54 protein-coding genes and 1 pseudogene (1 of these 55 only partly in view) are annotated in these 55,959 nt (G+C 66.4%); 36 read left to right on the forward strand and 19 right to left on the reverse strand.

Features of this window, described 5'->3' with window-relative positions; translation table 11 throughout:
- Window positions 1-154 precede the first annotated feature (154 nt).
- Entirely contained in the window at window positions 155-1,480 is a 1,326-nt protein-coding gene (locus ACTQ49_RS10015) for a sodium:proton antiporter (RefSeq protein ID WP_441827702.1), read from the reverse strand.
- Window positions 1,481-2,013: 533 nt separating this feature from the next.
- Here ACTQ49_RS10015 and ACTQ49_RS10020 point away from each other — a divergent pair.
- Window positions 2,014-2,634 (forward strand): hypothetical protein, encoded by a 621-nt coding sequence (locus tag ACTQ49_RS10020; RefSeq protein WP_441827703.1) that lies wholly within the window; start codon window positions 2,014-2,016, stop codon window positions 2,632-2,634.
- A 51-nt stretch (window positions 2,635-2,685) separates the two neighbouring features.
- Here the strand turns inward: ACTQ49_RS10020 and ACTQ49_RS10025 are convergent, their stop codons facing one another.
- The 5 genes from ACTQ49_RS10025 to ACTQ49_RS10045 form a co-directional block, all read right to left on the reverse strand.
- A complete protein-coding gene (locus ACTQ49_RS10025) occupies window positions 2,686-3,558 on the reverse strand; it encodes an EamA family transporter (RefSeq protein WP_441827704.1) in 873 nt (290 codons plus the stop codon).
- Window positions 3,559-3,620: 62 nt separating this feature from the next.
- Window positions 3,621-4,010 (reverse strand): GntR family transcriptional regulator, encoded by a 390-nt coding sequence (locus ACTQ49_RS10030; RefSeq protein ID WP_441827705.1) that lies wholly within the window; start codon window positions 4,008-4,010, stop codon window positions 3,621-3,623.
- Entirely contained in the window at window positions 4,007-4,924 is a 918-nt protein-coding gene (locus ACTQ49_RS10035) for a hypothetical protein (protein WP_441827706.1), read from the reverse strand. The genes ACTQ49_RS10030 and ACTQ49_RS10035 overlap by 4 nt, the downstream gene beginning before the upstream one ends.
- A gap of 256 nt (window positions 4,925-5,180) precedes the next feature.
- Complete coding sequence (locus tag ACTQ49_RS10040; protein WP_441827707.1) at window positions 5,181-6,065, reverse strand: mechanosensitive ion channel family protein; 885 nt, start codon at window positions 6,063-6,065, stop codon at window positions 5,181-5,183.
- Window positions 6,066-6,206: 141 nt separating this feature from the next.
- Window positions 6,207-6,365 (reverse strand): hypothetical protein, encoded by a 159-nt coding sequence (locus tag ACTQ49_RS10045; protein ID WP_441827708.1) that lies wholly within the window; start codon window positions 6,363-6,365, stop codon window positions 6,207-6,209.
- A 161-nt stretch (window positions 6,366-6,526) separates the two neighbouring features.
- Here ACTQ49_RS10045 and ACTQ49_RS10050 point away from each other — a divergent pair, with 161 nt between their 5' ends.
- A complete protein-coding gene (locus tag ACTQ49_RS10050; RefSeq protein WP_441827709.1) occupies window positions 6,527-7,624 on the forward strand; it encodes a sensor histidine kinase in 1,098 nt (365 codons plus the stop codon).
- Between the two features lie 25 nt (window positions 7,625-7,649).
- Here ACTQ49_RS10050 and ACTQ49_RS10055 read toward each other — a convergent pair whose 3' ends face one another.
- Complete coding sequence (locus tag ACTQ49_RS10055) at window positions 7,650-8,288, reverse strand: response regulator transcription factor (protein WP_441827710.1); 639 nt, start codon at window positions 8,286-8,288, stop codon at window positions 7,650-7,652.
- Window positions 8,289-9,278: 990 nt separating this feature from the next.
- Here ACTQ49_RS10055 and ACTQ49_RS10060 point away from each other — a divergent pair.
- Entirely contained in the window at window positions 9,279-9,647 is a 369-nt protein-coding gene (locus tag ACTQ49_RS10060; protein WP_441827711.1) for a hypothetical protein, read from the forward strand.
- 24 nt (window positions 9,648-9,671) lie between these two features.
- Here ACTQ49_RS10060 and ACTQ49_RS10065 read toward each other — a convergent pair whose 3' ends face one another.
- Both ACTQ49_RS10065 and ACTQ49_RS10070 read right to left on the reverse strand, forming a co-directional pair.
- A complete protein-coding gene (locus ACTQ49_RS10065; protein ID WP_441827712.1) occupies window positions 9,672-11,615 on the reverse strand; it encodes a penicillin-binding transpeptidase domain-containing protein in 1,944 nt (647 codons plus the stop codon).
- A 99-nt stretch (window positions 11,616-11,714) separates the two neighbouring features.
- Complete coding sequence (locus ACTQ49_RS10070; protein WP_441827713.1) at window positions 11,715-11,954, reverse strand: hypothetical protein; 240 nt, start codon at window positions 11,952-11,954, stop codon at window positions 11,715-11,717.
- Window positions 11,955-12,143: 189 nt separating this feature from the next.
- On the opposite strand from ACTQ49_RS10070, the gene ACTQ49_RS10075 reads away from it, so the two are divergent.
- From ACTQ49_RS10075 to ACTQ49_RS10085, 3 genes are all read left to right on the forward strand, one after another.
- The gene (locus tag ACTQ49_RS10075) at window positions 12,144-14,057 is read left to right on the forward strand and encodes an Ig-like domain-containing protein (RefSeq protein WP_441827714.1); all 1,914 of its coding nucleotides are present in this window, start codon (window positions 12,144-12,146) and stop codon (window positions 14,055-14,057) included.
- A gap of 175 nt (window positions 14,058-14,232) precedes the next feature.
- Window positions 14,233-15,408 carry an LLM class flavin-dependent oxidoreductase gene (locus tag ACTQ49_RS10080; protein WP_441827715.1) on the forward strand — a complete coding sequence of 392 codons (1,176 nt, stop codon included), beginning with the start codon at window positions 14,233-14,235 and terminating at the stop codon, window positions 15,406-15,408.
- 378 nt (window positions 15,409-15,786) lie between these two features.
- Entirely contained in the window at window positions 15,787-16,131 is a 345-nt protein-coding gene (locus ACTQ49_RS10085) for a hypothetical protein (protein ID WP_441827716.1), read from the forward strand.
- Between the two features lie 43 nt (window positions 16,132-16,174).
- On the opposite strand, the gene ACTQ49_RS10090 is transcribed toward ACTQ49_RS10085, so the two are convergent.
- Complete coding sequence (locus ACTQ49_RS10090; protein ID WP_441827717.1) at window positions 16,175-17,512, reverse strand: MATE family efflux transporter; 1,338 nt, start codon at window positions 17,510-17,512, stop codon at window positions 16,175-16,177.
- A 127-nt stretch (window positions 17,513-17,639) separates the two neighbouring features.
- Between ACTQ49_RS10090 and ACTQ49_RS10095 the strand changes: the two genes are divergently transcribed.
- From ACTQ49_RS10095 to ACTQ49_RS10105, 3 genes are all read left to right on the forward strand, one after another.
- Window positions 17,640-18,311: a CE1759 family FMN reductase gene (locus tag ACTQ49_RS10095; protein WP_441827718.1), complete on the forward strand. Its 672-nt coding sequence runs from the start codon at window positions 17,640-17,642 to the stop codon at window positions 18,309-18,311.
- A 175-nt stretch (window positions 18,312-18,486) separates the two neighbouring features.
- Window positions 18,487-19,662 carry an acetyl-CoA C-acyltransferase gene (locus ACTQ49_RS10100; RefSeq protein WP_441827719.1) on the forward strand — a complete coding sequence of 392 codons (1,176 nt, stop codon included), beginning with the start codon at window positions 18,487-18,489 and terminating at the stop codon, window positions 19,660-19,662.
- Window positions 19,662-21,974, forward strand: a complete 2,313-nt coding sequence (locus tag ACTQ49_RS10105; RefSeq protein WP_441827720.1) for a 3-hydroxyacyl-CoA dehydrogenase NAD-binding domain-containing protein — start codon at window positions 19,662-19,664, stop codon at window positions 21,972-21,974. The genes ACTQ49_RS10100 and ACTQ49_RS10105 overlap by 1 nt, the downstream gene beginning before the upstream one ends.
- Before the next feature lie 86 nt (window positions 21,975-22,060).
- On the opposite strand, the gene ACTQ49_RS10110 is transcribed toward ACTQ49_RS10105, so the two are convergent.
- A complete protein-coding gene (locus ACTQ49_RS10110) occupies window positions 22,061-23,239 on the reverse strand; it encodes an acyl-CoA dehydrogenase family protein (RefSeq protein ID WP_441827721.1) in 1,179 nt (392 codons plus the stop codon).
- Window positions 23,240-23,484: 245 nt separating this feature from the next.
- On the opposite strand from ACTQ49_RS10110, the gene ACTQ49_RS10115 reads away from it, so the two are divergent.
- From ACTQ49_RS10115 to ACTQ49_RS10165, 11 genes are all read left to right on the forward strand, one after another.
- Window positions 23,485-24,069, forward strand: a complete 585-nt coding sequence (locus ACTQ49_RS10115) for a TetR/AcrR family transcriptional regulator (protein ID WP_441827722.1) — start codon at window positions 23,485-23,487, stop codon at window positions 24,067-24,069.
- A gap of 221 nt (window positions 24,070-24,290) precedes the next feature.
- Window positions 24,291-25,766: a 3-oxoacid CoA-transferase gene (locus ACTQ49_RS10120; RefSeq protein ID WP_441827723.1), complete on the forward strand. Its 1,476-nt coding sequence runs from the start codon at window positions 24,291-24,293 to the stop codon at window positions 25,764-25,766.
- A 421-nt stretch (window positions 25,767-26,187) separates the two neighbouring features.
- Window positions 26,188-26,832, forward strand: a complete 645-nt coding sequence (locus ACTQ49_RS10125; protein WP_441827724.1) for an SAF domain-containing protein — start codon at window positions 26,188-26,190, stop codon at window positions 26,830-26,832.
- A gap of 1 nt (window position 26,833) precedes the next feature.
- Window positions 26,834-27,745, forward strand: a complete 912-nt coding sequence (locus tag ACTQ49_RS10130) for a hypothetical protein (RefSeq protein WP_441827725.1) — start codon at window positions 26,834-26,836, stop codon at window positions 27,743-27,745.
- A complete protein-coding gene (locus ACTQ49_RS10135) occupies window positions 27,745-28,605 on the forward strand; it encodes a hypothetical protein (RefSeq protein WP_441827726.1) in 861 nt (286 codons plus the stop codon). Before ACTQ49_RS10130 ends, ACTQ49_RS10135 begins: the two co-directional genes overlap by 1 nt.
- A gap of 314 nt (window positions 28,606-28,919) precedes the next feature.
- Window positions 28,920-29,294, forward strand: a complete 375-nt coding sequence (locus ACTQ49_RS10140) for a hypothetical protein (RefSeq protein WP_441827727.1) — start codon at window positions 28,920-28,922, stop codon at window positions 29,292-29,294.
- A gap of 292 nt (window positions 29,295-29,586) precedes the next feature.
- Window positions 29,587-30,153: a hypothetical protein gene (locus ACTQ49_RS10145; protein ID WP_441827728.1), complete on the forward strand. Its 567-nt coding sequence runs from the start codon at window positions 29,587-29,589 to the stop codon at window positions 30,151-30,153.
- Window positions 30,146-30,964, forward strand: coding sequence for an FtsK/SpoIIIE domain-containing protein (locus tag ACTQ49_RS10150; protein WP_441827729.1), 819 nt, complete (start codon window positions 30,146-30,148; stop codon window positions 30,962-30,964). The genes ACTQ49_RS10145 and ACTQ49_RS10150 overlap by 8 nt, the downstream gene beginning before the upstream one ends.
- Window positions 30,957-31,340: a hypothetical protein gene (locus ACTQ49_RS10155; protein ID WP_441827730.1), complete on the forward strand. Its 384-nt coding sequence runs from the start codon at window positions 30,957-30,959 to the stop codon at window positions 31,338-31,340. The genes ACTQ49_RS10150 and ACTQ49_RS10155 overlap by 8 nt, the downstream gene beginning before the upstream one ends.
- Window positions 31,321-31,527, forward strand: coding sequence for a helix-turn-helix domain-containing protein (locus ACTQ49_RS10160; protein ID WP_441827731.1), 207 nt, complete (start codon window positions 31,321-31,323; stop codon window positions 31,525-31,527). The genes ACTQ49_RS10155 and ACTQ49_RS10160 overlap by 20 nt, the downstream gene beginning before the upstream one ends.
- Window positions 31,511-32,683 carry a replication initiator gene (locus ACTQ49_RS10165; RefSeq protein ID WP_441827732.1) on the forward strand — a complete coding sequence of 391 codons (1,173 nt, stop codon included), beginning with the start codon at window positions 31,511-31,513 and terminating at the stop codon, window positions 32,681-32,683. Before ACTQ49_RS10160 ends, ACTQ49_RS10165 begins: the two co-directional genes overlap by 17 nt.
- Before the next feature lie 89 nt (window positions 32,684-32,772).
- Here the strand turns inward: ACTQ49_RS10165 and ACTQ49_RS10170 are convergent, their stop codons facing one another.
- Window positions 32,773-34,311: a recombinase family protein gene (locus tag ACTQ49_RS10170; protein ID WP_441827733.1), complete on the reverse strand. Its 1,539-nt coding sequence runs from the start codon at window positions 34,309-34,311 to the stop codon at window positions 32,773-32,775.
- Window positions 34,312-34,329: 18 nt separating this feature from the next.
- On the opposite strand from ACTQ49_RS10170, the pseudogene ACTQ49_RS10175 reads away from it, so the two are divergent.
- From ACTQ49_RS10175 to ACTQ49_RS10205, 7 genes and pseudogenes are all read left to right on the forward strand, one after another.
- Window positions 34,330-35,016: pseudogene (locus ACTQ49_RS10175) on the forward strand (ATPase, T2SS/T4P/T4SS family); the annotation flags it as partial.
- Window positions 35,013-35,903 (forward strand): type II secretion system F family protein, encoded by an 891-nt coding sequence (locus ACTQ49_RS10180; protein ID WP_441827734.1) that lies wholly within the window; start codon window positions 35,013-35,015, stop codon window positions 35,901-35,903. The pseudogene ACTQ49_RS10175 and the gene ACTQ49_RS10180, both read left to right, overlap by 4 nt.
- The gene (locus tag ACTQ49_RS10185) at window positions 35,896-36,813 is read left to right on the forward strand and encodes a type II secretion system F family protein (protein WP_441827735.1); all 918 of its coding nucleotides are present in this window, start codon (window positions 35,896-35,898) and stop codon (window positions 36,811-36,813) included. Before ACTQ49_RS10180 ends, ACTQ49_RS10185 begins: the two co-directional genes overlap by 8 nt.
- Before the next feature lie 136 nt (window positions 36,814-36,949).
- Entirely contained in the window at window positions 36,950-37,156 is a 207-nt protein-coding gene (locus tag ACTQ49_RS10190) for a hypothetical protein (protein ID WP_441827736.1), read from the forward strand.
- A gap of 77 nt (window positions 37,157-37,233) precedes the next feature.
- Window positions 37,234-37,572, forward strand: coding sequence for a TadE/TadG family type IV pilus assembly protein (locus ACTQ49_RS10195; RefSeq protein WP_441827737.1), 339 nt, complete (start codon window positions 37,234-37,236; stop codon window positions 37,570-37,572).
- A complete protein-coding gene (locus ACTQ49_RS10200; protein WP_441827738.1) occupies window positions 37,569-38,018 on the forward strand; it encodes a TadE/TadG family type IV pilus assembly protein in 450 nt (149 codons plus the stop codon). Before ACTQ49_RS10195 ends, ACTQ49_RS10200 begins: the two co-directional genes overlap by 4 nt.
- A complete protein-coding gene (locus ACTQ49_RS10205) occupies window positions 38,015-41,179 on the forward strand; it encodes a LysM peptidoglycan-binding domain-containing protein (protein WP_441827739.1) in 3,165 nt (1,054 codons plus the stop codon). The genes ACTQ49_RS10200 and ACTQ49_RS10205 overlap by 4 nt, the downstream gene beginning before the upstream one ends.
- Before the next feature lie 107 nt (window positions 41,180-41,286).
- Here ACTQ49_RS10205 and ACTQ49_RS10210 read toward each other — a convergent pair whose 3' ends face one another.
- Complete coding sequence (locus ACTQ49_RS10210) at window positions 41,287-42,018, reverse strand: SGNH/GDSL hydrolase family protein (protein WP_441827740.1); 732 nt, start codon at window positions 42,016-42,018, stop codon at window positions 41,287-41,289.
- An 82-nt stretch (window positions 42,019-42,100) separates the two neighbouring features.
- Between ACTQ49_RS10210 and ACTQ49_RS10215 the strand changes: the two genes are divergently transcribed.
- Complete coding sequence (locus tag ACTQ49_RS10215; RefSeq protein ID WP_441827741.1) at window positions 42,101-42,655, forward strand: NADPH-dependent FMN reductase; 555 nt, start codon at window positions 42,101-42,103, stop codon at window positions 42,653-42,655.
- 328 nt (window positions 42,656-42,983) lie between these two features.
- Here the strand turns inward: ACTQ49_RS10215 and ACTQ49_RS10220 are convergent, their stop codons facing one another.
- From ACTQ49_RS10220 to ACTQ49_RS10235, 4 genes are all read right to left on the reverse strand, one after another.
- Window positions 42,984-43,781 carry a fructosamine kinase family protein gene (locus ACTQ49_RS10220; protein WP_441827742.1) on the reverse strand — a complete coding sequence of 266 codons (798 nt, stop codon included), beginning with the start codon at window positions 43,779-43,781 and terminating at the stop codon, window positions 42,984-42,986.
- A 1-nt stretch (window position 43,782) separates the two neighbouring features.
- Complete coding sequence (locus ACTQ49_RS10225) at window positions 43,783-44,208, reverse strand: hypothetical protein (RefSeq protein ID WP_441827743.1); 426 nt, start codon at window positions 44,206-44,208, stop codon at window positions 43,783-43,785.
- 65 nt (window positions 44,209-44,273) lie between these two features.
- Complete coding sequence (locus ACTQ49_RS10230; protein WP_441827744.1) at window positions 44,274-44,462, reverse strand: hypothetical protein; 189 nt, start codon at window positions 44,460-44,462, stop codon at window positions 44,274-44,276.
- Window positions 44,463-44,465: 3 nt separating this feature from the next.
- Window positions 44,466-46,625: an MMPL family transporter gene (locus ACTQ49_RS10235; protein WP_441827745.1), complete on the reverse strand. Its 2,160-nt coding sequence runs from the start codon at window positions 46,623-46,625 to the stop codon at window positions 44,466-44,468.
- 178 nt (window positions 46,626-46,803) lie between these two features.
- Between ACTQ49_RS10235 and ACTQ49_RS10240 the strand changes: the two genes are divergently transcribed.
- Together ACTQ49_RS10240 and ACTQ49_RS10245 are read left to right on the forward strand one after the other, a co-directional pair.
- Window positions 46,804-47,271 (forward strand): MarR family winged helix-turn-helix transcriptional regulator, encoded by a 468-nt coding sequence (locus tag ACTQ49_RS10240; protein ID WP_441827746.1) that lies wholly within the window; start codon window positions 46,804-46,806, stop codon window positions 47,269-47,271.
- Between the two features lie 93 nt (window positions 47,272-47,364).
- Window positions 47,365-48,261, forward strand: a complete 897-nt coding sequence (locus ACTQ49_RS10245) for a 2-dehydropantoate 2-reductase (protein ID WP_441827747.1) — start codon at window positions 47,365-47,367, stop codon at window positions 48,259-48,261.
- 411 nt (window positions 48,262-48,672) lie between these two features.
- Here ACTQ49_RS10245 and ACTQ49_RS10250 read toward each other — a convergent pair whose 3' ends face one another.
- Complete coding sequence (locus ACTQ49_RS10250; RefSeq protein WP_441827748.1) at window positions 48,673-49,293, reverse strand: hypothetical protein; 621 nt, start codon at window positions 49,291-49,293, stop codon at window positions 48,673-48,675.
- 215 nt (window positions 49,294-49,508) lie between these two features.
- Window positions 49,509-50,693, reverse strand: coding sequence for an ATP-binding protein (locus tag ACTQ49_RS10255; RefSeq protein ID WP_441827749.1), 1,185 nt, complete (start codon window positions 50,691-50,693; stop codon window positions 49,509-49,511).
- 173 nt (window positions 50,694-50,866) lie between these two features.
- Between ACTQ49_RS10255 and ACTQ49_RS10260 the strand changes: the two genes are divergently transcribed.
- The 6 genes from ACTQ49_RS10260 to ACTQ49_RS10285 all read left to right on the forward strand — a co-directional run.
- Window positions 50,867-51,271: a hypothetical protein gene (locus ACTQ49_RS10260; RefSeq protein WP_441827750.1), complete on the forward strand. Its 405-nt coding sequence runs from the start codon at window positions 50,867-50,869 to the stop codon at window positions 51,269-51,271.
- Between the two features lie 290 nt (window positions 51,272-51,561).
- Entirely contained in the window at window positions 51,562-52,500 is a 939-nt protein-coding gene (locus tag ACTQ49_RS10265; protein WP_441827751.1) for a siderophore ABC transporter substrate-binding protein, read from the forward strand.
- Complete coding sequence (locus ACTQ49_RS10270; protein ID WP_441827752.1) at window positions 52,497-53,531, forward strand: ABC transporter permease; 1,035 nt, start codon at window positions 52,497-52,499, stop codon at window positions 53,529-53,531. The genes ACTQ49_RS10265 and ACTQ49_RS10270 overlap by 4 nt, the downstream gene beginning before the upstream one ends.
- A gap of 17 nt (window positions 53,532-53,548) precedes the next feature.
- Window positions 53,549-54,535: an iron chelate uptake ABC transporter family permease subunit gene (locus ACTQ49_RS10275; RefSeq protein ID WP_420176283.1), complete on the forward strand. Its 987-nt coding sequence runs from the start codon at window positions 53,549-53,551 to the stop codon at window positions 54,533-54,535.
- Window positions 54,532-55,293, forward strand: coding sequence for an iron ABC transporter ATP-binding protein (locus ACTQ49_RS10280; RefSeq protein ID WP_441827753.1), 762 nt, complete (start codon window positions 54,532-54,534; stop codon window positions 55,291-55,293). The genes ACTQ49_RS10275 and ACTQ49_RS10280 overlap by 4 nt, the downstream gene beginning before the upstream one ends.
- Before the next feature lie 289 nt (window positions 55,294-55,582).
- Window positions 55,583-55,959: the 5' portion of a hypothetical protein gene (locus ACTQ49_RS10285; RefSeq protein WP_441827754.1), read on the forward strand. It continues 82 nt past the right edge of the window; the window shows 377 of its 459 coding nt (coding positions 1-377); it begins with the start codon at window positions 55,583-55,585; the stop codon falls past the right edge of the window.

Raw genomic sequence — 55,959 nt, forward strand, 5'->3', positions numbered from 1 at the left:
GCGATCATCATCATCCGCCGCCTGGTCCGGCAGTCCTGGAAGCGCTACCGGTGGGACTCTCGTCCTGCCCGGTGCCCCTGATCCATACGCCGTCCTATCCGCGCGAGCTCTTACACAGATAGCTTGACAAGCTCCAGAACTCAGGCTCCAGAACTCAGGCCTTGGCCCGGGCCCTGCGCGCGGCATTGCCCAGAATGACGAGGGTGACCACGCCACCCAGTGCCTTGCACCACAGCGGGTCGGCGATGAACAGCAGCATCATCGCGGCCAGGACGGGGGCCAGCTCCCGCATGCTCCAGCCGATGTAGCCGCCGAAGCTGGGCATCGTGCGGCCGGCGCTCTCGGCAACGGAGCGGACCATGAAGTTGGGGCCATTGCCAATGTAGGTGAGGGCACCGCAGGTCACGGCTCCCAGGCTGATCGCCACCAGGTAGACCTCGGGGACACCCGCAACGCGGGGCTCGCCCGGCAATTGGCTGGCCAGCTCGAAGAAGGTGGCGTAGGTGGGCGCATTGTCCAGCACCGAGCTGAGGCCACCGGAGAACAGGTAGAAGGTGATCTCGTTCAGCGGGAGCTTCGGCGCCATCGTCGAGAGGTATTGCAGGGCCGTGATCATGGTGGTGAAGATGCCCAGGAAGAGCGCAGCCACCTCCAGGATCGGCGCCCAGGTGAACTCGTTCAGGCCGAAGCGTACGTCGTGACTGCCCGCGAACCACGAGATGGCAGCCAGCGTGACCATCAGCACCTCGCGCCAAGGTGTGGGGGCGAAGGCGACGCAGGCGACGATGCCCGCCAGCAGCAGCAGCTGCCAGGCGCCGTGCACCTTCAGCGGTTGGATCTCGGTGCGGTCGCGCAGCACGTGGGCCGCATCCTCGCGACGCATCATCGCAGTGTCCAGGGCGTAGTAGGCCACCAGCAGCAGCGCATTGATGAACAGCCACTCCCACACCAGGTTGAAGGTCCAGGTGAAGGGGACGCCGCGCAGCATGCCCAGGAAGAGCGGCGGGTCACCGAGCGGTGTGAGCAGGCCGCCGCAGTTGGCGACGACGAAGATGGTGTACACCACTGTGTGCACCACGTGTTCACGTTCCTTGTTGGTGTTCAGGATCGGACGGATCAGCAGCATCGCCGCGCCCGTCGTCCCGATGAAGGAGGCGATCACGCCGCCGACGGCGAGGAAGATCGTGTTGTTGCGCGGGGTGGCCCGGATGTCGCCGGCCAGGTGGATGCCGCCGCTGATGACGAACAGTGAGCCCAGTAGGGCAATGAAGCTGACGTACTCGTGCAGTGCATGGCCCACCAATTCCGGATGGCCACTGAGCCAGACCCACAGCGCCACCGGCACGCCCAGCACCAGGGCGACGGCCAGCTGGTTGCGCGGCTTCTCCCAGTGGTGTGCCAGTGCCGGCACCAGGGGTGCGACGGCGATGCTGAGCAGCATGACGACGAAGGGCAGCACTGCCCACCAGGAAACGGCCATGGGCCATTGTCTCAGACGCACTCGTTGTCGGAGGCGCAGCCTGACATTCTGCGATGAGATCCATGCCGCAGGGCCGTCCCCGTTGGACGATGTGGTGAACTGCACGGGTGGCGATGACCAGTGGAGGAGGCCCCGTGCCCACCCCTGTCACCAGACGTGCTCGTCGCGGTCTCCTGGTGGGGGTGCTCGCCTGCTGCCTCTCCTGTACGCCCCAACCCGACGAACCAACGTCCCCGGACAGCTCTGGAAACGCCTCCACTGCCGCGCCGGGCGGCTCGGACGATCGAGCCGGAGGTGCGTCTGGGACGACGCCCTCGCCGTCTCCTGCCGCGACGGCCCCCACCTCCCCGTCGACCTCCACTTCACCGAGTACCGCGGTGCCCACGCCTGGCCAACCTGACGCTACGAACCGCACGGCTGGTGCATCGGAGAAGGGGGCGTCGACGCGCGACCTGGCGGCCTCCTTCGAACGACTCCAGGCCACGTTGGGCGGCCCGGCCGGGATCGCGGTGGTGGCTGGCGGGAGCAGTTCCGTGACCACCTTCGGCGCGCAGCAGTCCGGGGTTGCCTGGTCCACCTCCAAGGTGCCGCTGGCCATCGCCGCGCTCGCCCGGCCGACGAGCGGGACCGAGGCGAGTGTGCGCCGCGCGATCCGGGCATCGGACAACCAGGCGGCGGAACAGTTGTGGCAGCAGCTGGGTGGCGGCACCGGGGCTGCCGCAGCTGTGGACCGGGTGCTGCGTGCCGGAGGTGACCAACGCACCAGGACCGTCGCGGAGTCGGTCCGTCCACCGTGGAGCCCCTATGGACAGACCCAGTGGCGGCTCGACGACCAGGCGGTCTTCGCCTCGCACCTGCCCTGCATGCCTGGGGCCACGTCCGTCGTGCAGCACATGCGTCAAGTGGACGGCGGGCAGCAGTGGGGTCTGGCACGGGTGAAGGGTGCCGCCGTGAAGGGCGGTTGGGGTCCGACGAGCGGTTCCGGCTACCTGGTGCGTCAGATGGTCGTGCTGCCCGCCGACGGTGGACATCTGGGGGTGGCGCTGATGGTGGACTCCCCCGCCGGCTTCGACGCGGGCGTGGCTGACCTGGATCGGATGGCCCGCTGGGTGCAGGAGAACCAGACGGCGCTCCCGTCCGGCGGTGGCTGCTGACCGTCGCCAGACGGTGCAGGCCCAGACAGTACAGGCCCACGCGGTGCGGGCTCAGGTGGTGCGGGTGGCACCCACCGACGCGACGATCACGCAGGCCATCGCCGCCAGGTCCGCCGGGCTGAGCCGTTCACCCAACAGCAGGAGCGCGGCCAGCGCAGCCGCGGCGGGCTCCACGCTCATCAGGATGCCGAAGACCCTTGACGGGATGGTCTTCAGCGCCGTCATCTCCAACGAGTAGGGGATCACGGAGCTCAGCAGACCCACCCCCGCGCCGGCCAGCAGCACGTCGGCGCGCAGGATCTGGGTGCCTCCGGCGGCGATGGCCGGGATGGCCAGCAGCAGCGCGCCCAGGCCGCACGCCACGGTGAGGGCCTCGAGGCTGGGCCAGCTGCGGCCGGTGCATCCTGCGGTGACGATGTAACCGGCCCACAGGGCACCGGCGAGCAGCGCGAAGAAGACGCCCGTCGGATCCAGGCCGGTGGGGGTGAAGCCGAGCAGGGCCACCCCTGCCAGGGCCAGCAGAGCCCACAGCACGTCCAGAGCACGTCGGCTGCCCAGCACCGCCAGACCGAGCGGCCCCAGGAATTCCAGGGTCACTGCCAGGCCCAGCGGCAGGCGTGCGAAGGCCTCGTAGATGCACACATTCATGCCCACCAGGCAGACGGCATAGGCCAGCACATCGGGCCAGGAACGCTGGGCCAGGCCGGGGGCAGGGTCAGCTCCATGGCGGCGGCGGGCCCGCGCGATCCCCGTGATGGCCAACAGTGCCGCGGCGGCGGCAGCCAGCCGCCACCACGCCATGGTGAGCGGGGGGACCACCCCGAACAGGGTCTTGGCCACGGCGGCGCCCAACTGCACGGATGCGATGGAGGCGAGAACCAGCCAGATGGCCTTGCGGCTGCTGGGTGGGGGTGGCGGGGTCACGGCGCCCACTGTGGCACAGGTGCAGGGGTTGGCGGTGAGTCATGGTGCCTGATGGACCGGGGTCAGCCGTGGTCCGGATTCGACCATGGCTGTCCCAGCTCCTGGGCCAGGCACCCATGGATTGCGGAACTGTCCGCGCCCAGTGATCGCGCTCGTGCGATGAACTCTCGGGTGAGCAGTCTCAGCTGGTCATGCGGCGCGGGGACGGGGGGCCCGATGACGGAGGTTCCGGCGCCGCGGGCGGTGGCCACGAGCCCCGCCTGCTCCAACTCCTTGTAGGTCCGGGCGACGGTACCGGGGGCAATCCCCAGGTCACGCGCCAGTTGCCGCACCGGTGGCAGTCGGGCTCCAGCGGTCAGCTGTCCCGTGGCGATGGCCATGGCGATCTGGGCCCTGAGCTGTTCATAGGGCGGGGTTGGGTCCGCATCGTCCACCCGGATGGGCAGGCTCATGCCGACACTCGCGGTGCCGGGAACCGTCGGCCGGGGGCGAGCAGCATCGTCAGGGCCCAGGTTGCCGCGGCCAGTGCGAACAGGGCTGCTCCCACCAGCAGCCAGGCCATCTCGGTCAGGTGGTCGCCGATGGCGAAAGCGGCCAGCGTGGCGCAGGCCGCCAAGGAACCGCCGACGCCGATCTGCAGTGCGGCCACCATGGCCTCGACGCTCAACCGTCGGGTCTGGTCGTCGACCGCGACGACGGCCGGGTCGGCGCCATTGCGGGGGCGGGTGGTAGCCAACCAGACCCCGAGTGCCGCTACCGCCACACAGGCGCCCAGGACGGCGGCGAGGGGCAGGGAGTACCACGTGCCGGGGTAGGGGCCGGAGGCCGAGTGCTCCCAGAGCGGTTCGAGGGCATCGCCGTCAACGCTGGCCGGGCGTGGCCAGCCGAAGCTGCGTCCCACGGTGCCCATGGCATCGGGGGTGGGATCCTGGCGCAACCAGCACCACACCAGTAGCGCGGTGAGTGCGACGGTGAGCAGTCCGGTGGCCCAGAGCAGTTGCCGCGGCAGGTACTGGGTGCGGGAGCGGGTCTCCAGGGCTGCGATGCCGGGTGTGCGGGCCCTGCGCCAGACGAGGGCCTCGTTGAGCGCCAGAACCACCAGGGCAGTAAGGGCGCAAGCGGCCGGGGTGAGGAGGATCCCGAGCCCGAAGCGTCCTTGCGGTGCCACGATGAAGACGGTGCCCACCGCTGCAAGGATGGCCACCCAGCGGGCGGTGGCGCTGCTGCGCTCGAGACGCGCCAGATCGGGGTGGGTGGTGGGGTCGGGCGTGAGGCGCCGGCGGCGCACCATCAGGACGATCACGCCCACCAGCAGGATCGGCAGGATCCACTGCAGCAGGATGATGAAGAAGACGGCTCCGGTCATGATCGGCCCTTCAACTCCGGGACAGCGTGTGTCATCCACGTGGTCCAAGGCTGCATCGACGGGGGCCTTTGTGTCAAGGATTTGGTACAAGAGTCTTCCTGGCGGTCGGCCCTGTGGGCGGTCCCGCGAGCAGGAACCGCCCACTCACTTCGTCCAGAGCCAGTGACGCCGTCGATACCGGTCCACTCCCCGACCCTGCCGGGGCCGGCCCTGCTGAATGGGTCCTGCTGAATGGGCCCGGCTCAATGAGTGCGGCTCAATGGGTGGTTCCCGGGCCCCAGACCGCGGGGCCGCGCACGCCGGCCGCGTCCAATGCGTGCTTGGCGCGCTCCCTCAGCTCCCGCTGCACGCCCCACTGCTTGTTGGCCGCGCACTTGGCGGTGATGCGCAGGGTCATGGCCGTGCCGGTGATGGTCTCGACGCCCAGCACCTCCGGGGCCTCCATCAGCTGCTCGGCGTACTCCTCGTCGTGGGCGAACTCTTCTGCGACTCCCTCCAGGATGTCGATGGCACGCCCGGCATCCTCCGACGGGTGGATCGGGAGGTCCACCGTGGCGATGCTCCAGCCCTGCGAGACATTGCCGACGGTGGTGATCTCGCCATTGCGGACATACCAGAGCATGCCGTTGGCATCCCGGATGCTCGTCACGCGCAGGCCGACGTGCTCGACGGTGCCGCTGACGGTGCCGATCGTCACCACGTCGCCGACGCCGTACTGGTCTTCCAGGATCAGGAAGATGCCGCTGATCACGTCCTTGACCAGGCTCTGGGCGCCGAAGGCCAGCGCGACGCCGCCCACGCCGGCGGAGGCGAGGACCGGACCCAGGTTGATGCCGACGTGCGACAGGATCGTCAGCACGGCGACGGTGGTGATGATGAAGGTGGCGGCGCTGCCGATCACTGAGCCCATGGTGGCGGCGCGTTCGGCCTGCCGGGTGGATTCCAGCCCGGTGGCCTGGGCCAGGAGCTGGCCGGGGCGGCCGAGTCTCTCCAGGTGCTGGAAGGCCCGATCGGTGGAGATCTTCACCATCCGGCGAATGGCCACCTGGACAAGCCATCGGGTCAACAGGGCGAGCAGGATGATCACCGAGATGCTGATCGCGTCCTCGGGCCAGGCGAAGGCGAAGGTCTGCAGGAGCATGCCCCCATCTTCCCGCAGGCTGCTGTGGGCCGGAATCTGCGCCCTGGAAGGCGTCCGGACGCTCGAATGGGGCGGACCTTGGGGAGGTCCGCCCCATTCGTCTAGGGGTCAGGCTGCGCTGGGGAAGGCGCTACCGGGGGGTCAGCGGCCATTGCACATCGGCATCTTGGGCCAGATCTTGCAGATGTAGGTGCCGGGCTGCTGGACGGGCTCGAGGGGCTGGTTGTTCATCACGGTGCTGGGGGCGACAACGGTCAGCAGGGCGGTGGCGATCAGGGCGAAACGGTTGATGACGGACATTGGGGATTCCTCTCTTCGTGAAGAGGGGAGGCACAGCAAGTCTTCAGCATCGAGTCGCAGTCGGGCCACCGTCATGATGCGTCAATTGCTGACAGGTATGGCCTTTTGGCCATGGGTGGGTCGGTGCCCGAACCTGACGGCCCTCCGATAACGTCAGCGCCATGGCGGAGGTCACTCGAGGCGAGCGGATGCGGCTTTGGCTGCGCGGGGAAAGTCCTGAAGTTCTGTTCGCGCTGCTCTTCTTTGGCGTCGATCTCATCACCTATTTTGTGACTCCCTTTGGGTCGGGGCATTCGCTCGCGTGGGCGGCAGCGCTATGCGCTGGTGCTGCTCTGAGTGGTTGGCGCCCAATTGCCGCGGTGATGGTCGTGGTGCTGGCCGTCCTTGGTCACCTGTCCGTGGCGGTCGAGGATGCTGGTGCGGCAATGTTCGCGTGCGTGGTGCCAGTGATGACCTTGGTCTCGCGGCGCCAGTGGCGGGCTGCCGCAGTGGCAACGCTGTCCATCTCTTGTGCAGTGGTCATCTTCACGGCCAGATTCAATTTGGCGACGTGGGAGGAATGGGCAAGTTCCCTACTGGGCTGGGTCTTCGTCTTCGCCCTCGCCGCTGCCCTGGGCGCCGCCCTGGGCCAGGCCCGTCGTGCGGGCGAGTTGGAGGCCCAGGCGCTGGTGGAGGCGCAGCGTCGCCAGATCGCGATCGACCTGCACGACAATGTCTCGCACGACCTCTCGATGATCGTGATGCGGGTGGAGCAGGCCCGCCTCAGCGACGAGGTGAAGCCGGAGGACCTGGCCATGATCAGCGAGGCGGCGCGCCGCAGCTCCCGCTATCTGCGTCAGATGATGACACTGCTGCGGGTGGGTGAGGAACACGATCCGGAGGTGCTTGACCTGGACGAGACCCTGGAGGCCTCCCGCAGCCGCCTGGCCCGTCGCGGTTTCGACGTCGTGCTGCAGGCCGAACCTGCTCCGGAGGAGATGCCGGTGGCCGTCGGGGATGCCCTGGCGAAGGTGGCCAAGGAGGCCACGAACAATGTGCTGCGCCACGGCGACTGGCGCCAGCCGTGCTCCATCATGCTGGTGCAGTCGGCCGGCCGGCTGGAACTCGTGGTGAGCAATGCCGTGCTGCCCGGTCAGACGGCCCGCGGCAATGGTCTGGGGCTGACGGGCATGCAGGAACGCATGGAGGGCGTCGGTGGCCGCGTGGAGATCCTTGAATCGCCCCGGCTGTGGGTGCTGAGGGCCAGCGCCCGCTTCTGACGGGTCCGGTCCGCCTGGCGAGTGCTCAGACCTGCTGGTCCATCGCGGCGATCACCAGCGCCGTCCGGTTGGTGACATTGGCCCTGGCCATCAGCGTGGCCAGCACGGCCTTCACCGATGATTCGGACAGGTGCAGCGACTTGGCGATGGCGGCATTGGACTGCCCCAGGAAGAGCAGGCGCAGCACCTCTTCCTCGCGCTCATTCGTCGCCAGACTGGACGGATTGGGCGAATGGGAGTGTGATGCGCGTGGGGTGGCGGTCAGGGCGTCGGGGTGCAGCACGGTGAGGCCCTCGTGCACCACGTGCACGGCCTTGGTGAGCACCGCCGGATCGACGTCCTTGTTCAGCAGACCCTGGACGCGGCCGCTCATCACGTCGCGGGTGACGCGCTCCTCCAGATAGGAGGTCAGGTAGATCACCCGGCAGGGGCGGCCCATTCGTTCGATTCGTTCGGCCACCGCGAAGCCGTCGGGCTCCGGCATGCGGACGTCGAGGAGCAACACGTCGAGCGTGTTGTTGGAGACGAAGTCCAGCACCTCCCGGCCCGAACTCATGGAACCGACGAGTTCGAGACTGGGGGCGTGTTCGATGTACATGGTGATGGCGCGTCTGACAAGTGCATCGTTGTCGCAGGACGCCACCTTGATTGGGGCCCGAGCCATATTCCGGAAACTATCAGAATTGTTGCCCGCTGGGGGTCCAGCGCGGTGCGAGGCGCAGAAATCGCGCCGGTGGGAGGCCTATCCCGTGCCGAGCCTTCCCCGGTGCGTCGTTGTGGGACGCGAGCTGGCCAGACCCGTTCGAGCTCATGTAGGCCCGTCGTCGGTCGGGCCCCAATCCCGGCCGACGACGGGCAAGTACCTGCCCGCGATGGCAATGCCCCGGTCCCCGATGGTGGTGTCCCCGTCCCCACGGGTGGCAGCACCGTTGCCTGGGCGCATCCGCGGTGCGAGCCACCGGGTCCGGCCATCCGCCGTTCGGTGGGTCGTCCTGCGGCGCGTCGGGCATGAGCCCAACCCTCGCGAGAGGTTGGACGTCATCGGCCGGGCAGGTGATGACCCGGTCGCTTCCCCTGAGGCGGCGACCGGCGTCGAGAGGTCCGGGAGACGGTCACCCACTGTTCAGTCGTGCGAGCACCCCCTGGATGCAGCTGCGCGACGAGCAGATGGGAGACGTGTTCGAATCCCGAAGATGGACTTCTGACCCAGCAATAATTTCTCCCCGCGTGGGTGATGACAAGCTGGATCGCCCATGGATGACCAATCGGCCAGCGATGCTGGCCGATTGTCCAGCCTGAGAAGTAGTTGATTGACTGATTGATGGATCAATGTCTTGTTGGTCAACGGATCCGCATGAAAGCGGCGATGGGCGGGCTGTGTGGCGTGGTGCAGCGCCTGACGACGACCTGACGGATCCCATACAGACAGCAGCCCGATGGAGCGCCAGGCCGCGTGATGTGTCAGGCTGGTTCCGCACGAGGTCACGCCAGTGCCGCCCGACTTTCCCCCGTGGGTGGCCGCTGTCCAACCGGACAACCGGATGTGGCGGACGAGCGTCCTTCCCCCGGGGATGCTCGCGCGGAACCTCGCGCCTTCGAAGATGAGACTGATCGGGCTGCGGGTGCGCAGCGCCGGGAACGGGGATGGATTTCCATGGCCAATCTGGAATGGGTCGCAACGTCTGCCATGCAGATCCCGGGTGCCGTCGGTGGCGCCCTGGTGGATCTGGCGTCGGGCATGTGCCTGGTCACCGCGGGCGACCCGGGCTTCAGCCTGGAGGTGGCCGCCGCTGGCGCCGCCAATGTGGTGCAGGCCAAGCTGCGCACCATGCGTGACCTCGAGGTCGACGAGGAGATCGACGACATCCTGGTGACGATTGGCCAGCAGTACCACCTGATGAAGGTGCTCCACAAGGACGAGACCGAGGGTCTGTTCGCCTTCCTGGTGCTGGACCGCCGCACCGGAAACCTTGCCCTGGCACGTCACAAGATGAAGGCCCTGGTGGACAAGATCACCATCTGATCCACGGTCGGCTCGGCCCGGGCCTCAGCCTGCCGCGAGGAAGTCCTTGATGAGCGGCGCTGCGGTCCGGGAGCCGGACGCACCCTCCTTGACCATCGCAGCCACCGCCAGCTGGTCATTCCACGCGATCATCCAGGCGTGGGTCCTCGGTGGTGTGTCCGTGCCGAATTCCGCCGTGCCCGTCTTGGCTCCGTCCATCTGGCCGGCCAGCACCTTGCCAGAGCCCGTGCTCACCACGGCCCGCATCATCTCCTGCAGCTGACGCGCCTCGGTGGCGGTGAGCTCGGCCCCTGTCTGCGTCGGCTTCTTGGTGGCCACCAGCCAGGGAACGACGGTCTTGCCCGAGGCGACCGAGGCCGCCACCCCGGCCATGGCCATGGGAGAGGCCTCCACGGTGCCCTGGCCAATCATGTTCGCTGCCCTGGTGACCACGTCGCCGCTGGCGGGTACCGAGCCGTAGAAGGACGAGAATCCGGCGTCGTGGTCCACGCCCATCCCCAGGCTGGCCGCTGCCTGGGCCAGATCGCCGTCGGCCAGCTTCTGGTGTAGCGCCAGGAAGGACGTGTTGCAGGAGTGGGCCAACGCGTCGGTGAGGCTGATCGTGCCCACCTTGGATGCGGGGAAGTCCGTGTAGTTCTTGAAGACCCGGCCATTCACCGTGGTGGTGGCGGTGCACGGCACGGAACTCGACGGCGTGAGCCCCTTGCGCAGCAGGGCCAGTGAGGTGACCACCTTGAACGTGGAGCCGGGGGCATAGTGGCCCACCGTGGCATCCGGATTGGCGCCTGCGGCGGGCGAATTGGCCGCGGCCAGCACGTCGCCGCTGCCCACCTTCAGCACCACCAGTGAGGCAATCCCCTTCTGCTGGGCCAGGGCCTGCTCGGCGCGCTCCTGGAGATTCCGGTCCAGGCTGGTCGCCAGCTCCTGGCCGGGCCGGGCAGCTTGATCGTGCAGCACCCGCACCACTGGCGAGGCGCTGGATCTGGGTTCCAGGGCCGGCGTGGGCGACGGGCCGGCGTCGTTGCCGGACTGGCTGCGGCGCACCACCTCCAGACGATGGCCCACGGTTCCTCGCAGCTGTGCGTCGTAACGCTTCTGCAGGCCGCTGGTGCCCACCACGTCGCCCGGCAGCACGTCGCCGTGGGATTCCTTCACGATCTCCGCCCCCGCCTCGCTCGCGCCGCCAAGAATGCCCACCGCGAAGGTCGCGCTGGGCGCCAGTGGAATCTCCACCGGCACCACCTGCACGCCCGCGAGCTCCTTGACCTCCAGCGGGACGCGGCCCTCGCGGAGTGTCAGGGCGGGTACGAAGGCCTGCGCGCCGGCAGCGGCCACCTTCGTGGCGTAGCTGTCGGCGTCGACGTCGACCAACGCGGCGAGGGTGCGCGCGGTGGTCTCCCACTCCTGCTGGCCGGTGGCGGCCTTGTCCACGCCCACTCGGTAGGCGACGGTGGGCTCCACCAGGGCCAGTCCGTCCGACGAGGTGATCGCGGCGCGGCGCGGCACGTCGCGGATGTGCCGCAGGCGCGTCCCGCCGTCGAGCGAGTCATGGACGATGCTGGGCTTCCACTCGACAGCCCAGGCGCCGTCGCGCTGGGTGAGCGTGGCGGTACTGCTCCAGCGGACGGCCTGGCTGCCCAAGGTCAGCTCCTGGTCAAGCCGCGCTCGTGCGGTGCCGGCGGCATGGTCGTAGGTGACCTCGCCCGGGCGCACCACCGGCCGCAGCCCGTCCATCCCGCCCATGATCACGCCCAGTTCCTGGTTGGCTTGGGTGGCCGTCACGTCCAGCGCCACCTTCTCCAGCGATCCGCGGGTCAGCCCCGCGGCCAGGGCCTGTACTGCGGTGGTGGCCGACGGCACGCCCTCCGGGGGCTCGGTGGGTGACGCCTTGGTGGTGCAGCTCGCGGCGCCGAGTGTCAGGCACAGTGCCAGGGCGAGCGGGGTGGTGGTGCGTGCTGCTGGTGTCACGGGGCCTCCTGGGGTCGGCTCGATGCTAGGGGTAGCCCATCCCGCGACGCTCTCGGGGTGCCCGCCGGTGGCGGGGTTGGCCGGTGGTGACGTGGTGGTTCAGTGCTGGGTGATCGACTGCACCAGGGGCCGCACGTGGAAGCTGCTGGCGGGATTCGACGCGGCGCGGGTTGTCGCGGAGCGCTCCGCCAGGCGTCGGTTGGGAAAACAGCCGTGGATCGTCTCGGTGCTGGGGCCGGCGCGGTGGGGGTGGGGGCGGCTCTCGACGCACAGCCAGCCCAGGATCCCCCTGGCTTCGGTGAACTTCTCCCGGCGCGTGTGGGGAGCGCGGGTGGTCATCTGTGGAGCCCCTCTGGTCTGGGGGTGCAGGGTGCACCCCATGGAATTGTCTCAGGTGTCTGGACATGTCTCGGGTCGTCTGAAAACCCGCTCACAAATGTATGACGACTGACTTCACTGAAGCCAATCTGAAGACTATATTCCCACTCATATTGCTCAACGGGTGAAGCATAGGGATTGGGGATTTCGATGAATTGTGACTCGACGAGGGGTGTCAAGCATCGCCTGCCGTGGTGGGGGCTGCTTGCCGTGGCGTGCGCGCTGCTCTTTTCGTGGCTGCCCGCCACGCCGGCCCGGGCCGCGACGGCTGACGTGCTGGATCCGGCCAGCGTGGTCATTACCCGAATGGACGGCCAGGGCGGTCCGCTGACCGTCTATGAATGGACCCGGCTCGATGCCCACTTCGACACTGCGGGCAAGGCGGTGCAGCCGGGTGACAGCTTCAGCATCCAGTTGCCAGCCGGTCTCTCCGTCGGGGAACAGGTCTTCAGTGTGCGCAATGACACCGGTGACAGTGACGTGGCCATCTGCCGCGTCGACGGTCTGGCGTCAGCCACCATGACCTGCACCTTCACCGACTATGTCTCCTCGCATCCCGGGATCCAGGGAGGCGTGTGGATGCAGGCCTTCGTGACCGACGAGACCGTCGAGTCCCAGGTTCCGGTGTCGGTGAACGGCCAGGTCCTGATGGTGGACCTGCCCGGCGATGCGCCGATCGGCCCCAAGCCCCCGGGCACCGGCTTCACCCAGATCCCCGACGGCTTCGCCAAGACCGGCTACCTGGAGGAGGGCAACCAGAATGTGCAGCAGTGGCAGGTCTACATCCCTGCTGGTGACAAGCAGGCGCCCTTCGTGGTGACCGACACCATGGACCCCCGCCTGAGCCTCTATACCGAGAGTTGGCCGTGCAAGCCCCAGATGCATGAGGCTCCCGGTGGTCTGGCTGGCGCCCAGCAGGCGCAGTGGGTGGACCACCTGGAAGGTGACCTGTGGACACTGGACGCCATCAATCCCAAGAGCCTGACCTTCACGGTCCGGCAGCCCGTACCCACCAGCTACTACAAGTTGACCTACTGCACCAGCGTCGACGATCCCACCCAGGTGCGCCCCGGTGATGTCTTCACCAACCGCGCGGAGTTTGCGACGCAGACCGCCAGCCACAGTCTGGTGCGTCAGGCGCGCGGTGGCGGCATTGCCGACGGTCCCGGATTTGGCACCGTCGGCTTCTACAAGACCTACCTGGCCGGCGACGCGGCCCATCTGGTGCCCAACGATCTGGTGTACACGGCCCGGGCCAGCTGGACCGTTGATGGTGTGACGACCACGCGAGACATCGAGATGCTTGCCGGTTCCCATGACCCGGTGCTCATCTCTGGGCTGCCCGTGGGGACTCGGGTGGTGGTCTCGGAGCCCACGATTCCCGCCGTCGACGGAGTGCAGTGGGGCGAGCCCGTCTGGGGCTCCCCTGGGCTTGAAGGTGTTGAGGTGGCTGCCGATCGCAGCAGCGTCGCGATCACCGTGGGTGACCGGACCCAGCAGTACGCCACCGTGACGAACACGGCGAACCGTGTGCCCGAGCCCACCCCGACTCCGGAGGTGACGCCGACCAGCACGCCGACTCCGAAGGTGACGCCGACCAGCACGCCGACTCCGGAGGCGACGCCCACCCCGACTCCGTCTCCGGAGGTGACGCCGAGTCCCACGCCGGAGGTGACGCCCACACCGGAGGTGACGCCGAGTCCCACGCCGGAGGTGACGCCCACACCGGAGGTGACGCCGAGTCCCACGCCGGAGGTGACGCCGAGTCCCACGCCGGAGGTGACGCCCACACCGGAGGTGACGCCGAATCCCTCGCCGACTGCTGAGGTGACTCCCACGCCGTCTCCGGAGGTGACGCCGACCAGCACGCCGACTCCGGAGGCCACGCCCACGCCCACGCCGACCCCGGAGGTGGCGCCGACCAGCACGCGCACCGCGGAGGAACCCACCATGGTGCGTCCGTCGGTGATGCCGCGCACCGGCGATGAGTCGGGCGGCTCGAATGGAGCGATCCTGGGGATGGCGGCGTTGGTGGCCGTGGCTCTCCTGACGCGTCGTCGCTGAGCGCGTCCCGTCGTCGGGATTCCCGACCTGATTTGAGGGGTCGGCCATCGCTGGGTGGCCGACCCCTTGCGCGTCCGTAGACGCGCGTCGGGCTGGTGAGGAATGAAAGGGGACCCCCACCCGTTATGATGGTTGAAACGTAAACAATCCAGCCCGTGCGGCCAAGGAGGCAGCCATGCAGATCGGCATCTTCACCATCGGCGACGTCACCGCCGACCCCACCAATGGCACGATCCCCTCGGAGCACGAGCGGATCAAGGCCACCGTCGCCATCGCGAAGAAGGCCGAGGACATCGGTCTCGACGTCTTCGCCACCGGTGAGCACCACAACCCGCCCTTCATCGCGCCGGCGAACCCGCCGATCCTGATGGCCCACCTGGCGGCGCAGACCAAGAACCTCATCCTCTCGACGGCCACCACCCTGATCACCACCAATGACCCGGTGCGGCTGGCCGAGGACTACGCCTATGCCCAGCACCTGGCCGACGGTCGAATCGACCTGATGCTGGGCCGCGGCAACACGGGTCCCGTCTATCCGTGGTTCGGCAAGGACATCCGTCAGGGCATCAACCTGGCCCTGGAGAACTACAACCTGCTGCACCGACTGTGGCGGGAGGACGTCGTCGACTGGCAGGGCAAGTTCCGCACCCCGCTGCAGGGCTTCACCGCCACGCCGCGTCCCCTCGACGAGATCCCGCCCTTCGTCTGGCACGGCTCCATCCGTTCTCCGGAGATCGCGGAGCAGGCCGCCTACTACGGTGACGGCTTCTTCCACAACAACATCTTCTGGAACATCGAGCACACCAGTCAGATGGTCAACCTCTACCGCCAGCGCTTCGAGCACTACGCGCACGGCAAGGCGGAGCACGCCATCGTCGGTCTGGGTGGCCAGTTCTTCATGCGCAAGAACTCGCAGGATGCCGTCAAGGAATTCCGGCCCTACTTCGACAATGCCCCGGTCTACGGCCATGGCCCGTCGCTGGAGGAGTTCAGCACCATGACCCCGCTGACCGTGGGTTCGCCGCAGCAGGTACTGGAGCGCTACCTGGGCATGACCGAGCATGTGGGTCACTACCAGCGCCAGCTCTTCCTGATCGACCACGCTGGTCTGCCGCTGAAGACCGTGCTGGAGCAGATGGACCTGCTGGGCGAGATCCTGCCCGAGATGCGCAAGGGCTACGCCGAGGGCCGTCCCGCCGACATCCCCGAGGCGCCGACCCATGCGTCGATGGTGGCCGAGCGCGGTGCGGTGGCCGAGGCTGCTCAGGATCGCTTTGGTGGGGAGTATCACTTCGGCGATCGCAAGGACATCTGGACCGGTACGAGTGATCGCGACCAGAACGAGATCTGAGCCTTGCGAGTCCTGACTCTCGCGAGTCTGGACCAGCACGACGATGGCGTGTCACCCCCGGTGGGTGGCACGCCATCGTTCCGTTTCGGCGCGATCGGTCCATTCCTCGGCATTCCTTTGCACCAAACCATTACGGAGGACATAATTCGTGGTGGTGGGTCCCTGGGGTGGGCATGTAGTCCATTCAGGGGACATTTCGACCCCCATTCCTGACGGCCGCGTGTGGAATCCGCTGGGAGCTTGGGAACTGTCGGAGCCGTCCCATAACGTCTTCCACAGACGCCGGGTCGGGGGGCCCACCGTCGGAAACTAGGGGGAACAATGCTGGCAACGAGCCAGAATCGGGGATCTGCGCTGCACCGCACTGCGAGCCTTGCCATGGTCGCATTCGCATCGGGAACGGTGGCCGTTGCGGCCATCGAGTCCGGCGCCACGTGGGCCGTCCTGCTCGTGCTGCCGCTGGCCGTGATGCTCGGGCTCGAGCTGTCCGCACGGCGCCCGTCCGGAATGCACATCGACGAGGCCAGCGCGCCCGTCATCGAGCAGCCTGCCGCCGCCACCGTGACCGCCAGCCCCGTCGTCAGCCTTGCCGACTACCGCGCGATGCGTCCGCAGACCGACGCCATCGTGGCCCGTGAGGATGCGGCAGCGCAGGAGGGCGAGGCCGAGGTGGTCCAGCTCGACTTCCGCCGCTCCGCCCACGCCCTGCGCGCCATCGTCTGAGCGCGCACCACGACTTTGCACTCGGCGCCTGTCCCCACTGGGGTCAGGCGCCGAGTCGCATCCACGCCGTGGTGCGGGCGCGCAGCACCAGGGTCACCACCCGTGCCACCAGGTAGCCGCCGTAGGCGACCCAGAGCCAGATGACCCCGGCGTTCACGTGGTTCACCATCAGCGCCAGGGGCACGTAGAAGACCGTCGCCAGGAAACCGGCAAGGGACAGGTAGCGGGCATCTCCGGCGCCGATCAACACCCCGTCGAGGACGAAGACGATCCCACCGATCGGGGTGATCAGGGCCAGGACCAGCAGCAGGCTCAGCAGCAGATCCTGCACTCGCGCGTCGGGGGTGAAGACCGACGCCAGCGGGCCGCGCACCAGGACCAATAGCAGGCCGAAGATGACGCCCCCGCCCACACCCCACCAGCACAGCTTGGCCGTGATCGCCCGCACTCGGTCTGGCCGACGAGCTCCCAATTCGTGGCCCACCAGGGCTTGGGCCGCGATGGCGAGCGCGTCGAGGGCCAAGCAGATGAAGGCCCAGATGGAATTGGTGACCTGGTGACCGGCCAGCCCGATGGCGCCCGAGCGCGCCGCCACCATCACCGTCACCGCCAGGCTCAGCTGCAGCCACACGCTGCGCAGCACCAGCCACACGCCGCCGCGGGCCGCCTCCAGCACGCCCGCGAGGTTCACCCGCAGAGGTGTCCCGGCTGCCCGGGCTCCGCGCAGTACCACCCAGGCCAGGGTTGCCGAGCCCACGGCCTGGGCCAGCACCGTGCCCAGGGCCGAACCGCGAATGCCCATGTCCAGCCGGTACATGAAGAACCAGTTCAGCGCGATGTTCACCAGATTCATGCTGACGGCCACCACCAGCGGGGTGCGGGTGTCCTTGAGGCCTCGCAGGACACCCGTCGAGGCCAACATGAGGAGCAGCATGGGCAGACCCCAGCCGGCGATGTGCAAGTAGTCGACGGCCTGCGCCGAGACGTCGGCCGTCCCGCCATACCAGCCGATCACCGTACCGGCCCCGAAGCGCAGCCCGATGGCGATCAGCAGGCCGAGCCCGACGCCCAACGCCATCCCGTCGATTCCACCGGCCAGGGCCCGGGCCCGGTTGCCGGAGCCGATCCGTCGCGCCACCAGCGAGGTGGTGCCGTAGGCCAGGAAGACGCACAGCCCGTTGATGATGCCCATCACGCTGCTGGCCAGGCCGAGCCCGGCGAGCTGGGTGGTGCCCAGGTGTCCGACCATGGCCGAGTCGGCCATCAGCAGCAGGGGTTCGCTGACCAGCGTGGCGAAGGCCGGGATGGCCAGCGCCGCGATCTCTCGGCCGAGCGGGCGGGGCTCAACGTCGTGCTCAGGCAGGGATTCGTGGGCAGTCACGTCGGCCACTCTAGGTTGTGCCGACGGGATGGAGGCGGCCGGCAGATCTCGGTTGCCGCCAACGCGTCCCCGGGAATGTGTACTGGCTGGTCGGTGTTGTACGTGGTGAAAGGTTGTGAGAGCAGAGATGAAGATCGTTGTCGTCAGCGCCGGACTCGGCGAACCGTCGAGCAGTCACCTGCTGGGTGAGCGGTTGGCCAAGGCCACCGGGTCCAATGACGTGACCCATGTGGAGCTGCGCCTGCTGGCGCATGACCTGGTGAATGCCCTGCTCACGCGCATCCAGGCGCCCGCGCTGGAAGAGGCCGTGCAGCAGGTGGTGGACGCCGATGGTCTGGTGGTGGTGAGCCCCGTCTTCAATGCGTCGGTCTCCGGCCTGTTCAAGATGTTCTTCGACGTGCTGCACGAGGGTGCCCTGCTGGACAAGCCGGTGCTGCTGGCCGCCACCGGTGGCACCCCGCGTCACTCGCTGGCGATCGACCAGGCCATGTTGCCGCTCTTCTTCTACCTGAAGGCGGCCGTGGTCCCCACGTCGGTCTTTGCGGCGACGGATGACTGGGGTGACGCCTCCTCCGGTCTGGAAGGCCGGATCCAGAAGGCGTCGGGTGAGCTGCGGGCGATGGCCGAGCTGCGTCGCGGTGGCTCGCTCGCCGATGTCACCGACGCGCAGGAGAGCACTGAGGATGGTGCGTCTGGCGAGGGCAAGGGCGCGCCAGGCTCCACGAAGCGGGCGCGATCGGCCACCGACGGTGACTTCACGCTGACCAAGAGCTTCGAGGAGATGTTCGACGCGATCTGAGGCTGGCCAGCCAGCTGGTACACCGTCTTCCAGCGCCGACGAGACCACAGGGTCTCGTCGGCGCTGCATTTTGGGTTCCACGCGGCATTGACGCGCCCTCACCGCCCTCCTAGAGTGACACCAAAAGCGAATCATCATTCGTATTAGTTCAAGGTCACTACAAGGGAGTATGGCAATGAAGGACGTGTTTGTAGTCGCTGGGGCGCGAACAGCCATTGGTGGCTTCATGGGGTCGCTGTCCAAGCACACCCCCGTCGAGCTGGGTACGCAGGTGGCTTCAGCTGCCCTGGAGCGGGCCGGGGTCGATCCGCAGGTGGTGGACAATGCTGTATTCGCGCAGATCGTCCCCACCTCAGGTCAAGACCTGTACACCTCGCGGATGGTCAGCATCGGCGCCGGCATGCGCGAGTCAACCGATGCCTTCAACGTGAACCGGCTCTGCGGTTCCGGCGTGCAGGCCATCATCTCCGGCACGCAGTCGATCCTGATGGACGACGCCGAGATCTCCCTCGTGGGCGGCGTCGAGGTGATGAGCCGTGCCCCCTACATGGTGGAGGGGATGCGTGCCGGCAGGGCGATGGGTGACGGCGTCCTCCAGGACTGGCTGACCGGAACCCTCTCCTGTCCCTTCGAGGGGTACCAGATGGGGGTCACGGCCGAGAACGTCGCCGAGGAGTACGGCATCACACGGGAGCGTCAGGACGAGTTTGCCCTGCAGTCCCAGGAGCGGGCCGCCGCCGCGATCGCCGACGGTCGCTTCGCGAGCCAGATCGTGCCCATCGAGGTCCGCAAGGGCCGCGAGACCATCGTCTTCGACACCGACGAACATCCCCGCGCGACCAGCCTGGACAAGCTCGCCGCCCTGAAGCCAGTCTTCAAGGAGGGCGGCACCGTCACCGCCGGTAACAGCTCCGGCATCAACGACGGCGCCGCCGCGATGGTGCTGGCCTCGGGAGCGGCCGTCCAGCAGCACGGCCTGGCGCCGATGGTGCGGATCGTGGCCTGGGGCATGGGCGGCGTCGCCCCGTCGGTGATGGGCATGGGGCCGGCCGTCGCGGTTCCCAAGGCACTGGCCAAGGCTGGACTGACGTTGGACGACATCGACGTCGTCGAGTCCAATGAGGCCTTCGCCGCGCAAGCGCTGGCCGTGCAGGACGCGCTGGGTCTCGAATCCACACGCACCAACATCGACGGCGGGGCCATCGCCCTCGGGCACCCGGTGGGCGCCACGGGAGCCATCCTCACCATCAAGGCCGTCCACCGCCTCCGCGAGGTGGGCGGCAAGTACGCACTGGTGACCATGTGCATCGGCGGCGGTCAGGGAATCGCCCTGCTCCTGGAGGCCGTGTGATGACCGAACATCTGCACGTCCCCGTCCTGGAAGCACCCATCCGTCGGGCAGCGGTGCTGGGCGCCGGTTCCATGGGCGCGGGCATCGCCGCCCAGATGGCCAATGCCGGCATCGAGGTCCTGCTCTACGACGTCCCCGCCGCCGAGACGACTCCGGGGGATGCCCCCGAGGTCCGGTCCGCGCGCGCTCGGGCCGGAATCGAGGCCCAGATCAAGCGCCGCGGCTTCATGCGCCCCGACTTCGCAGAACGGGTCACCCCGCTCAACACCGAGGATGACCTGCCCCGGCTGGGCGAGGTGGACTGGATCGTCGAGGCCGTCTTCGAAGACATCGAGGTGAAGGCGCAGACCTATGCCCGGATCGCACAGCACCGCGCTCCCGGCAGCATCGTCTCCTCCAACACCTCCACCATTCCGCTGGCCCGACTGGTGGAGCGGATGGACGAGGACATGGTGCGCCACTTCGTCATCACCCACTTCTTCAACCCGCCGCGCGTCATGCGGCTGGTGGAGATCGTCTCCAGTGGGCGCACCGACCCCCAGGTGCTCTCCCGCGTGGTCACCGTCACCGAGCAGCAACTGGGCAAGGTGGCCCTGACCTGCCGCGACACCCCTGGCTTCATCGCCAACCGGATCGGCAACTTCTGGATGGAGAGTGCCGCGGCGATCGCCCTGGAGCGAGGTCTGCCCCTGGAGCTCGTCGACGCTGTCTTCTCCCGGCCCTTCGGCATCCCACGCACGGGCGTCTTCGGGCTGTTCGACTACATCGGGTTGCAGCTGGCGCCGTCGGTCTGGGGCAGCCTGCACCGCGCTCTTCCAGCGGACGACGCGATCCAGCGCTTCGACCTGGTGAACCACCCGCTGATGGTCGGGCTGCGGGAGCGCGGCCTGACCGGCCGCACCGGTGAGTCGGGCTTCTACCGCGGACGCGACGAGGTGGTCACCGAGACCTTCGAATACCGCCCCCGGATGCAGCTCGATGATCCGGCCGTTGCTGCAAAGGATCCCCGAAGCGTGATGGAGGTCGACAGCCCCGGCGGGCGCTTCGCCTTCGACGCCTTCGCGGAGACCCTCGACTACTGCTGCACCACTGCTGCCGAGATTGCCGACACGATCGAGGACATCGACCAGGCAATGGTGCTGGGCTATGGCTGGGGCGCGGGTCCCTTTGCCCTGGCCGACCGCGTCGGGTTGGACTGGCTCACGGAGAAGTACCGGGCCACTGGCCGCCAGGTCCCGTCCCTGCTGCAAGCGGCACAGGAGGCGGGCGGTTTCCGCCCGTCGCCGGGCACCGTGCTCTCGAGCAAGGGTCTCGTGGTGGACCAACCCGTCCGAGACGGCGTGGTGCGTCTGGAGGACCTGACCGCCGACGTCCCGGTGCTGCTGCGCAATGATGCGGCCGTCGTTCACCTGCTGGACGACGGTGTGGCGGTGTTCAACATGACCACGCCCATGCACTCGGTGAGCTCCGGGGTGCTGGATCTGATGGACGAGCTGCTCGCCAGCGCCGAGACCAACGGGGTGCGCGCCCTCGTGCTGGCCTCCGACGACGAGCGAGTCTTCTCGGCGGGTGCCGATCTGGCCACCTTGGTGGAGCTGGGCCGTTCGCAGGACGAGGAACGCATCACCGAGTTCGTGGCTCGCGGTCGCACGGTGTACTCCCGCCTGCGCTTCGCCCCCTTCCCGGTGGTCTCGGCCCTGTGTGGACTGGCCATCGGCGGTGGTGCGGAGCTGGTGCTGCACTCGGACCTGTCCGTGGTGCACGCGGAGGCCCAGCTGGGGCTGCCGGAACGCACGGTTGGGCTGCTGCCCGGCTGGGGCGGCTCGCACCAGCTCGTCCGGATCATGCAGGAGGCGGGCGTTGCGAGCCCGGTGGAGCAGGCCTTCGACGTGATTGCCCAGGCGACGCCAGTGGCCGGCGCGCACGCCCTGGCTGCTCGCGGCATGCTGCACACCCAGGACCGGATCGCCCTGTCTGCCGACCACGTGCTGGCCGAGGCGCTGCGGGTTGCCCGTGAAGTGGCCGAAGGCTACACGCCCCCAGCCGAGGCAACAATCCCTCGCCTGCCGGCCGGTACTGCGTTGGAGGCGTCCTGGGTGCCCAGTCCCCGGGCCGGCGAGAAGACCGCGAATGACTCGCGGATCCTGCGCTGTCTGGAGCGTCTGCACGTGGCCGAGGACGGTCAGGTGGAGCTGCCGGAGCGAGCCATGGGTGAGCTGGAGACCAAGGTGACGGTGGAGGCCTTCAGCCATCCCGACAGCGTCGCCCGGGCCGAGCACATGGCCAGCACCCGCAAGCCGCTGCGCAACTAGCGGGTCATGGCGAAGCCGGCCCCTCGACGATCGTCGAGGGGCCGGCTCTGCGCTGTCTGGCCAGGTTCAGGTGGGCCGCCAGCCTGTCAGCGGAAGGCGCCGATCCCGGTGATCCTCTTGCCCAGGATCAGCGACTGGATGCTCTCCGTGCCCTCGAAGGTGTGCATCGCCTCGATGTCCACCATCTGGCGCATGACGTGGTTCTCCAGCAGAATGCCGGAGCCGCCCAGCATGTCGCGTGCCTCGGCGGCGATGCGTCGGGCGGCGCGGGTGTTGTGCAGTTTGGCCATCGAGCCGTGCTGCTCCACGAGGTTCCCGGAGGCAGCCAGATCGGCCAGCCGTCGGCAGTGCAGCGCCATCGAGGTCAGGTCGGCCAGCATGTTGGCCAGACGCTGCTGGATGAGCTGGAAGCTCGCCAGCGGCTTGCCGAACTGTTCGCGCTGCAGCGCGTGTGCCAGGGCCAGCTCATAGCAGTTGATGGCTGATCCCAGGGCCATCCAGGAGATGGCAGAACGGGTGGCGAACATGGCCTTGGTGGCGGCCTTGAAGGAGCTCGCGCCCGGCAGGCGGCAGCTGTCCGGCACCCGCATGTCGGTCATGGTGATGGTCACCTGCGGGATGATGCGCATGGAGACCTTTCCGGTGATGGGTTCCGTCGCGTAACCCGGGGTGTCCTGCGGGACCAGGAAGGCCCCCACATTGCCGTCATCCATCCGGGCCCAGATGACGGTCACGTCGCCGACGCCAGCATTTCCGATCCACCGCTTCTGGCCGTTGATGATCCACTCGTCGCCGTCGCGACGGGCAGAGGTCTCCAGGGCCACCGAGTCCGAACCATGGTCGGGCTCGGTCAGGCCGAAGCCGGCGAGCTTCTGCACCCGGGACAACGGCTCCAGCCACTCGTCCTTCTGCGCCTGGGAGCCGAACATGTGGATGCTGCGCAGCACCAGCCCTGCCTGAATGGCGATGAAGGCGCTCATCGAGACGTCGGTGCGGGCGGTCTCCATCTGGACCAGCCCGGCGGCCAAGGGGGACATCTGCTCCTGGCCGGGGAGGTCCAGCCCGTCGGCCACCAGACCCAGCTCTCCCATCCGCTGGACCAGGTGGACGGGGTACTCGGCCTTCTCCCAGGCCTCGTTGATCTGCGGGAGCGCCTCGTCGCCGAAGGTGCGGGCTCGCTGCCAGAAGTCCAGATCCGCTCCTTGGACGTCGGAGAACAGTGAATAGAAGTCGGTGGTGTCTGGAAGCATCGGTTCGTGGGACATCTGTCGTCCTTTCGGGATCGAGTGGTGCGGGGTCGAGATGGTGCGCCGCGCTGCTGGGCCGGCGGAGGTCTGTGCCATGCGGCTCGTGGGACCGTCGTTGGTGCCGCGGAGCCAGATTTGTACGAATGGCGATTAGTCATAGAGTATTGATCCAGTGAGAGAACCTGTCAAGGGATCTGGCAGGCTGTGCTCCATTCGTGGGTGGCCTGGTGTCCGTCCGCCCAGATCGAGGATGCGAGGAAGACATGGTCAGCCAGAAGCGCCGCAGTGAGATCTGCGCTGCCGCCGTGGAGCTGTTCGACGAGCGGGGTTACTACGGCACTGGCATGGAGGACATCGCCAAGGTGGTGGGAATCCGCGCGTCCAGCATCTACAACCACTACAACTCAAAGCAGCAGGTTCTGGGTGACGTCAGCGTGCAGATCACCGAGCAGTTGCTGCGGGAACATGCTGCCTGTCTGGTGGGAGTGAGCGATCCCCGGGAGAAGGTGCGGGCCTCCATGCGCAACCATGTTCGCTTCCACGCCACGCATGCCCCCCAGGTGCGGGTCTCCAATCGCGAGGTGAAGGCACTGCAGGATCCCTATGCGGGCATCGTCCGCCAATTGCGTCGCGACTACGTGCAACGCTGGGTTCAGATCATCGAGGAGGGGTGTCGCCAGGGGCTGTTCACCATCGCTGACTCGAAGATCGCCACCTACTACATGGTGGACATGGGGACGGGTGTCTCCGTCTGGTTCCGGCCGGGCGGGGCCTACGAGTTGGATGACCTGTGTGAGCTCTATGCCAACGCCGCCCTGAGGCTGCTGAGAGCCGTTCCGCCGAACTGAGTCGGCGCGAGACATCCGGTTGACGGCGTCTTCCTGCAGTGGGGCAGGAGGACGCCGTCGCTGTCTCCGGCGCCTGTGGCGGGGCCGGCGAGATTGGTCGGACGAAAGTTGTTGACACCGAAAATTGGCATTGGTAGCGTCATCGCAACTTCAAAGTACGAATCGCTATTCGTATATTTCGCAGCAAGGACGCTGCCCCAGATCCTCTCTAGGAGCCCACGATGATGGACAAGGTTGTTGCATCTCTCGACGAAGCACTCGATGGACTCAAGCCCGGCATGACCCTCGCCGCTGGTGGATTCGGCACCTGTGGCACCCCCTTCACCCTGATCGACGGGATCGTCGAGCGGGGTATCGGTGACCTCACCGTCTACTCCAACAATCCCGGCACCCAGGTGGACGACCATGCGCTCGGCCTGTCCAAGGCCGTCGAGGCCCGGCTGATCAAGAAGTTCTGCGGCTCATTCGTCGGTTTCGCGCGTGAGTTGGAGAAGCAGTACCTGACGGGCCAGGTGGACGTTGACCTGATCCCACAGGGCACCCTGGCCGAACGGATGCGCGCTGGTGGCGCCGGCATCCCAGCCTTCTTCACGCCCACCGGCGCCGGATCGATGGTCTCCGAAGGTGGCCTTCCGGTGCGCTACGACGCGGAGGGCAAGGTGGTGCTGCGTTCCGAGCCCAAGGAGACCCGCACCTTCATCCGCAACGGCGTCGAGGAGGAGTGCGTGCTGGAGGAGGCGATCGTCACCGACTTCTCGATCGTGCGCGCCCACAAGGCCGATCGTGACGGCAACCTCGTCTTCCGCCTCACCGCGCAGAACATGAACCCGCCGGTGGCCATGTGTGGCCAGATCACCGTGGCGGAGGTGGAGGAACTCGTCGAGGTGGGCGAGCTTCGCCCCGAGGAGATCCACGTGCAGGGCATCTTCGTTGACCGAGTGCTGGTGCTCACTCCGGAGCAGGCCGCTGACAAGGTGGCGGAGCGCATCATCACCCGTTCCCCCGAGCCTGAGGACAATGAGCCCCACCGTGCGCTGGTGGCCACGGACGCGGACGGCAAGGAGATGGGCTGGACCCGTGCTGGCATTGCCGCCCGGGCGGCCAAGGAACTCAAGGACGGGAGCTATGTGAACCTGGGCGTCGGGATGCCGACGATGATCCCGGACTACCTGCCCGAGGATGTCCAGGTGGTCTTCCAGTCCGAGAACGGCCTGCTGAAGTTCGGCCCCTTCCCGCTGCCCGAGGAGGTGGACGCCGACCTGATCAATGCCAGCAAGCAGACCACGACGCTGGCCGCTGGCGGTTCGACCTTTGACTCGGTGCGCAGCTTCGACATGATCCGCGGCAAGCATGTGAACACGGCCGTGCTGGGTGCGCTGCAGGTCAGCGAGAAGGGCGACATTGCCAACTGGGGCATCCAGGGCCGCAAGACCAATGGCATGGGCGGTGCGATGGACCTGGTGAAGGGGGCCCAGCGCGTCATCGCGATCATGGAGCACGTCAACAACGAGGGCGAGCTGCGCGTTCTCAAGGAGTGCGTCTACCCGCTCACAGGTCCGCGGTGCATCGATCTGATCGTCACCAATCTCTGCGTGCTGGAGGTCACCGAACGGGGCCTGGTGCTGGTGGAGCTGGCTCCGGGTGTCAGTGAGGAGAAGGTGCGCGAGCTCACCGAGCCGGAGCTGCTGCTGCCGTGAGGTGATCCGCTGAGTCGTGTCAGCCCCTTCCTGGCGGTCGGGGGATGGCATGGAGTGCGGGCCGTGGAGGCTTTCCACGGCCCGCACTCACGTCTGCGTGCACCCTGTCACCGCCACCCTGTGGAGCGCACTGGCAATCTTCAGCCGGTGGCCACCTGGAGTTCATCTTCTCTGACGGTGCTCCGAGCTTTCCCTGTGGTGGTTGACCTCTGCACACTTCACGCGGATTGGTCACCAGACAGTTGTCCACTTCCACCATCCGTTCAACAAGTCTTCAACAAGGCGCTCTGGTTAGGACTTGTGCACAGGGAAAGGGAGTTATCCACAGGCTTTCTGTGGACAACGATGCACATTCACAGCTTCTCAACTGCTGACCTATGTCGGTCGATCTGTTGCATGACGACATGTCAGATTCCACCCCATGGCACCCGGATCCCCTTCCGGCAGCGCCCCCAAGCTGCCCGAGTCACACACCGCACACCTGCGACCCCGCCGTAGCCCGCGCATGGCTGCGGCGGGTGTGCTGCTCGCCTGCCTGGGCGGACTGGGGGCCGCGGTGGCCTACCAGCAGGCCGCCCACTCCAACCAGGTGGTGGTGGTCCAGCGCCCCGTGGCACGCGGGGAGCAGGTCCAGGCCGGTGACCTGGCCGTCGTGACGATTGGCCCCGCGCCGGGGGTGCGCACGCTTCCAGCAGAGCGTCTGGGCAGCCTGGTGGGGCAGCAGGCACTGGTGGACCTCGCCGCCGGATCGCTGGTGGGTGAAGGAGCCGTGGGGCGGGCGGCGCTGCCCAAGGGCAAGGCCCAGATCGGACTCAAGCTGGTGGCCGGCCGCGTCCCCAATGCCGAGCTGCCCGCGGGAACCAGGCTGAACCTGGTGGAGGTCACGTCGGACAAGGCCCAGAGCACTGGGCTGGTGGTGGAGGCCGAGGTGGTGCTCGCTCCGGAGCTGATGCAGGACGGCAGCACCCGCACCATGGACGTGGCCGTTCCGGAGACCCAGGCCGAGCGACTGGCGGACCTTGCCGCCCGAGACCTCGTGGTGGTCGTGCGACAGGCGGGCAGCTGAGATGGCGGTCATCACCTTGACCAGCGCCACCGGATCGCCCGGCGTCACCACCACGGCACTTGGCCTGGCACTGCACTGGACCCGCGACGTGGTGCTCGCCGACTGTGACCGGGATCCAGCCCAGTCCCTTCAGGCCGGTTGGCTGCAGGGCGTCGACCTGGCCGGCCGCGGTCTGGCCTCTCTGGCCGGGGCCCACCGGGAACACCGATCCCTGGCGGAGGAGCTGTGGCTGCAGACGGTGCCCTTGGTTCCGGCGGCCACGGTTCCGGCCGCCACGGTGTCAGCGGTCACGCTTCCGGACAGGTCCGCGGGAACCCCTGCCGGGCAGGGTGCGGGAGACGCGGCCTCGGGTACTGCCCAGCGCAATTTTCTTCCGGGCTTCACCCACCCGGGCGCCGTTCGGCTCTTCCAGCCGGTCTGGCAGGAATTCCTCGACGTCTGCCGCGGGCTGGATGCCACTGGTACCGACGTACTGCTGGACGCTGGGAGGATCGGCTGCGACGGCCTCCCGCCAGCGATGGTGGCAGCCAGCGACCTGGTGCTGGTCTGCGTGCAGAGTTCACTGCGCGGCTTGGCCGGGCTCCAGCTCCACCTGCCCACCATCCAGGCCCAGGTGGAATCGCCGGGGATGAGCGCCGCCATCGAGATCGTCCTCGTCGGCCCGGGGCGGCCCTACGGAGCAGGGGAGGTCTCCCGCCAGTTTGGGATTCCCGTCGTCCACAGCATCGCTTGGGACCCGCGTCAGGCAGCCGTCCTCAGCGACGGGGAGCAGTTGGGCGTCCTGGCCCGCTCCCGTGGCCTGGGAGCCCTGGCCCGCAGCTACCGGGCTGTCGGATCCCGACTCGCTCAGACCGTGCGCCGACGCTCCGACATCGTCGCGGGCACCCGCAGCAGCGGCGACTGGAGTGCGTGATGGCGCGCCGACAAGCAGAGATGGTGCCCGATCTGGGAGCAGCGCTGGGAGCGCTCCCACCGGTGCGTGCCCAGGCTGACCTCCCCGCGTGGGCCACACCCGCCCGGGCCACGCCGACGCCCACCACGGGGAATGCGCAACGCGGTGCCGTCGACTGGGACGTCGTGGTGGTGCTGCGTCGACGGGCGTCGGAGGAAATCAGCGACGCCGTGGACCTGTGGGCACGCGAGCACGCCCGAACCATGCCGCTGGAGGACCGCCGGATGCTGGGGCGCTCCGTCATCCGGCAGGTGGTACGGGCCCACGCGGAGCACCTGGCCCAGCAGGGGCAGGCCTTGTGGCCGATCGAGCTCGAACAGGCCTACGCGTCCGCCGTCGACAATGCCATCTTCGGCTACGGCCGGCTCCAGCCGCTCTTCGAGATCCCTGACGCCGAGAACATCGAGATCCATGGCTGGGACGGCGTCGTCGTGCAGTACGGCGACGGGCGACGAGAACCACACCCGCCGGTTGCCGACTCCGACGAGGAACTGGTGGAGGCCATCCGATTTCTGGGCGAATCGGCAAATCCCAGCCGACCCTTCGACGATGCGCACCCGATGATGACCTTGGCGCTCGGCGACCGCTTCCGGCTCCACGCCATCGGATTCGGCCTGAGTTTCCGCCCCAGCATCGTCATCCGCCAACACATCCTGACCAGCGTCACCCTGCGGCAGCTGGCAGAGGGCGGGATGATGCCGCTCGAACTGGCCGGCCTGCTCCACGAGGCCGTCCTGGCCCGCAAGTCGATGGTGATTTCGGGCGACCAAGCTGCTGCGAGTTTCGAACTATCCTTTGTGATTGATACTTCAACTTCTTAGACCTGCCTTCGGCGGCAAATAAGAGATTGATGGGAGCACGGTGACGAAGGAGCCGCGCGGACCATCAATCTCTTATGCAGTCGTCCGAGAGAGAGACGAGCAAAGGTGAGCTTGCGAGCCTTTGTGAGGAACGATCCCCTTGACTCTCAATAGATATTTTATGTTTTCCCTCTGAACCCACAGTTTTCTAGGGGAAATACCGTCTCGTCAAAAGTTCCCCGAAATTGGCACCGTACTTTGTAGAGAAACGAGGAAATTGGATGTTACTCTAATAGTGGCTTACAAAACAACTACTAGAAAGGAGAAAGCCAATTATGAACATTAACGACATGCTTACGGACTTTTCGGGAGGTATCCCGACCAACGCACGTGAATTCCCAATTCTTGTGAAACTCGATGGCGCAAACTCGGGCAATGAGCGTGAGAAGACTTCTCCAGATGGAAGAAAGACTTATAGCGTTGCAGGAACTGTCATGAGTGTTCGTGATGGTGAACCCATGGCAATGAAGAACTGCTTCATCAACACGATTGAGCCTGTCACTGCTGGTTTCGATCTCTTTGCAACCACGCTTCTTCGCGCTGAAGGCAAGATTTGGGTCAAGGCTTTTGAGAGTAACGGTCGCGTTTCCTACAGCATTACTGCTGAGAAGTTGGTTCCGGTCAACCTCTCTCAGGAGAAGGCTGCCTGACCTTGAAATGAAGATACCCCTAGGGGATTGTTTCCTAGGGGTCTTCTGAAAGGAGTAGCCATCACAACTACCTAAGGACATTCTACAATGATCGACAACTTTCATTCCAGTGAGTTCCAAGAGAACCATTACAGGAGCATGCAGTTCCTCAAGAAACTTGGGCGATTTTGCTTGCGCCCCCCCGGTCTTCCTCGCGCTTCTTTGGCTCTACTTCTGGGCTCGGACTCAACTAAATTCTTACGACCCTGTAGCTTCAAACTGGGTCGTCTTCACCGGTTTCGCGTGGTGGATCGTGACCCCCGCTTACCTCTTCTTTAAGTTCTTCTGGCACGCGGGCAAAACTGCGCGTCTGACTTACGAGAAGTACAAGCACCGCCAAGCCGTTTCAGTCCCTCGCAACCTACCCACCTCTGAATCCCTCAGTTTTATTGTCCAGAATCACCGGGAAATCCTCGCTGGCGCTGGTCTTGTTGAGGCTGATCCTCAGGCGGGTGCTAACCAAAGGGCTTTGGCTCAAGGGGCTGCCCTCTATGGCAAGCGAAGACTCATTCAGGCTGCTGGGGCGGCGGCGGTTGCTGCTGATGCTTTGAGTTCAACTAAGAAAATCCCGGAACTTTTGCAAGTTTTGCCCATCGATGCCTACCGTTCCGAACTGGTCTTTCAAATGCTTCCCGGTCAAACCTCTGAGCTTTGGGCTGAGAAACATCTTGAGCTTGCCTCTGGCTTCCGCGTACCTCGCGTCTCGGTCTCGCAAGACCTCGAAATGAGGGGGCTTGGACTCGTTCAGGTTTCGGTCTTCCATCAGGACGCTTTGGAATCTTCCAGCAGCCTTGACACGACGGGGTGGTTCGATGAGTGACCTCGCTTTCCGCGTGGGAGTGACAGAAACCGGTTCCGCTCTCGTGATTGACCTCGGCATGGCTGCTCATATCGCATGCCAAGGATCTACTCGTTCGGGCAAAAGTGTTCTGTCCTACTCGATCCTCGCTAATGCTGCTCGTCTTCCTGAGGTTCAGGTCTGGGGCTGCGATCCCACAGGCGTTTTGCTGAAACCTTTCGCTGAGACTGCCCCAGAGCGGTTCGTTCTCGGCACCAAGGACCCGGCAAAGTTTGCTGATCTTGCTGAAAGTCTTGTGGCTGAGATGGATCGTCGGATCGAGGAAGAGATTTACGCCAAAGACCTCGACAAGATTGACGACTTCTCGGCGGACCTTCCTCTGATGCTCTTGGTGCTGGAGGAAACCCCCGGAATCTTCGACTCTATGGCTTCGGTTGACTCTCAACTGAAACCCGCTGAGCGCAGTAAACCACGCTTTGACCGCGCATATTCTCGCTTGGTCTCGGAGGGCGCGAAGGCGGGGGTGCGTGTCTTGCTCATCGCGCAGCGAATGGATACGGAAGTCATCGGCGGTCGTCAGCGCTCTCAATTCGCTACCGCTATCACTCTTAGAGTGCCTGATTCGACTGCCGTGCGGATGCTCCATCACGATGTGCCTGAGGACGTCGCGGCAATGATCCCCCGTGCCAAGCCGGGTGTCGGAATTTGCGAAACCCCCGGAAATCTGGTCCGTTTCCGTGGTTACAACTTGGACTACAAGACCTATCTCGACCTCGTTCGAAAGGGACTATCACGACACAACACTACTAAAGGAGTACCAAACTATGTCTGATTTCATCACGACGTTCTTCCAGACGGATGGACACGTCATCCCCGCCGGTTACGTGATCGCTGGCTTTACCTTGATCCTCGCGGCGGTCGCTCTGCGCGGATTCTGGCTGAAAACCTCGCTAGTCCTGGCATCATTTTGGGTCGGCTTCGGCTACTATGCGTCCCGTTTTCTACCCATGACCACTTTCCCAACTGAGGGCTACGAATGGTCTTGGTTCGCCTTTTATGGGCTGCCCTACTGGGCGCCGATCCTTCTCGTTGCAGTCACTGCATTGGTGAAGGCTGCGGATCAAATGAGTTCTTGGATCGACCGATGGGGAATCAAAATTGACCCCTTTTTGACTGAGGAGGAGAAGCATGAAGCGCTTTCCCGTTGATCCTCGTCAAATTTACTCGCTGCGTGGCGCTGCCCGCTGTCTGGGTATCGATCCAAAGACTCTTTCCGCCGCTGTTCGACGCGGCGACTTACCCGCTTACGTTCTGGGCAAGACTAAGTTCAGCATCTCTGGCGCTGATCTGATCAACTTTATTGAAGGTTCCCGCGTAGATGGAAACCCTCAGTGACAAGGAACTTCTGGTTCGGAACAAGGGGCTCCTGTTGCGGGAGCCCTGCGTTCGACCCATCAACTTGCCGATGGTTGACACTGCCACGGGCGAAGTTCAGACTTTTGAGGCTCCCTGCGGATCATCCTTTCACCGGCTCTGTCCTTCCTGCGCTGCCCGAAAGAGCCGGGATAACTGGCTGATTTGCACGTCTGGCTTTCAATCAGTCCTAGGCGTTGAAGCGCCACCAACCGGAGAGTATTTCTACTTCCTGACCCTGACTGCCCCTTCTTTCGGCAAGGTTCACCGGAAGGGCTCTTGCCCTTGTGGCAAGAAGCATCAGGAATTTGATGAAAAGCTGGGTTTACCCCTACATTTCGCAAAATATGATGTCGAGGGTCAAGCCCTCTGGAACAGTCTTGCACCCCGGCTTCTCAACAGGACTTGGACCCTGCTACGGAAAGAGGTTAAGGAACTGCACTATTGGGGCTCTGTTGAGTTTCAAAAGCGTCTTGCTGTTCACTACCACGTCCTCATTCGCACTTCTGAACCTCTAGACTCTTCCGTCGTTGCTGGCGTTCTCCGCCGCGTTCATGTTTGGTCCGGGTCTGGTCACACTGGGGAACGCATTGTCTGGGGTCCTCAAACTGACTTTCAGCCTATCGAGACCTCGGACTCTACTGCTCTGACCTACTTACACAAGAGCTTGGGCTACTCCCTCAAGGACTTTGGTCGTGACCTGGAAACCCCTGATCTAGTGGACTTTTCCCGCTTCGCTGCTGCTTTGACTGCTGCTGGTGACTCCATCCGCACCTCGGGGACCGTGCCCGGTCTCAACCCTCGCGTTCGCCGCTCTTACGCCGGTGGTGCTGGCTTTACCGGGCATCGCGTCATTAAGTCCCGTGGCTGGTCTGCTCTCACTCACACCTCCCTTGCTCTGGCTCGGCGCGCCTACGCTCAGGCGCTTCGTGCTGCTGCCGCCTTCGCGCCCTCCACTTGGGAACTTGTAGATCGCCCCTACTCAACTTCTCCCGAAGTTGTGGCTCTGACTAGGCTCTTCGCGGACCAACTCTTCGAATCCATCCGCGTTCTCTCCCGGCGCATTGCTGCTGCTACTCGCGGCGACCCTCTCCCGCCCTTAACCTTGGACCATGGCTACTCCACTGCCTCGACCTGACTCCCCGGAACTGGCTTCACCCTTCGCCCGAGCCGTGGCTGCCTCTCTGGAACTCTCTCCTGAGGACGCTTCCTCAATCGCGGCTGTGGTTAACCCTGCAAATACTCCACACCCGCCCCATCAGGAAACTCAAAAACCTGCCCAAACCGGGGATGAATCTTCACCCTCCCAAGATTTGTAGTGCTCTGCGTCCTACTTCTACCCTGCGGGGACAACCTCCCCCCTTGGGCAACTGTGACTTTCTGGATTACTGCCTGAACCGCTTCCCGCTGCTTCTTGGGCTCTGCATCAAACAACCACCCCATGATTCGCTCGGGGCTCACTGGCTCTGGCTCTACAAGGATTTCCTCAATTTTTGCATCCAACTCGTTCAGGTGCTGGGTTGCCTCTTCTAGCCTTTTCGCAACGATCGGAATGGCGGAAACCTCTACGCTTGCCAAGGCTTCCCCTAGCGCTTTCACTCTTTCTTGCGCTTCTGCTCTCTGTTGACTCAACTTCCCTCCGGCTGCGGTCAACCTCTTCGCGCGCTTTTGCTGTTCCTTTTCGAAGGCTCTTAGCACCTCGCCGCTTTTGAGCGCTATCGAGGTGTACCTTATTGCCACTTGATCTACCACTGCTGAGATTGAGCAAGTGCATTGCTTCTTCGCCGCCGCCGAACATACGTACCTTGGATATTGTTTAGTCCCACTGGGGTACATAATCTGCCCACACTCGCAGTACAAAACCCCTCGAAGCAGTGGGGTTCTGCTGCTCTTTTCCCTAGGGGCTCCTACTTTCTTCCTTGCCATCCTCCGCTGTAAGGTTTCCCACTCTTCGAAGCTGAGGTAAGGGTCTCCTACGACAATGGCTTCCCCTGTTTCATCACGGAAAGCTGTTCTATCCCAGACTTTGCGGTGCCTATCTGCCCCCGGTGAATATGCTTGCCACCCTGCCAAAGCTGGCTGAACTAGAGCCCTCTGAACCGCTGCTGTCGTCCATAGCTTGCCCGGTCGCGTCCTGAATCCTCGTTTGTTGAGTTCTCGTGCCACTTCGCCGGCTTGGGCGGCTTCCTCCATAATCATTCTGATCATCAGGCGCACTACTTGGGCTTCATCGGCACGATGCACGAGCTTCGCTAGCTTCCCCGCACGCTTCGCGCGGAAGCCGTATGGGGGTGTTCCTCCAACCCAGCCGCCTTCTAACGCTCGCTTCAGTTTATCGGTCTTGATTCTTGCGCTGGTTGTGGAACTTTCTGCCTGCGCTACCGCTGACATGATGTTCAGCTGCAAGGCTTTGCCCGGGTTGTTGGGGTCCATCAAACCATCTCGGGTTGTGTGGATCATTGCCCCTGTGCTCTGGCACAGGTCGATCAGCTGCCCTACGGCAGTGACTCTTCGCCCCAATCGGTCCATGGCTAGGGCTACTACCCTTTGAACCCTGCCCTCTTCCACTAGCGCCTTCAGCTTCTCAAAAGCTTTTCGCTCTGCGTGGCTGCTCCACCCGCTGGCTACCTCCTCGAAGATGTGATCTTCATCAACTCGGTAGCCTTCCCGCTCGCAAAGCTCTAGGCACTCTGCCCGCTGCACTGCCAGACTGCGGTTCGCTTCCCCCGGTTGGTTGCTCTTGCGTAGGTAGATTGCGGCTTCCATGCCTTGCCCCCGATGGTTCGAAGTATCGTTCGAAAGCTTACGGTACCTCAGGGCGCGGGCAAGACGACACTTCTCCGAGCGCTCATCGACGCCATCCCATCCACCGAAAGATTCGGCACCCTGGAGACCGACTACGAACTGCTCACCCACCTGCAGCCGGGGCGCGGCAACATGGTGGCGCTGCAGGCGCGGATCGGGATAGGCGAGCGGGGTGCCGACGGCAGCAGGATGGGTGAGTTCACCATCAGCGACCTCATCCCGGAGGCCCTGCGGCAGAACCTCTCCCGGATTGTCGTCGGTGAGGTGCGCGGCGGCGAGGCCTCGGCGATGTTCGAGGCCATGCAGTCGGGGGCCGGTAGCCTCTCGACGACGCACTCCCACTCCGCCTCATCCACGATGGACCGACTGGCCTCGCGCGTGGCGCAGGGCGGTGTGTTGGGCATTGACGAGGCCTATCGCCAGATTGCGCACAACATCCACTTCCTGGTCCATGTGCGCCTGGTCGACGACACCTGGCGGGGCGGGACGCGCAGCCGACACATCTCAGAAGTGCGGACCCTGACGGGTGCGATCGAGGGCGGTCGCCCGATCACCCACCTGCTGTACCGGGCGGCGACGCCGACACGCCCGGGCGTCTGGCACCCTGATCCACAGCTTGTGGACGAGCTGGCCGAGTTCGCCGGAAGCTTCGAGGCGGTGCCATGACTCCCGTCCTGGTGGGAATCGCCGCCTTCTGTGTCGTGGCAGGAATCCTGCTGCTCGTCGTCGGTCTTCGGAAGGTCCCCCGCCACCCATCCACAGCCCGATCCACAAGCCTGTGGACAACTGTGGACAACTGGTGGCGGCGGTGCAGTCGCACGCAGCGAATCCACATCGGCGTCACCTTTGCGGCGGCTGCGGTGATCTTCGTCCTGACCGGCTGGCCGGTCGCCCTGGTACTGGTACCGCTCCTCGGATTGGGGCTACCAGCGCTGCTGGCCGATCCGCCCAACCGTGACGTCCAGATCCTCGAGGCCCTGGACCGCTGGGTGCGCTCGCTCGCGGCCTCCCTGCCCACCGGAAAGTCGGTCACCGATGCCATCCGGGCAACGTCGGGACAGGCGCCGGAGCTGATCCGCAGCCCGGTCCAGGTGATGGTCGCGCGTCTGGACTCGCGGTGGACGCCCCGCGAGGCATTGCTGGCGCTGGCCGATGATCTGGACAGTCCGGACGCCGATGCCGTGATCGCAGCCCTGGTGCTGTCCGCCCGACGCGGCGGTGTCGGCGCCGCAGCAACCCTGGCCGAGCTCGCGGACTCCATCCAGGCCAGGCTCCGCGCCCTGCGCGAGATCGAGGCGGAGCGGGCCAAACCACGCGTCGTCGTGCGGCAGGTGACACTCATCAGCGTGGTCGCGGTGGGGCTGGGAGTCCTGCTGCAACCCCACTTCTTTGCTCCGTACCGCAGCCCGATCGGACAGGTGGTGTTGAGCTGTCTGGTGCTGGCCTATGGCGGCTCTCTGGCAATCATGCGCCGGATCACCCGGCCCCGTCGTCGGGAACGGATCCTGCGGCAGGGCGCCGTCCCCAGCAAGGATGTGGTGATCCATGCGTGACCCGTCGATGGTGGGGGTGATCGCCTCCGGTGCCGTGGGTGCCTTGGGCATCTTCCTGGTGCTGGCCGGGCTGCGTTCTCGCGTTCCACGGCTCGACGAAGCCCTGGCGAGCCTGTCCGGGATGCCCGAGGAGATGAGCGCGGGCAGTACGGGGTGGGGGATCGAGAATGACGAGCAGGACGCACTCAGCCGGCTGGGTGCCTGGGCTTTCACCCGGCTGCGCCTGCCCCTCGCGGACCGGACCCGGCGGCTGCTCGGGCTGCGTGGTCGTTCGATCGGTGACTTCTTTGCCGAGAAGCTGATCCTCTGCGCCCTCGGACTGGTCGCTCCGCTCCTGTTGGGCGCAGCGCTGCTGGGTTTCACGGGCGCAATCGCGCCCGTGCCCATGGCGGTCTCCCTGCTGGCCGCCACTCTCGGCTGGTTCTGGCCGGACGTCGTGCTCCGTCGGGGAGACGAGTCCGTGCGGGCCGACGCCGGCGAGGCCCTCCACACCTTCTTTGACCTCGTGACCCTGGAACGGCTGGCCAATGCATCGTCGAGCCAGGCAATGCTGGCGGCTGCCTCCATGTCTGACGTTCCGCTCTTCACCCGCCTGCGGGGTGCGCTGGAACGAGCCCGGCTGGAGCAGCGACCACCGTGGAACGAGCTGCGCCGATTGTCTCGAGATCTCGAGCTGCCCGAGATTGCGGACATGGCGGACGTCATGCGCCTCGACGAGCAGGGCGCGGCGCTGGCCGAGACCTTGCGCGCCCGGGTGAAGGAACTCCGCGACGCCCACCTGATGCAGGAGAAGCTCGCCGCCCAGCAGGTCTCCGAACGGATGACGCTGTGGATGGTGGTGCCGTCGCTGGTCTTCGGCCTGATCTTCCTGACGCCACCGATCCTGAAGCTCCTGGGGGTGGGCGGATGACCCTGCCCCAGCGGACGCCCACGGGAAGTGCGCTCCCTTCGTTGACGCCCACGGAGCGTGGGCCCCTTGATTTCGTGTCCACAACCGTGGCCGCGGTGATGTCGCAGTACCCAACAGTCTCGTGAAAGGAACCATCATGAACATCCACTCCCTGCTCGGCCTGATCGTCCAGTTGGTCATCCCGGTCCAGGACCTTGCCAAGGGACGAACCCTGGCTCGACGCGATGAGCGAGGTCTCTCGCAGTCCACGGAGAATGCCGTGCTGCTCGCTGGCGCGGTGGCCGTTGCGGTCATCGTCGTGGGTGCCGTCACCCAGTACGTCCAGAGCAACATGCCCAAGTAGGACCCATGATTCACGCCATGGCGAGCGCAGCGCGACGCCTGCGGACCGTCCCCGGCCACGGTCCGGGGGAGCGGGGCATGTCCGAGTCAGTGCAGTGGGCCGTCCTGCTGCCAGTGCTGATGCTGGGCATCCTCGGCGCCATCCAGACGGGGATCGTGCTGTACGGCCGCAGCGTCGCCGCCCATGCCGCGCTCGCTGGTGCCGAGGCCCAGGCGCTGGCGGGCGCGTCGGGCGGCTCGGGCGAACGGGTGGCCCGTGAGCTCGCTGAACAGGGCGGTTTGCGCGACGTGAAGATCGTCGTCGCACGCCCCGGTGGCGAGGTTCGGGTGCAGGTCCGTGGGCGGGTGGACACCTTCTTCGCGGTCGGCCCCACCACGGTCGAGGGTGACGCCGTGATGCCGATGGAGCTGCCATGAGTCGGTGCCGAGCGCGCACGCAGGGCCGCGACGAGCGTGGGGCAGCGGCGGTGGAACTGGTCATCCTGGTCCCGGCGCTCGTGCTGGTGATCGGAGTCCTGGTGGCTGGTTGGCGCCTGTGGTCGGCCAGGGCTGAGGTGACCGACGCTGCTGCCGCCGGCGCGCGCGCAGCAACTCTGGAGCGCGGCGGAGCGCAGGCCCGTCAACGGGCGGAGAGGGTGGCCCAGTCCAACCTGGACACCTTTGGGCTCCGCTGCGATCCAGCCGCGGTGTCGGTGGACACCACTGGCTTCCATCGACCGAGCGGAAGCACAGCGGACATCACGGTGGATGTCACGTGCCGGGTGGCCCTGCAGGACCTGCTGGTTCCCGGTCTGCCGGGGTACTGGGAAGTCTCCGGCAGTGGCACACATCGGCTCGACACATTCAGGGAGAGGACCCCATGAGCAAGGTGCTGAGAAGTGCGCTGGCCCTGGCCACCATCGCCACCCTCGTCATCGGCGTGCCCTGGGCGCTCGTCGCCTTCGGTCGATTCGACGCGTTGCGGGGTCTGACCTGGAGTCATCTGCTGGTCGTGCCCGACACGGGAGGCCTCGTCCTGGCCGCGATGACTGCAGCCGGCTGGATTGCGTGGGTCGTGCTGATGGCCTCGTTGGCATCGGAGCTGGTCGCAGCGCTCAGCCGGGGCAGGGTCCGCGTCACGGTGCCGGGAACGGCCCTCGTCCAGCCCTTCGTCGCCGTCCTGGTGGCCTCGGCGCTCTCGATCATCACGGCACCGAGTGCAGCCGCGGAATCAGGTGCGGATGGCACCGTCGCGGGTGGCTCGGGAGGCGTCATGGTTTCACGTGCAACGCCGGATTCGGCGCCCTGGGGTAGGGACGGAATCTCCTCGGGGGCCATCCCACCCGCGCAGCCCCGCTCCGCGGTCACGGAGCAGGGGGCGACGTCTCGGGCAGGTGATGACGGCACGGATGTGAGTCACGGCATGTCGCCGAAGCAGGCAGCGGCCCCCGGGGACGACGGGCAGCCGGTTGCCCCCCAACCACAGGGAAGGACATTCGTGTTGCACGAGGTGGCACCGGGTGAGGATCTCTGGACGATCGCCGAGCAGTACTACGGGGACGGAACCCAGTGGCGTCGGATTGCCCAGCAGAATGACCTCGACCCTGTGCAACCACTCGCGGTGGGGCTCCAGCTTCGTCTCGATGGCCCAGTCGCGCCGGTGGTGACAGCCCAGGCCACTGACGCCGTCGGCGATGACTCCACGCAGCACGAGGAACCTCCTGGCGCAGTGGTGGTCGAGGCCGGCGACAGTCTGCAAGAACTCGCCCGGCGGCACCTTGGCGACGGCAACCGCTGGACCGAGATCTGGGAACTGAACCGTCAGACGATCGCCAATCCGGACCTCATTCAGCCCGGTTGGCAGGTGGAGATCCCCTCCACCAACACAACCGAGCATGCCGGCCAGACGGACCTGTCCCATACCGCACCTGCGGAGGGCGAGGACGAAGCATTGGGGGCACCCGCGTCGAGCCCGCCTGGATCGGAGACCGATGAGCCTGGCCCGGAGGGGTCCAAGGCTGATGAGTCTGGCCCAGCGGGGTCCAAGGCTGATGAGTCTGGCCCAGCGGGGTCCAAGGCTGATGAGTCTGGCCCAGCGGGGTCCAAGGCCGATGAGACCGGCCGCACGATGGAAAGGGCCCCCGGCGCCCCGCCGCCGGTGCGGGATTCCGGCGCCCCTGCTCCAGGATCGGTGGCGGACCTGCCAGGCTCCGCCCCACGTGGTCCGCAGGGGGCCGACCCGGCTTCGCTGCGAGTGCCAACCGAGTCGGGATTCCGCGAACCCGATGCCACCGCTGGCATGGCTGCGGCTGCCGACCAGATCGACGAGCTTGCGGCTGTTCGGATCGCGGTGGGGGGCCTGCTTGCCGCCGGTCTCGTCGGGGCACTGGCGAGCAGGCGACGGGAGCAGTTGCTGCAGCGCACGCTGGGACGGCGAATCCCGCAGGCGGAACCTGATCACCAACGGTTCGAGGCGGCCCTGGCGCGGGTGGCCAGTGAGCGGACCGAACCCCCGCAGGAGGTGCCAGTCGCCGGGGCCCTGCTCGGAGTGGACGCCGACGAAGAACCACTGATCCACGATCTGGAGGCGGCCGTGACCACCACGGTCAGCGGGGACGGCAGGTTGGTCGACTCCTTCCTGGCAGCGGTGGCGACGGGGCTGGTCCTGCACCCCTGGTCTGCAGAGAGCCGGGTGCTGATCGCCGGTGACCTGCCGTGGATGCGCAGCTTGGACGAGCCGCAGGCCGAGGTCTGTGCCCAGGTGGAAGCGGCCGTCGAGCAGCTGGAGCGTCAGGTGATGGAGCGGCGTCTGGCGCTGGGACGGGCCAGGGCCGACGGGGCAGTGGTGCCGGCGAATCCCGAGAAACTGGCGAGTCCGGGGAAGCCCGTGGAGCTGTCCCAGCTGCGTGCCGCCCCGGAGACAGGAGAGGCCTGGGCGCCGTTCATCCTCGTGCTCGCGGATGACCCCACGCCGGAGCAGTGGGGACGAATTCAACGCAGCCTCGAAGGCAGCCCGGTTGGCGTCAGCGTGCTGGCTGTGGGTGACCAGGCCCTGCTCGCCGGTGAACACATCCAGGTGTCGGGGGCCGGTGCAGCGCGGTGTGAGAAGACTGACCGCGATTTCCGCCCGTGCCTGCTCGACCCGGCGGCCCGCAGGGCCCTGACGGACCTCTTCGAGCAGACCTCCAGCACCGACACCACGCAGGCGCCGTGGTGGACCCCCGACGACGACCTTCCCCCCAACCTTGCGCTGATCAATCCGCGCCGCCCAGCCAGACACTTCGACGAGGAGAGTTCCGTGGACACGTCCGGCAGCTCACACCCCACACTGTTGTTGCTCGGTCCCGTGGACCTGCGGGGGTGCCGTGGGATCGAACCGAACCGGGCGCGACGCCAGTGCATGGAGTATTGCGCCTGGATCCACCAGAACCCGGGACGGACCTCCACGGCGATGGCTCGCGACCTACTCGTCGCCGAGGGCACGCGTCGCTCGAACCTCAGCCGGTTGCGCAACTGGTTGGGCGACGACCCGAATGGTGAGCCCTACCTGCCCGACGCCTACTCGGGGCGCATCCAACTCCACCCCGCGGTGGACACCGACTGGGAGCACCTCCAGTTGATGATTGCCGCTGGAGTGAACAGGACGTCCACCGACGCCCTGGTGGATGCCCTGCAACTGGTGCGGGGCGCACCGCTGGCCGATGCCGCGCCGGGTCAGTGGTACTGGGCGGAAGAGCTGCGCACGGATATGGTCTCCGTCATCCGGGACATCGGCGTCGTCCTGACCGAACGTGCCCTGCAGTCGAACAACCTGGAGCTGGCCCGTTGGGCGGCCGCCCGGGCCCTGCAGGCGGCGCCGGGCGACGAGTTGCTGATGCAGGCACGCCTCAGCACCGAACACGCGGCAGGCAACCAGCACGAGGTGGAGCGTCTGGTCCTCCAGGTGACGCGGCAGGCCAGGAATCTGGGTATCGACCTGAGGGAGGACACCGTCGCCCTCATCCAGGAGGTGATGGAGGGGCGCCGCCGGGCGCAACAGGCCTGATGGGCGCCGGGCGCAGCAGGCCTGATGGGCGCCGGGCGCAGCAGGCCTGATCGCGGCACAGCTCTCATCAGACTGAAGAAGGGCGGCCCCTGGGATGCCGCTGAGGGTCAGGCAGGTGGGTCTTTCGCGACGGCCGGGGCCAGCAGTTCGGCCAGCCGTCGCTGTCCGGCCAGGCCGGGGTGGATGCCGTCATCGGCCCAGTCACCCGCATCCTGGCCCAAGCCCCGAAGGCTGACGAACGCAACACCGCGCTGGGTGCACACCCGGTCGGTCACCCTGTCCAGAGTGCGACAGTCCTCCTCGAGCAGTGCCGTCAATGGCCATGAGAGTCGGGGTGCCCGGCCAAGCGGGGGGCACCCGGCCACCACCACCCGCGGGACGTGAGCCAGCAGGCCCAGCGAGGCGTCGAGCTCCACCTCCCATTCCCTGGGCGACGTGCGGGCCAGAACGTCGTGCATGCCCACCAGGACCACGACCGCCTCGGCTGCCGGGCTCACCCGAGGAACCTGGCTCTCGTGCAGTCCCAGCGACGAGGCCCCCGGTTCAGCCAGCACCTGCCACAGAACGCTGCGTCCCGTCGCCTCGGCCACCCGACGCCCGAGTGTTCCCGGCAGGCCCTCTGCCGCGCTCTGCGTCCCGGCGCCGGTCGCTGTGGCATCGCCCAGCAAGACCAGGTGCATCCGCTCGGTGCCGTGGGCGGCGGCCTTTGGTGCTCCGGCTGGTGGCTCGGCCAACCCGTGGGGCGCGTCGGAGGGCAGAGCGACATCGGCCAGATCCCCCAACAACCGCTCACCCTGTGAGACGGCGAAGGGGCGCAGTAACGCCGAGAGCGGATTCATGCGCGAAACACTACCCACCAAGACTTTGACGCGAGAGAATGACGATGTACATTTAGTACAACGTTCAACAACGAGGAGCATCGTGAAGATCGGCATCATCGTCGGCAGCACCCGCCAGAATCGCGTCGGCAAGCAGGTTGGCGAGTGGGTGGCAGCTCGCGCCGAGGCCCGCACCGACGCCACCTTCGAGCTGGTGGACCTGGCCGATTTCAACCTGCCCTTCATGACCAGCCCTGTTCCCCCGGCCGCCCTCGGCAAGCAGTACCCCGAGCCGGAGATCCAGGCCTGGAGCAAGAAGATCGACGAGTTCGACGGCTTCGTCTTCGTCACCCCCGAGTACAACCACGGCGTCCCGGCTGCCTTCAAGAATGCCGTCGACGTGCTGGGTGCCGAGTGGATGAAGAAGGCCATCGCCTTCGTCGGCTATGGCGCCTCGGGCGGCATCATGTCGGTGGAGAACTGGCGCAACATCGTCGCCAACTTCAACATGTACGACATTCGCAATGCGCTGGCCATCAGCATCTTCACCGACTTCGCCGACGGTCAGTTCACCCCTGCCGAGCGTCTCACTGGTGAGATCAACGACCTCTTCGACACCCTCGTCCCCGCCGCCAAGGCCATGGCGACGCTGCGCTGACCGCAGCCCCACGAACATGTGGGCACGCACCCGGTGAGTTGACCTGGGTGCGTGCCCACGTGCAATTCCCGCCAGAAACAGATGCATCGCGGGGGATCCCCTGCACTATGTGCACTGGACCCCCGCGATGCATCTGTTTCTGGCGTCGCTTGGGGATTCGGGGGCGAAGAGGGGCTCAGGTCACCCGTGGCGGCTGGGCGGGTGTGGCGACCTGCGGGGTGCCGGGCGTGGTCACCCGTGCCCGTGGCGGCAGGCGGGGTCCAAAGGCAGGCGGGGTCCAAAGGCAGGCGGGGTCCAATGGCAGGCGGGGTTCAAAGACAGGCCGTGTTCAAAGACAAGCGGACGCAAGTTCCCCGGCCCGCCTGCCATAACCGCCGCCGAAGAGCACGGCGTGCACCAGCACCGGATGCAGCTGGTGCAGCGCCACTCGGTCCTGCCAGCCAGGGGCGGGGCAGTAGACCTCGGCCCACGCGTCGCGGATCCTCTCCAGATGGGGAGCGCCGAACAGTGCGAGCATCGCCAGGTCAGTCTCCGCATGCCCGCCATGGGCCGCGGGGTCGATCAGCACCACGCCGTTGGGCGTGAAGAGCACATTTCCCGCCCACAGGTCGCCATGGATCCGGGCGGCAGGGCGGTCATCGTCGAAGTCGCCGGCCATCAGCCGTCGGCAGACGGCCTCCACCGCCGACAGTGCCTGAGGACTGAGGGATCCCGCGTCGAAGGCCTGCCGGGCAAAGGGTTGGAGCCGGAACTGCGCGTAGAAGGCACCCCAGCTCTCCAGCGGGTGTGACGGCATGGGCAACCGGGCTTGGCCAATGAAGCCATCGCCGGACCAGCCGGGTGGGGGAGCCCCGAATCCGCCCACGGCAGGGGGCGGTGAGCCACTGCCCACTCCAGTGAGGTGGGTCAGGGCCAACCGGTGACCGAATTGTTCCGCCGCCTCCACTGTTGGGGCAGTGGGCTGCAGGCGCTCCTCCTGGATCTGCTCGTCATCCCAGCCCACCACGCGCACCACCGGCGCACCGCCGTCCGCGGCCGCGTCGCCGAGCCAGCGAAGTCCCCGCGCCTCCCAAGCGAACATTCCCCTGGGTGCACCCGGCTGGCGCTTGGTGAACAGCTCGGCCACCTCAGGCCACCCCGAGCATCACCGAGCCGACATAGACACAGAAGACGCAGGTCACGCAGCCCAGGATGGCCGGTAGCCAGGGATGCGGCCGGCGCCAGTGTTCCTTGGCCACTGTCATCAGTGCCGTGCAGAGGCTCACCAGTCCGGGAGCCAACAGGAGCAGGGCCTTGGCATTCCACTCCGAGGAGAAGGCGGGGCAGGCCACCCGGCAGGGGCGTGCCATGCGGCTGACTCCCAGGCCCAGCAGCGTCGTGCTCAGGCCGAACAGCACCACTGCGGCGATCGCCAGCCAGGCCACCAGGTGGTTGCGGGGCGCCGGGGCAGCAGGATTCACCTCGCCGGGCTGTGTCTGGGGGGCGAGGGCGGGGGTGTCGAACGCTGGGGAAGCGCTCTCGTCGGCCGGATCGGGACGGCCAAACTCGATCATGTGTCCCACTCTATGTTGTGATCCGTGGCGGTGCTTGGGGTCTGCCGCGGATCGGGATGGGGGGGTCAGCGGCGCAGCTTCGGGATGCCGACCTTCTTCTTGGGGTCCTTCACGGAGGATCGTTCATTGAGCTCGATCCAGCGGGAATCGCAGCCCGGGCAGCGGTAGACCGGGGCGCCCTCCACCTTGTCTGCGGTCTTGATGATGCCGCAGCCGTCCTGACAGGTGTTGCTCTCGATGAATCGTGCAGGCATGCATCAATCCTGCACGATGGCCCGCCGTGGCGTCATCCCGCCATCAAGTGTCCCTGTGGTGGAAGGATTTTCGACGCGTCGAGGCCACCAGAACCGCTCGCCCAGCAGCAGCCCGAGCGATGGCACGAGCACTGTGCGCACCACCAGGGTGTCCAGCAGCACACCGATGAAGATGACCACGCCCAGCTGGGCCAGCACCACCAGGGGCAGCACGCCCAGGACGGCGAAGACGGCGGCGAGCAGGATTCCGGCGCTGGTGATGACGCCGCCCGTGGCGGTGAGGGCCCGCAGCATGCCGAGGTGTGGTCCGTGTTCGCGGGACTCCTCACTGGCCCGGGTGATCAGGAAGATGTTGTAGTCCACTCCCAGCGCCACCAGGAAGACGAAGGCGTACAGCGGAACCGTGCCGTCAATCCGTTCGAAGCCGAGCAGGCCGGTGAAGACCCACCACGCCAGCCCCAGGGCGGAGACATAGGTGAGCAGCACCGTGCCCACCAGGATGACCGGCGCCACCAGCGATCGCAGCAGCAGGACCAGGGCCAGGAAGACCAGTCCCAGCACGACGGGGAAGATCACCAGCCTGTCCCGGGCATTGCCGTCGGCGCTGTCCAGACGCTGCGCCTCCGTGCCGCCCACATGGGTCTCGGGTAGGTCTTCGACGGCATCACGGATTGCGCGGACGGTGGCTGCCGACTCCTCGGATCCGGTGGGGGAGGAGGTGGTGACCTGCAGTTCCGCCACATCGGCGCCGGCAGCGGTTGGCTGCACCGAGCTGACTCCGGGCACCGTCTTGAGCAGTGTGGTGACCTGCTGGGTCTGGTTGGGCGGGGTGGTGATGATCGTCGGGTTGGCGGCACCGGCCGGGTAGGACTGCGCCAGGCGGTCGGCGGCAGTGATCGCCTCGGGCTTGCGCAGGAACTGCTCCGACGGGCTGAGCCCCAGCTGGATGGAGAACATGCCGATGGAGGCGAGTGCCAGCAGCAGTGTGGAGGCGATGGCCACCTTGCCGGGTTGACGCTCGACGAAGCGCCCGACGCGCGCCCAGATCGAGTCCCCCTCGATGATGGACGGTTCACCCACCCTGGGGCTGCGCGGCCAGAAGATCCACCGGCCGAAGGCCACCAGTGCGCCCGGCAGCACCACCAGGACGAAGAAGGCGGCAATCAGCACGCCGACGGCGCAGGCCACGCCCAGCCCCCGGGTGGCGGGGAAGACGGACAGGACCAGCGTCATCAGGCCGACGAAGACGGTGGAGGCGCTGGCGATGACCGGTTCGACGGTGCGTCGGGCTGCCACCTTCATGGCCTCGAAGCGGTCCTCGTGGCGGCGCAGTTCGTCGCGATAGCGCGAGATCAGCAGGAGCGCGTAGTCGGTGCCGGCGCCGAAGACCAGCACCGAGAGGATGCCGGTGGTTGACTCATCCCAGGCCAGTCCCAGGCCGCTGAGCACGTGGGTGGCGAGTACGGCTGCGAGCCGATCGGCGACGCCCACCACGAGCAGGGGGATCATCCACAGCACCGGGGAGCGGTAGGTGAAGACCAACAGGATGGCCACCACCAGGGCGGTGGTGCCCAGCAGCTTGAAGTTGGCGCCGTCGAAGACGGCCCCCAGGTCCGTCTGGATCGCCGCGGGGCCGGTCACCTGGGCGGTTACGCCGTCGGGCAGGTTGGCGCGGGCCTGCTCACGTAGGCTGGTCACCTTCTCGTCGTAGTCGGTGGCCCCGACGCCCTGGACGGTGACGGGGACGATCACGGCGGTGCCGTCCTCACTGGGGATCATCGGGGGCTTCGGCATGCCGCTGAGCTGGCTGGCCTTCTGCCCGATGATGCCCAGGGCCTGGGGGGTGAGCTCCGTGTCGCTCGCGAAGAGGATGATCGCCTGGCTGGAGTTCTTGCTGGGCAGCGACTGCTGCGCCTCGACGAGGGCTGCGGATTGGCTGCCAGCCGGCAGCGAGTCCAGCGCGGAGCGGGTGCGGGTGGCCTCGCCCAGCCCCACCATGGCGGCAACGCCGGCCAGCAGCAGGACGAGTGAGAGCAGTGGCCAGGCGAGGCGCCTGCGTGCAGAGGGGCGTTCCGTGCGGGACGAGTCCTCGTGCTGGGGTGTGCCCGAATCGTCGAGGGGTGCTTCGCCTCGTCGGGGCGCGGGGGAAGGGGTGGTGCTCACGCGATGCCGCCTAGGGGTGGAAGTGGTTAAGATCGCTGACAACACGTCAGGTTAACAACCTTGGCGTCGACGGAAAAGGCTCGCGCCGACGGAAATCCTGCGTCGATCTGGATTCAGCTCCTCAGACGTGACGGCGTGGGAGAATCCAGCAGAGTGGAAGGGTTGGCAGGAGGACGAGATGGACGAGAGAGGACGTCGGGTGGTGCGTGAGAGCGTGCCCACCTGGACCCCGTCCCCGGTCCTGACCTCGCTCAACGAGCTCGCCCACGTGATGGGGCTGGCCTGGCCCGCGGTGGCCCGCCGGGCAGACCTCACCGACTCCGAACTCCATGCCCTGCGGGAGCTCGCGCAGCGCGATGTCGGTCCGGCAGAGCTGGCTCGCACCCTGGGGGTGACCCGGGCTGCCGCCACGGGCATCGTCGACCGCCTGGTGGCCAAGGGTCACGTGGAACGCCACGCCCACCCCACCGACCGTCGGCGCACCGTGCTGGACCTGACCGAGTCCGGCCGTGGCGAGGTGGCGGGATTGCTCGCGCCGATGCTCACCGCCCTTGCCGAATCCGACGCGAAGCTGACTGAGCAGGAAAAGGTGCTGGTCAGCCGCTTCCTCGACGAGGTGATCGAGGCCGTGCGCACGGTCCTCTGAGTGCGAGCCCTGCGTCCCTTCAGCACGTCCACCCGTCGCGTCCCATGGAACGGATCACGCACGTCGAATCGCGACGCACGGCACAGTGGGGGCATGAGGATCGCAGTCATCGGAACAGGCGCACTGGGCGGGTACTTCGGCGGGCTGTTGGCCCGCGACGGGCACGAGGTGGTCTTCACGGCCCGTGGGGAACACCTCCGTGCGCTGCAGGGCGACGGCCTGCGCATCACCGGGCAGACCAGCCTGGCGATGCCCATCGACGTCACCGACGACGCCACGACGATCCCCCCGGTGGAGCTGGTGCTCCTGGCGGTCAAGGCCACCCAGCTCGACGATGTGCTGCCCACTCTGGCCGGGATGATCGGCCCGGGGACGGCCGTCATCACCTTGCAGAACGGGATCGAGGCACCCCAGCAGGTGGCCGACGTGCTGGGGCAGGAACACGTGCTGCCGGGCATCGTCCGGGTCTACACCCGCATCGCGGCGCCTGGTGTGATCGACCACATGGGCGGCCCGGGTTCCATCACCTTCGGCGAATGGGACAACGCTGCCAGTGAGCGTGCCGGACGGATCCGGGAGGCCTTCCAGCACGCCGGGATCGTCAGCGAGGCCCAGGCCGACATCTGGCAGGACCTGTGGCACAAGGTGATGTTCGTCGTGCCCACCGGCATGCTCGGAGCGCTCGCCGGGGTGGAGCTCGGCGCGCAGCGCACCACCCTGCGCCAGGGGCTGACTGCGCTGATGGCCGAGGTGGCGCAGGTGGGAACCGCTCACGGGATCGACCTCGACGGGGCAGTGGAGCAGACGCTGGCCTTCGCACACCGGATGCCCGCCGAGGCCACCACCTCCATGCACCGCGACCTCGACGAGGGGCGCCCGGGCGAGCTCGATCCGTTGGTGGGGGGCATCCGTCGTCTGGGTGCAGCCGTCGGGGTCCCGACGCCGGTCTTCGACCTGGTGCACGAGGTGCTGTTGCAGCGCCTGCAGTGAGGCCCCTCAATCACGCTGGTGGGGTGGGCGCGGAGCCCCACCCCACCAGCGGATCCTTACGCGTCACCGCTCGCTTGGTGCTGTGCCAACCGAATCCGGTCATTCCGCAAGAGGTCGGCAAGCGAAATTCAAGCTGGTTTTGTGACAATCGTTGTTGTTGCCAGCATCAGGCTCGCATCAAAGACGATGCCCACGACTGCTGCCGCGAGGCAAAAGCCAGCCGCCAAGCCCGCCCATCGCCTACTTCCTCGCATTCGCCAGCAGAGAAGGGCAAGCGCGGCACACAAGACTGGTGAGAATGGCTGGAATGGCATCGAAGCGAGAGCCAAAATTCCCAGGATTGGGCAAGAAAGATCACTTGGGTGAAGGCTCGATATGTTCGTTTTGGTCGCGGTGTATTCCATTCTTGTGTCAGCTGAGATTGCAGCTGGTGGAGGACTTGTAGTTGTAGCCGTTGGCATTGAGCCGAAGCTGCAGGCAAGGGGAGGGGTTCTGGAGCGGATATCCCGCCACATTCAGCTGGAACTTCCACTGCGCCCTGCCGCGTCCCTCCCGGCCGGCATTGAATGTGTTCTTCGTGGGGAATCCGTTCGCGAGATCCCAGCCGGGTGCAATGATTTCGTGCCAGACGTTGTAGACAGACACGCTGGTCACCCTTCCGCTGCCGACGCAAACCGAGGTGGTCTGACCGTACTTGACCAGCGTGATGCCAACAATCGACTTCCCTGCTGCGGAGTTTTGCATGGCCCAGCAACCGGAGTACCACTGTGGGACGGTGCTTCCGACCCCGGCATTGTTCAGGGCCTTTGCCATGGTGGTGTCGCCCGGGGCTCCGGTGGCGGTGTTTCTCGGGGCGGAGACCTTGGTCTCTGTCGAGACAATCTTGGAGGCCTCCCCGTAGGCCTCCTTCTCGGCTGGATCGAGGGCTTGGAAGGCGGCATTGGGATTGGCACAGGACATCACTCGGCGAGCGATCGCCTGGCCTGTCTTCTCGGAGCCCTTTGTGTCGGCTGGTGCGGCGTGGGCGGGCATTGCCCAGATTGCACTGGTGGCAAGGGCGAGTGCTGCTACGGCGAATCGGGGGGGGTCAGCATGGGAGTGTCCTTCCTTCGGTCTTCATTGACCGGCCGGGGGTGGCCTTGAAGCAAGGATGGGGCAAACCGTCGTTTGGGGTAAGGCCTTTGTGGGACTTTCTCACTCCAGTTTTACTTGTGTGGAAGGGATTTCTCGGTGACGGGCTGCCCTGCTCAGAGCTGCTGGCTGCGCAGATAGCGCCCGAAATGGGGCACCGTGAAGGCCACCTTGCCGCGTTCGGCCGAATAGATCAGCCCCTTCTTCATCAGGGCGTCGCGGGCCGGCGAGAGACTCTGGGGCTTGCGGTCCAGTACGTGCGCGACGGTGGCGGTGTGCACCTGGTCGGCATCGTCATCGCCGTCGGAAGCCTCCGCCATGGCACGCAGGTACTCGCGTTCGGCAGGAGTGGCGCGCTCGAAGCGGGAGCCGAAGAAGCCGACGGCCAGTTCCGCCTCGGCCTCGGGAGTGGCGACGCGCACGTCGTCCGCGGTGATGGGGCTGCTGGGCGCCAGGTCCCAGACCACCTTGCCGTAGGCCTGGATGAAGTAGGGGTAGCCGCCGGTCAGCTGGTACATCTGCGTCAGGGCCTCCTCCTCGAAGGCGGCCTCCTCGTCCTCGGCGGGCAGTGTCAGCGCCAGGTCTGCGGCCGCGCGGTCGAGTCGGTCGATCCGGTTGTAGCGGAAGAGACGCTCCGAATAGCTCTTGGACGCGCTGAGCACGGCGGGCAGGTGCGGCAGGCCTGCTCCGACGACGATCAGCGGAAGGCGCTGCTGACTCAGCTCGTGCACCGCGGCGCACATGGCGGAGACGTCGTCGGGGCGCAGGTCCTGCATCTCGTCGATGAAGATGCCGATGCCCACGCCCATGTCCTGCGCCAGGCCACCGACGTCGGTGAACAGTTCCACCAGGTCGATCTCGATGTCTCCGGAATCAGCCCGGCCCTTGGTGGCGGGCACCATGATCCCGGGATTCCACTTCTCGTTGAGTTTGGCACCGGGCTTGGCGTCGCGCTCGATGAAGGCCTTGATGGTGCCCAGTACGGTGTCCGCGTCGGGATGGCCCAATTCGCGGACGGCCATGTGCAGTGCGGCACCCAGCGGGCGACGGATGCCCTGCTCCGGGCGCGCCTCGAACTTGCCGGTGCCCCACTTGGCGCGCACCGCCTGCCCGCGCAGGGCATTGAGCAACACGGTCTTCCCGACGCCACGCAGCCCGGTGAGGATGATGGACCGCTCTGGCCGCCCCTTGGCCGTGCGCTCCAGGACGACGTCGAAGGTACGGATCTGCTCGTCGCGGCCGGCGAGCTCCGGTGGTCGCTGGCCGGCGCCAGGGGCGTACGGATTGCGGATCGGGTCCATGGATTCGAGTGTATGCGTGGCTCTAGCGATTTCCCGAGAGGGGTCCAGAGATCTCTCGAATCGGCCAGAGATCTCTCGAATCGGATGGTGCGGCCGGTGGTGCGCGAGGTGGCTCGGTGCATGCGCCGCCCCGGTTCGGCTCCCCTCGAACCCGCGGGCTGCGACCATGGCGTGTGATCATCGTCGTCTTCGTGCTGCTCACCATCTGCCTGGAGATGTCCATCTACCTGGCGGGAAAGGCCGTGGTTGCCGTGGTGCGACGGATGCGCATTCTCGCCCACCCCGGCTGGGTTTTCACTCGGGCGGTGGTGGAGCGCGTCGAGAACAACGCACATCCGGACCAGCTGGACTCCTATGTGATCCGCTACCCCATCGACGATGGCACCTGGCGTCGGAAGGAGATCCGAACCCACCGGCTGCCCCGGGTGGGTTTCGAGGCTCCGCTGCGCTTCGATCCGGCGAACCCCCAGCGCATCGTCGGGTGGTGCGTGCCCAGTCCGACTCCGCGCAAGGCGCTCGCGATCGCGGTTCTTTCGGGGGTGCTGGCGGCGCTCGCCTTCTGGCTCCATCTGCGGTGAGGTCGCGGTCTTCGGTGATTGTGAGCTGCCGGTCTGGACTCGTGGAATGGTGCAGCGACGGGTCGTCTCCCGTCTTCTTGATGACTATTAATGCCTCTAGGGAAAACCAGATATTGGCGTGAAGTTCCTTGTCAAACCCTTGTGCAACGATTAACGCAACGTTCTGCTCTCGAAAAGTTCCGAAAAGTGGTGACAACGAGCTGATGGGTATGTAAGGCTTGCCTAAGTAAGCCAAGCCTAAGCAACCAAAGACGCCACCCACGGCGTCCCGCCCACTGAAGGACCCAACGATGCTCCGACGCCTCATCACCCCCATCGCTGCCGCCGCACTGGTGCTCACCGCCAGTGCCTGTGGATCGCAGGACACCGCCACTCCCGCTGCCAAGAGCGACGAGAAGATCAGCGTGAAGCACGCGCAGGGCACCACCGAGGTCGCCAAGAACCCCAGCAAGGTCGTCGTGCTGGACTACGCCGTGCTCGACAACATGCGCGCGCTCGGCGTCTCCGAGAACGTCATCGGCGTGCCGACCAAGACGCTTCCCAAGTTCATGGACGAGTTCAAGGACAAGGACAACGTGGGCACCCTCAAGGAGCCCGATGTCGAGAAGATCGCCGAGCTGGAGCCCGACGTCATCCTGATCGGGGGCCGCACCGCCCCCAAGTACGCCGACCTCAACAAGGTGGCCCCAACCGTGGACCTCACCGCCGACAGCAAGGACTTCCTTGGCTCGCTGGAGAAGAATGCCGGCGTCATCGCCGAGATCTACGGCAAGCAGGATGCCCTCAAGACCCAGCTCGATGAGGTGACCAAGGCCGTCGACGAGACGAAGGCCGCGGCCAAGAATGCCGGCACCGGGCTGGTGCTGCTGACCAGCGGCGGCAAGCTCTCGGCCTACGGCCCCGGCAGCCGCTTCGGCATCATCCATGAGGAGTTCGGCGTCACCCCCGCCGCCAAGGACCTCAAGGTGGACAACCACGGTCAGGCCGTGAGCTTCGAGTTCATCAGCTCCACCAACCCCGACCGCATGTTCGTCATCGACCGTGACGCCGCGACCGGCCAGGGCGGCAACAGCGCACAGCAGGTGCTCGACAACGCGCTGGTGAACAAGACCAAGGCCGCGCAGGACAAGAAGATCACCTACCTGGACGGCTCCCGCTGGTACCTGCTGGGCACCGGCCTCGACAACACCGTCGAGATGGCCAACGAGATCAAGAAGGGTCTGGCATGAGCCTCCTGACGATCGACAGGAGCGCCACTCGCGCTGCCGCCCCGACGCCCGCCGTGCGCCCCCGCACGGCGGGCGCCGCCGCGTCCGCGGCCCCTCGCCGCAGCCGCACCGGCAATGCCGTCGCGATGATCGCCGGGCTGGTGTGCCTGGCCGTGCTGGCCGCCGGATCGCTGGTGGTGGGCGTCGCCGAGCTGGACGCGAACGTGCTGCTCAATTCGCGCCTTCCCCGCACGATCGCCCTGGTGTTGTCCGGCAGCGCCCTGGCGGTCAGCGGCCAGATCATGCAGCTGCTCACCCGCAATGTCTTCGTCGAGCCCAGCACCGCCGGCACCATGGAATTCGCCACCGCCGGGCTGCTGGTCAGCGCGCTGTTCTTCCCCGGGGCGCCCGTGGTCGTCAAGATGATCTTCGGTGCGGTCGCCGCGCTGCTGGGCACCGCCATCTTCCTGCGCATCCTGGCCGTGGTGCCGCTGCGCGACATGCTGGTCACCCCGCTGGTCGGCATGATGCTGGGTGGCGTGGTCAGCGCCGGCGTCACCTTCGTGGCCTACCGGATGGACCTGGTCCAGTCGCTCAGCTCCTGGACCACCGGCGACTTCTCCGCCGTGCTGGCCGGACGCTACGAGCTGCTGTGGATCGCCGGTGCCCTCACCGTGCTGGCCGCACTGCTGGCCGACCGCTTCACCGTCGCCGGCATGGGCGAGGCCTTCACCACCAACCTGGGGCTCAACCACCGTCGCACCGTGATGATCGGCATGTCGGTGGTGGCCGTGGTCAGCGCCACCGTGGTGGTGACCGTCGGCGCCCTGCCCTTCCTGGGTCTGGTGGTGCCCAACATCGTGCGCAACACGATCGGTGACAACTGCCGCCGCGCCGTGCCGTGGGTGGCCCTGCTGGGCGCCGCCTTCGTGCTGGTCTGTGACCTGGTCTCCCGAATGGTGATCCACCCCTTCGAGATGCCGATCGGCACCGTGATGGGTGTCACCGGCGCGATCGCCTTCCTCGTGATCCTGCTGCGGGGACGTCGTTGACCCTTGAGACGTCGCCCGTGGCCGCCACTGCTGCTGGCCGCGGGCGACGCAGCCTGTCCCCCGCCACCCGGGTGGGCCTGCTGGCCCTCGCCGCGGCGGCGATCGTCGCCTTCTACCTGGGTTACAAACTGCCGGTGGGCTCCAACTTCGTGCTCAACCGTCGCCTGGTCACGATTGCGACGATGAGCCTGGTGGCCGTCGCCATCGGGGTCGCGACGGTGCTCTTCCACACCGTCACCGCCAACCGGATCCTGACCCCGTCGATCATGGGCCTGGACGCGCTCTACCTGGCCCTGCAGACGGCCTCGGTCTTCTTCCTGGGCATCGTCGTGGTCAACCCCGTGGCGCAATACCTGGTGGTGCTGGTCTCGATGGTGGGCTTCGCCCTGCTGTTGTTCGGCTTCATGCTGGTCAAGCTCAACCGCTCGGTCACCATGATGGTGCTCGTGGGCGTGCTGCTGGGCGGGCTCTTCCGCGGCCTGTCCAGCTTCATGCAGCGCGTGCTCGATCCGGAGGCCTTCGTGGTGCTCAGCGACCGATTCTTCGCAGACTTCACCGGCACCAATCCCGGTCTGCTGGGCATCAGTGCGGTGCTGGTGGGATTGGCCGTCGCCTGGGTCTGGCATTCGCGGCGTGAGCTCGACGTGATCGCCCTGGGGCGTGACCTGGCCATCGGCCTGGGCGTCAACCACCGTCGCGCCAGCCTGGTGCACCTGGTGCTGGTCGCGCTGCTGGTGGGCACCTCCACCGCCCTGGTGGGCCCGACGATGTTCTTTGGCCTGCTGGTGGCACACCTCACCTACCGGGTGGTGGGCACCCACCATCACGCCTTCACCGTGCCCGCCGTCGGCTTCGCCGGCATCATCACCCTGGTGGGCGGCCAGCTGCTCTTCGAACGCATCCTGGGCTTCGAGGGTTCGCTCTCGATGGTCGTGGAGTTCGTCGGCGGCATCACCTTCCTCGTCCTGCTCCTTCGATCCTCACGCGCCGGGAGGCCCGCATGATCATCACCGACCACCTCCAGGCCAAGTACGGCGAGACGGTCGTCGTCGATGATGTGACGATCGAGATCCCCGCCCGCGGTGTCACGGCGCTGGTGGGGCCCAACGGTGCCGGCAAGTCGACGCTGCTTGCGATGATCTCGCGCCTGCTGGAGCCCGCCTACGGCCGGGTGCTGGTCGACGACCTGGACATCCAGAAGACGCCCAGCGACCAGCTCGCCCGCAAGCTCGCCATCCTGCGCCAGGACAACCACCTGGCGGTGCGCCTGACGGTGCGAGACCTGGTGGCCTTTGGCCGCTACCCCCACTCCAAGGGGCGGCTGACCATCGAGGACGAGGCCCACATCGAGCAGGCCATGGAATACCTCGACCTGGCTCCCTTCGCCGACCGTTTTCTCGACCAGCTTTCGGGTGGTCAGCGGCAGCGCGCCTTCGTCGCGATGGTGCTGGCGCAGGACACCGACCACATCCTGCTGGACGAGCCCCTGAACAACCTGGACATGAGCCACGGCGTGCGAATGATGCGCCAGATGCGACGCGCGGCCGACGAGCTGGGCAAGAGTATCGTCATCGTCCTGCACGACCTGAATGCCGCCAGCCTCTACGCCGACCACATCGTCGTGATGGCCGACGGCCAGGTGGTGGCGGCCGGATCGCCGGAGGAGATCATGCAGGAGGAACTACTCAGCGAGGTCTTCGGGCTGCCGATCCGGGTGCGTGAGATCGACGGTGAGCGGGTGGCGCTGCACTACGCCCGCTGACGCGCCGCGCGGTGTGGTGCGCCGCTGGGTTGTGATTGCAGTGTCCGCCTGCCGGCTGCCGGGTGGCCACTCTCGGGCGCCCGGGTTGTCTGCCCTTCGCCTCTCGCTGCCAGAAACAGATGCATAGGCGGTGTCCAGTGCAGTAGATGCACTGGACACCGCCTATGCATCTGTTTCTGTACTGCTGGTGCTGGTGCTGGTGCTGGTGCTGGGTGCTGGGCACAAGTCGACAGGGCGGGAATCGTGACAAGGCCGACCGTGGTGTCCGTCGATGGTGCACACTGGTGGCATGGAGACGGTCAGTGATCAGTACCCCGAGGAGGTCGGGCGGGCGGCGTGGGGATCGGTTCCTGCTGCCGGCTACATCCTGTTCACGTTCAGCGTGCTCCTGGCTGTCCTGGCCTACGGGCTGGTGCTGGGTCCCCTGGTTGCGCGGAATGCCCCAGCAGCATGGTTCATCGCGCTGCAGGTGGCGATCACCGGGTTGTGCGCCCTGGTCATGGATCGCCTCTTGGTGGAGGCTGGCCGGCGTTCCCTGTCCCACGTGCTGTCCTGGTCTGGATTGATGATTGCGTGGCCGGGTCTGGCCTGGAGCTTCTTTCGGGGCGTTGGGATCTGGGTCTTCGCCTGGCCGCTGGGGCCGGCCCTGCTCTTCCTGTTTCCGAT

Origin of the sequence: Luteococcus sp. Sow4_B9 (assembly GCF_052116585.1) — a bacterium.
GTDB lineage: Bacteria > Actinomycetota > Actinomycetes > Propionibacteriales > Propionibacteriaceae > Luteococcus.

Bases quoted from the DNA above. Each gene is read 5' to 3' on its own strand.
- ACTQ49_RS10085 (WP_441827716.1), top strand. From the start codon at position 15,787: ATGGTCGCATTCGCATCGGGAACGGTGGCCGTTGCGGCCATCGAGTCC.
- ACTQ49_RS10125 (WP_441827724.1), top strand. From the start codon at position 26,188: ATGGCACCCGGATCCCCTTCCGGCAGCGCCCCCAAGCTGCCCGAGTCA.
- ACTQ49_RS10035 (WP_441827706.1), bottom strand. From the start codon at position 4,924: ATGACCGGAGCCGTCTTCTTCATCATCCTGCTGCAGTGGATCCTGCCG.
- ACTQ49_RS10160 (WP_441827731.1), top strand. From the start codon at position 31,321: ATGAAGCGCTTTCCCGTTGATCCTCGTCAAATTTACTCGCTGCGTGGC.
- ACTQ49_RS10055 (WP_441827710.1), bottom strand. From the start codon at position 8,288: ATGGCTCGGGCCCCAATCAAGGTGGCGTCCTGCGACAACGATGCACTT.
- ACTQ49_RS10095 (WP_441827718.1), top strand. From the start codon at position 17,640: ATGAAGATCGTTGTCGTCAGCGCCGGACTCGGCGAACCGTCGAGCAGT.
- ACTQ49_RS10270 (WP_441827752.1), top strand. From the start codon at position 52,497: ATGAGCCTCCTGACGATCGACAGGAGCGCCACTCGCGCTGCCGCCCCG.
- ACTQ49_RS10230 (WP_441827744.1), bottom strand. From the start codon at position 44,462: ATGCCTGCACGATTCATCGAGAGCAACACCTGTCAGGACGGCTGCGGC.
- ACTQ49_RS10080 (WP_441827715.1), top strand. From the start codon at position 14,233: ATGCAGATCGGCATCTTCACCATCGGCGACGTCACCGCCGACCCCACC.
- ACTQ49_RS10185 (WP_441827735.1), top strand. From the start codon at position 35,896: ATGCGTGACCCGTCGATGGTGGGGGTGATCGCCTCCGGTGCCGTGGGT.
- ACTQ49_RS10205 (WP_441827739.1), top strand. From the start codon at position 38,015: ATGAGCAAGGTGCTGAGAAGTGCGCTGGCCCTGGCCACCATCGCCACC.
- ACTQ49_RS10130 (WP_441827725.1), top strand. From the start codon at position 26,834: ATGGCGGTCATCACCTTGACCAGCGCCACCGGATCGCCCGGCGTCACC.
- ACTQ49_RS10120 (WP_441827723.1), top strand. From the start codon at position 24,291: ATGATGGACAAGGTTGTTGCATCTCTCGACGAAGCACTCGATGGACTC.
- ACTQ49_RS10110 (WP_441827721.1), bottom strand. From the start codon at position 23,239: ATGTCCCACGAACCGATGCTTCCAGACACCACCGACTTCTATTCACTG.
- ACTQ49_RS10015 (WP_441827702.1), bottom strand. From the start codon at position 1,480: ATGGCCGTTTCCTGGTGGGCAGTGCTGCCCTTCGTCGTCATGCTGCTC.
- ACTQ49_RS10210 (WP_441827740.1), bottom strand. From the start codon at position 42,018: ATGAATCCGCTCTCGGCGTTACTGCGCCCCTTCGCCGTCTCACAGGGT.
- ACTQ49_RS10225 (WP_441827743.1), bottom strand. From the start codon at position 44,208: ATGATCGAGTTTGGCCGTCCCGATCCGGCCGACGAGAGCGCTTCCCCA.
- ACTQ49_RS10135 (WP_441827726.1), top strand. From the start codon at position 27,745: ATGGCGCGCCGACAAGCAGAGATGGTGCCCGATCTGGGAGCAGCGCTG.
- ACTQ49_RS10045 (WP_441827708.1), bottom strand. From the start codon at position 6,365: ATGTCCGTCATCAACCGTTTCGCCCTGATCGCCACCGCCCTGCTGACC.
- ACTQ49_RS10245 (WP_441827747.1), top strand. From the start codon at position 47,365: ATGAGGATCGCAGTCATCGGAACAGGCGCACTGGGCGGGTACTTCGGC.
- ACTQ49_RS10255 (WP_441827749.1), bottom strand. From the start codon at position 50,693: ATGGACCCGATCCGCAATCCGTACGCCCCTGGCGCCGGCCAGCGACCA.
- ACTQ49_RS10280 (WP_441827753.1), top strand. From the start codon at position 54,532: ATGATCATCACCGACCACCTCCAGGCCAAGTACGGCGAGACGGTCGTC.
- ACTQ49_RS10170 (WP_441827733.1), bottom strand. From the start codon at position 34,311: ATGGAAGCCGCAATCTACCTACGCAAGAGCAACCAACCGGGGGAAGCG.
- ACTQ49_RS10100 (WP_441827719.1), top strand. From the start codon at position 18,487: ATGAAGGACGTGTTTGTAGTCGCTGGGGCGCGAACAGCCATTGGTGGC.
- ACTQ49_RS10195 (WP_441827737.1), top strand. From the start codon at position 37,234: ATGTCCGAGTCAGTGCAGTGGGCCGTCCTGCTGCCAGTGCTGATGCTG.
- ACTQ49_RS10155 (WP_441827730.1), top strand. From the start codon at position 30,957: ATGTCTGATTTCATCACGACGTTCTTCCAGACGGATGGACACGTCATC.
- ACTQ49_RS10150 (WP_441827729.1), top strand. From the start codon at position 30,146: ATGAGTGACCTCGCTTTCCGCGTGGGAGTGACAGAAACCGGTTCCGCT.
- ACTQ49_RS10040 (WP_441827707.1), bottom strand. From the start codon at position 6,065: ATGCTCCTGCAGACCTTCGCCTTCGCCTGGCCCGAGGACGCGATCAGC.
- ACTQ49_RS10105 (WP_441827720.1), top strand. From the start codon at position 19,662: ATGACCGAACATCTGCACGTCCCCGTCCTGGAAGCACCCATCCGTCGG.
- ACTQ49_RS10240 (WP_441827746.1), top strand. From the start codon at position 46,804: ATGGACGAGAGAGGACGTCGGGTGGTGCGTGAGAGCGTGCCCACCTGG.
- ACTQ49_RS10030 (WP_441827705.1), bottom strand. From the start codon at position 4,010: ATGAGCCTGCCCATCCGGGTGGACGATGCGGACCCAACCCCGCCCTAT.
- ACTQ49_RS10070 (WP_441827713.1), bottom strand. From the start codon at position 11,954: ATGACCACCCGCGCTCCCCACACGCGCCGGGAGAAGTTCACCGAAGCC.
- ACTQ49_RS10115 (WP_441827722.1), top strand. From the start codon at position 23,485: ATGGTCAGCCAGAAGCGCCGCAGTGAGATCTGCGCTGCCGCCGTGGAG.
- ACTQ49_RS10250 (WP_441827748.1), bottom strand. From the start codon at position 49,293: ATGCCCGCCCACGCCGCACCAGCCGACACAAAGGGCTCCGAGAAGACA.
- ACTQ49_RS10180 (WP_441827734.1), top strand. From the start codon at position 35,013: ATGACTCCCGTCCTGGTGGGAATCGCCGCCTTCTGTGTCGTGGCAGGA.
- ACTQ49_RS10140 (WP_441827727.1), top strand. From the start codon at position 28,920: ATGAACATTAACGACATGCTTACGGACTTTTCGGGAGGTATCCCGACC.
- ACTQ49_RS10200 (WP_441827738.1), top strand. From the start codon at position 37,569: ATGAGTCGGTGCCGAGCGCGCACGCAGGGCCGCGACGAGCGTGGGGCA.
- ACTQ49_RS10165 (WP_441827732.1), top strand. From the start codon at position 31,511: ATGGAAACCCTCAGTGACAAGGAACTTCTGGTTCGGAACAAGGGGCTC.
- ACTQ49_RS10075 (WP_441827714.1), top strand. From the start codon at position 12,144: ATGAATTGTGACTCGACGAGGGGTGTCAAGCATCGCCTGCCGTGGTGG.
- ACTQ49_RS10265 (WP_441827751.1), top strand. From the start codon at position 51,562: ATGCTCCGACGCCTCATCACCCCCATCGCTGCCGCCGCACTGGTGCTC.
- ACTQ49_RS10050 (WP_441827709.1), top strand. From the start codon at position 6,527: ATGGCGGAGGTCACTCGAGGCGAGCGGATGCGGCTTTGGCTGCGCGGG.
- ACTQ49_RS10060 (WP_441827711.1), top strand. From the start codon at position 9,279: ATGGCCAATCTGGAATGGGTCGCAACGTCTGCCATGCAGATCCCGGGT.
- ACTQ49_RS10190 (WP_441827736.1), top strand. From the start codon at position 36,950: ATGAACATCCACTCCCTGCTCGGCCTGATCGTCCAGTTGGTCATCCCG.